Consider the following 56,568-nt stretch of genomic DNA (forward strand, 5'->3'; position numbering starts at 1 on the left):
TACAGGCTCTTGGGGCGCACGGGATAGCCGACCAGCTGCTGCTCGAGCTGGCCGGGCAGATCGAGCTCGACGCGGCGCGGACCGCGCTCGGCGCGCGGCAGCGCGACGTGCAGCTTGCGCGCGGCGGGCGCCAGCGTCCAGCCTTGCAGCAACAGCGAGATGATGACGACGACGAAGGCGACGTCGAAATAGAGATAGGCCTTGGACAGGCCGACCAGCATCGGGATCGAGGCCAGGAAGATCGCGACCGCGCCGCGCAGGCCGGTCCAGGCGATGAAGATCTTTTCGCGCCAGTTGAAGCGGAACGGCGCCAGGCACACGAACACCGCGAGCGGCCGCGCGACCAGCATCAGGACGAGCGCGACGGCGACCGCCGGCAGCACGCTGGCCCCTAACCGGCTCGGCGAGACCAAAAGGCCGAGCAGCACGAACATCACGATCTGCGCCAGCCAGGTCGCCGCATCCAGGAAGGTCACCACCGAATTATGCGCACGCGTCGGCCGGTTGCCGATGATGATGCCGGCGAGATAAACCGCGAGGAAGCCCGAGGCGTGCATGATCTGCGAACCGCCGAAGATCACCAGCGCTGCGGTCGTGACGAACGGCGCGTGCAGGCCCTGCGGCAACGCGACCTTGTTGAGCGCGATGACGACGAGGCGCCCGCCGAAGAAGCCGACGACGGCGCCCAGCACCGCCTCCTGCAAGAACTCCATCAGCACGTGACCCGCCGTGCCCGTTCCCAGCGAGATGTACTCGACCAGCATCAAGGTGAGGAAGATCGCGAAGGGATCGTTGGTGCCGGACTCCGCCTCCAGCGTCGCGCCGACGCGCGGACGCAGGCGCAGGCCCTGGGTGTGGACCAGCAGGAACACCGCGGCGGCGTCGGTCGAGGCCACGACGGCGCCGACCAGCAGCGCTTCCGTCCAGTTGAGATCGAGCGCGTATTTGGCGAACGGCGCCGTGACCAGCGCGGTCAGAAGCACACCGACGGTGGCGAGCACGAGGGACGGGGCGAGCACGGTGCGGATGCTGGCAAAGCGCGTCTTCAGGCCGCCGTCGAACAGGATCAGGGCCAGCGCCACCGAGCCGACCAGATAGGTCGTGCCGACGTCGTTGAACTGGATCTGCCCGGGACCGGAATCTCCCGCGAGCATGCCGATGGCCAAGAACACGAGCAGCAAGGGCGCGCCGAAGCGCAGCGCAAGCAGGCTCGACAGGATACCGGCCATGACGAGGACGGCGCCGAGCAATATGGTGAGGCTGAAGGAGTCGAGGGAGGCCATCCACCTTCCGGGTAAAAATCGCTGGATTTGCATCCTTATCGTCGGCAGACTCGCGCGCCAACCCATTTTCTTCCGCTCGCGGCAATCTGCCCGTATTTTGCGGCCTTAACGCGCTTCACTTCGCGGTGTATCGATGTCCGGGCAGCACCCTCTGTGGGATTCTGCGGCGCCCTCGAATCAATCTTCCCCCGCTTCCCGACGAGACCGATGGACATGGACCTCAAAGACTTCATGGAGTTCGTGCAGACGACCGCACGCAGCGTCGGGGCGGAGATCTCCTCACCCTGGTTCTACCTGCAATTTGGCCTGATTCTCGCGGCAGCCGGCATCGCCTATGCCGCGGAGGCCGGCATCCGCAATCGCGTCGACATGACATCGCTGGCCATGGGCTGGCCGCTGCCGCTCCGGCACTTCTCGCGGGTGATGATGTCGAGCGCCTCGACGGCGGTGTTCACCCTGCTCGTGATCATCTCGCGCGTCGTGATGTACCACGCGACCTGGCCGAGCCGCTCCTATCTCCTGATGGTCGCCGCCAAGATGGGGCTGGCCTGGCTGGTGATCCGGCTGGTGACCTCGGTGCTGCGCAACGCCTTCATCGTCAAGCTGGTGTCGATCACGGCCTGGTTCGTCGCGGCTCTGTCCATCATCGGCCAGCTCGACACGACCGTCGATCTGCTCGACTCCTTCGCGATCGTGCTCGGCGGCCTCAGGCTGACGCCGCTGCTGGTGATCAAGGCCGGCGCGCTGCTGCTGATCGCGCTATGGGCCACCAACATCGCGAGCAATTTCGCCGAGAGCCGGATCAACTCGACCACCGACCTGACGCCGTCGGTGCAGGTGCTGCTGGTCAAGATCATCCGCATCGGACTGCTTGCCGTCGCAATCGTCATTGCGCTCGGCGCGGTCGGCATCGACCTCTCCGCGCTCGCGGTGTTCTCCGGCGCGGTCGGCGTCGGCATCGGTATCGGCCTGCAGAAGATCGTGGCCAATTTCATCTCGGGGATCATCCTGCTCGCCGACAAATCGGTGAAGCCCGGCGACCTCGTCACCATCGGCGACAACACCGGGCGGATCAGCGCGATGAAGACGCGCTATATTTCCGTCGCCGCCGGCGACGGCCGCGAATTCCTGGTGCCGAACGAGGACCTGGTGACGCAGAAGGTCGTCAACTGGACCTATACCGACAAGAACACGCTGGTGAAGATCGCCTTCGGCACCAATTACGACGCCGACCCGCGCCTGGTCACCAAGCTCGCCGCCGAGACCGCCGCCGCCCATCCGCGCGCCACCAAGGGCAAGGCGCCGAACAGCATTTTGACCGAGTTCGCGGAAGCCGGCATGAAGTTCTCGCTGACCTTCTGGATCGCGGACCCCGACGGCATGGACAACGTCAAGAGCGACGTGATGCTGGCGCTGTGGGACGCCTTCAAGCGGGAGGGCATCCGGGTTCCCTACCCCGTCCGCGAAATCCGCGTCCGCGGCGGCGCCCTGCCGGTGGAAACCACCGTAGAAGTCCCGAATTAGGCCCGGTTTTGGGCGCAGGGAGGCAGGCTCAGCTTGCATGAAGGCCCGCGATCATTAGATTAGGGCCTGAAATCAAGCCTTTCCGCAGATATCGACCCCATTCCAGAAGATCGCGCCCGCATGAGCTACGTCGAAGCCACCGATACCTCCCTGCGCAAGACCGGACAGATCAAGCTGCATGGACCCGCCGCCTTTGCCGGCATGCGCAAGGCGGGTGCGCTGGTGGCCAAGTGCCTCGACGCGCTCACCGACATCGTCGGGCCCGGCGTGCCGACCTCGAAGATCGACGAATTCGTCCGCGACTTCGCCTTCAGCCACGGCGCCTATCCGGCGACGCTGATGTATCGCGGCTATCGCTACTCGACCTGCACCTCGCTCAACCACGTGGTCTGCCACGGCATGCCCGGCGACCGTCCGCTGAAGGAAGGCGACATCGTCAACATCGACGTCACCTTCATCGTCGACGGCTGGTATGGCGATTCCAGCCGGATGTATGCGGTCGGCCCGATCGCGCGCAAGGCCGAGCGGCTGATCGAAGTCACCTACGAAGCGATGATGCGCGGCATCGCCGCGGTGAAGCCCGGGGCCACCACCGGCGACATAGGCCACGCCATCCAGAGCTTCGTTGAGCCGCAGGGCATGAGCGTGGTGCGCGATTTCTGCGGCCATGGCCTGGGACGCATGTTCCACGACGAGCCGAACATCATCCATATCGGCCGGCCCGGCGAAGGCGTGCAGCTCAAGCCCGGCATGTTCTTCACCATCGAGCCGATGATCAATCTCGGCAAGCCGCATGTCAAAATCCTCTCCGACGGCTGGACCGCAGTGACCCGCGACCGCTCGCTGTCGGCGCAGTTCGAGCACTCCGTCGGTGTGACGGCCACGGGTGTGGAGATTTTCACGCTGTCGGAAAGACACGGCGAGAAACAGATCGGCTGATTGCCGCCATCATCGCAGCGCGATCTTGCCGTCCTCCCGGCCGATGACGTTCTCTCGTCAGAGGTGGACAGGAGTATCGAGTGAGCACGTCGACGCGCCGCAGCTTTCTCGGATTTGTGTCGGCCAGCGCCGCGGGTCTGCTGCCGGGCCGGGCAGAGGCTGCGCCTGCTGCGACCGACAGTGAGCCCGCCTGCATCCTGACGCCGCAGGCGGAGGAAGGGCCGTTCTATTCCGATCCCAAGCTCGTTCGATCCGACATCGCCGAGGGCAAGCCCGGTGTGCCGCTGACATTGCGGCTGCGCGTGATCGAGGCGGGTCCTTGCACCGCGATCAGGGGCGCGCGGGTCGACATCTGGCATTGCGACGCCAAGGGGCTCTATTCGGCCTTTCCCGGCCAGAGCGATGCGCACAACATCGATGCGACCGGCAAGACGTTCTTGCGCGGCACGCAAATCGCTGACGAGGCCGGCTGGGTCAGCTTCAACACCATCTATCCCGGCTGGTATGACGGCCGCACCACGCACATCCACTTCAAGGTGTTTCTCGACGACCGCACCGTGCTGACCGGGCAGACCTTCCTGCCCGACGCGCTGAACGAATTCATCTACACCAACGTGCCGGACTATGTCGGCCGCGCACGACAGCGCATGGTGATCAACGCCAACGACCACGTCATCGAACGCTCCGATCCCCAGCATCGTGCCTTCTGCGCGGTGAAGGAGGAGCGCGACCGCTATGTGGCGAGCCTGACGCTCGGCGTCGATCGCCGCGCGGAGGCGACGATCGGACGTGCCGGCCCGCCACCGGGCCTGGGCGGCGGACCGCCGCCGGGACCGCCGCCCGCAGGCACGGGCGGGGCGATGTTCGGACGCCCGATCAAGGACCGATTGGCTGCGCTGGTGCCGGGACTGAAGCGGGCGCGCTGACCCGCCGCCTCAATTGACGGTTGCAAAAGCGCTGCGCGGCGGCGATGCTGCCGTGCGATGCCAGCCAGGACCAGCAGCAAATCCAGCGATCCGCCCGGCAAGTCGGAGGACACGCCGCACTATCACGGCCATCGCGAGCGGCTGCGCGAGCGCTTCTATAGCGCGGGCGCGGATGCGCTCAGCGACTACGAGCTGCTGGAGATGGCGCTGTTTCCGGCGCTGCCGCGGCGCGACACAAAACCGCTGGCGAAGATGCTGATCAAGACCTTCGGCTCGTTCGCCGAGGTCGTGCATGCCCCGGTGGCGCGTTTGCGGGAGATCGACGGCGTCGGCGAATCCGCAATCAACCAGCTCAAGCTGATCGCCGCCGCCGCGCACCGCGTCGCCAAGGGCGAGGTCAACAGCCGCAACGCGCTGTCGTCCTGGAATGAGGTGATCGACTATTGCCGCACCAGCATGGCGTTTTCAGACAAGGAGCAATTTCGCCTGCTCTTCCTCGACAAGCGCAACCAGCTGATCGCCGACGAGGTGCAGCAGACCGGCACGGTCGACCACACCCCGGTCTATCCGCGCGAGGTGATCAAGCGCGCGCTGGAATTGTCCGCGACCGCGCTGATCCTGGTGCACAACCACCCCTCCGGCGATCCCTCGCCCTCGCAAGCCGACATCCAGATGACGAAAGCGATCATCGACATCGCCAAGCCGCTCGGGATTGCCGTGCACGATCACATCATCGTCGGCAGGAGCGGCCACGCCAGCCTGCGCGGGATGCGGTTGATCTAAGGCATTCAAGGCACTTAATTCTTGCTGGTCTTCAGGTGTTCTTCCGCCGCTCTGAAGCCGCTCTTGGCCTTGAGCGTCAAAGCAGTTGGCTGTGGCTTCCATTCGGAAACCAGTTTTTCTGCAGTCGCAAGCTCCGGCTTGGACAGCATTGAAGCCATCTCATCCACGTTTTTCTTGGGAGCGATTTTCGAGAGTTTGAAATACGCAAACGATAGAGAGACGTCTCTCGGCACGCCTTTTCCCGCCGAGTACACGCGGGACAGGCTGAAGAGGGCGCCGGGATATCCCTGATCGCCTGCCATCTTCCACCATTTCAGCGCTTCTTCTGAATTTCCTCGTTTGTCATAGAGGACGGCGACATCGTTTTGGGCAAGCGCATAACCCGCTTCGGCGGAAACAAGCTTGTATTTCAAGGCCTGATCTGCGTCGAAGGCGACAATGCCCGCGCCTTGCCCGTCATAATAACAACCAAGCTTATAGGCGCCCAGAGGATCGTTGGACGCAGCCGATTTTTGAAACCACTCGAATGCCTGCCTGCGATCCTGTTCTGTGCCAATGCCATTATTGTACATCATGCCGACATGATATTGCGCCTCGGCATCTCCTTTATTGGCCAACGCCACCATCGCATTAAGGGTGTCCGCGTCATTCGCCTTGGCGGGCATTGAGAAGAACAAGAGGCACGAAAGGGCCAGGGCCACAAACTTCATGTCAATTCCGATTGAGTTTTGAACCATCATATCTTGGTACTCAAAACGGAGAACAGGTTCGCCGCGGGAAGGAAAACGAGGCTGCGGCATCTTCACCTCCCTGGAGCGACGAGTTAAAAATGCAAACCAGATCATCGCGATAACCCGCATATTAGTCTGGTGCACAACCACCCCTCCGGCGATCCCTCGCCCTCGCAGGCCGACATCCAGATGACGAAGGCGATCATCGACATCGCCAAGCCGCTCGGGATTGCCGTGCACGATCACATCATCGTCGGCAGGAGCGGCCGCGCCAGCCTGCGCGGGATGCGGCTGATCTTGGCCCCCGAATCAAGTAGCAAGGACAGCATGAACGACTGGCTGCACAATCTTCCGGTGCCCTTGATGGCGCTGGTGATCTTCGGTTTCACTTATCTGCTGGCAGCGGTGGTGTTCGTTTCCATCGCGCTGGTCGCAACGGAGGAGCGTGCCAAATCGCTGAAGGCGATCTCGCCGGGCATGCTGCCGGTGCTCGGCATCATCTTCGGCCTGTTCGTCGCCTTCATCGCGGCGCAGGTCTGGGGCGACAGCGACCGCGGCAGCGCTGCGGTGAGCCGCGAGGCCAGCGCATTGCGCAGCGCCGTGCTGCTGGCCGCGGGCCTGCCGGCGGAGCAGGATGCGAAGCTGCGCGGCCTCGTCCGCGACTATGTCGGGCAGGCCGTCGCCGTGGAATGGCCGATGATGGCGCATCAGAAGGCTTCGCTAAAGGTGACGCCGCCGGCGCTCGCCGATGCGCTGCAGCTCGTCATCACGATGACGCCGCAAGGCACCGGTCAGGCCAATGTGCAGCGCGAGCTGATCGCCGCGCTGGAGCAGGCGCTGGATGCGCGGCGGCAGCGGATCATCGTCAGCCTCGCCGCGGTGAACCCTGTCAAGTGGTGGAGCCTGTATCTCCAGGCCGCCTGCGCGCTGCTGGTGATCGGCCTCGTCCATTGCGACAACCGCCTGGGATCGGCGGTCGCGATGGGCCTGTTCGCGACCGGGGTCGCGACCTCGGTCCTGCTCATCGCCGCGCACGACCGGCCGTTCGCCGGACAGATCTCGATCCAGCCGGATCCGCTGCTGCAAGTCATGCCGACGGACGCCGGCAAGTAGACCGCCCGCGGTCGCGCCCATCCGTGCACCGCTTCTCGACTAGACCGCGTCGTGACGCGCGGCGGGCGATGCCCGGCGTCAATCGAACGCGGCGAGCAACGATTTCAGCGCCGTGAGGTCCTCGGGAATGGTTTTCTTCAGCTCGCGTTCGCAGATGGAATCGAAGCGCTGCGATCCGACATCGAGGCTCATGTCGAGCTCGCCGTTGAAATAGAGCGGACAGTGCTTGGCACCTCCGGCCTTCCGCTTGTGCGTGCCGCGATCCGCCAGGATGCCGGTCAGCCCCTGCACGATCGCATTCGCGATCATGTGGTCTGCCCCGGGGCCATGGGTCGGCTTGTCCTCGTACAATGCCCCGAAGATGATGATGTTTTCCCCTCCCTGGTCGGGCCACCAGCAGATGTAATCGGTGTACGTCTTGCCGTCCTGCTGGAACATCAGCGGCTTGTCGACGATGCAGAACAGGAAATCGACGCCGAGCTCCTGGCGCTTGTTGTTCAGCCCGCGCGCGGCAATGTCGGCATTCAGTTGCAGTCCGTCCCCTTTCGGGCGCTGCCAGGCGCCGAGCGGGACCGAAATGTCGACGACCTCGAAGCCGTACCGGCCCTGGACGCCGTTCAGGCGCTGGACGGTGTGCTCGAGCTCGGGGAAGACGTGGTTGACGTCCCACACCGCCACGCGGAACTTGTGCCGGATCGTGGCGCTTCTGGCGCTGGAGGAAACCAGCGGCGTCAGCAGCACGTCCTTGGGCAGCTCGCGCAACTCGCAAATCCGCCCCTCCGGATCCCGCGCATAGACCACCGGAACGGCCCAGTCGATCGTGTCGTGACTGGTCGAGTAATTGACCGCGATCCGCGCTTCCCGGGCCGCGCTGCCGAACGTCGCTCCCTGCGCCAGCGACCAGTAGAAATGCTGCGAGAATTCGGTCGCGGCGTCGTCGCGGACACTGAACTGGTTCGCCACCACGGCCGGAACACCGTTCGCGACCAGCGCCGGCGCGATACCGCGGTTGAAGTCCGCCTTGCGCTTGGCCGTGCCTACCGCCTCGCCGCGCCCGGTCTCGCACGCGTTGAGGAACACGAGCTGGATGCCGCGCTGGCAGAGGATTTCGCAGGCATTGCGCGCGCCGACCTCGAGCACGGCGCCCTTGTCGTCCTCGAACAGCAGGAAGCCCTGCCCGGTTTCGGTGTCGAAGCTGCCGTGGCCGATGAAGTGCACGACGTCGTAGCTCGTCGCCGAGATCCATCGATGCAGCCGCGTCGGCGTCGTCGCGCGCAACACGTCGATCACGACCAGATTGGCATCGATCAGAGGCTGGAAGCTGCGCCTGATGACGGCCTCCTCCTGTTCCGAGGAGAGCTTCGCGGTGCCGATCGGCTGGGCCACCGCCACGAGAATCCGCAGCGGGCCCGACTTGGGCCTGGCGACCTCGACCGGCATCGCCGTCAGCGCATTGCGGATGAAATGCAGCTCCTGGGTGGCGAGGAATGTCTTGCGGTCCGGATCGAAGGCGAACTCCCAGGGCTTGTCGGCGATCCACGGAATCATCGAGGTGAAGATGACGTTGAGATGTCCGTTACGCTCCTCGCGCGAGCGCGCGACGTCGTAGAGCCGGCGCACTTCCCGCGGAAACAGCGTGTCGAAGAGCAGCGTTCCGTATTTGACGAGCTCCTCATCGGTCGGCGCATCGAAGCCGAGCTTGCCGTCGACATAGCTCTTCATCCGCTCGTGCATGGCGATGATGTCGTGCCAGCGCTGCCCGGCTTCACCGCCCCTGGCCGTGAATGGCTCGACGATGCGGGCACCGCCATAGGTCGCCAGCAACTGATACGGCTGCGGCGTGACGACACCAGCCTTTCCGCTCTTGCCCGATTTGACCTTGCCTGACTTGATCTGGCTCGACTTGACCCGACTTGACCTGGATCGGCTTGACTTGGCCTTGGCTGGCTCGGTGTTGCCGGCCTCGTCCGCGTCGTCTTTCTGCTCAAGCGGCCGCGGCGCTATCAAGGTGAGTTGCAGCGCGTCGCTGAACACCGAGACTTTGGAAGGTGCGGAGAGCGGCGGCGGCGCAGCCGCGGCCTGGGCAGGTGCCGGCGGCGGAGGCGGCGGCACCGGTGTCGCCTGCGGCGCCGGCAGCGGAACGGCCAGCCGTTCACCCATGCCCCGCCGGCCTCGGCTGTCGGGAAGCATCAGCGCGGGATTGATCGGCGGCAATCCATGCGGCGTTCCCGCGAGCGCCTCGGTCAGGAAGCTCGCAGTCTCGGAACGGCCGAAGAAGTTCAGGTGATGCACCGCCGGCAGATTGGCGGGAAAGTTTCCGCCCGGACCGAAGCAGCCGATCCGCTCGCCGGGGATCGAGGGCTGCCCGTCGGCGCGATCGATGAGCCATCCGCCCGCGCTCGGCACGACAAGATCGTTGGCGCCGCCGAAGAAGGCGTCGACGCCGACATCGGCCATGCGCGCGAGGATATTGCCGCTCGGGGTGAAGTTCGAAACCAGCGCGGAGTAGGCCGACGCCGGCGGCGGGGGCGGCTCTTGCAGGTCGGCCACCATCTCTCCGCCGGTGTCCATCGCCGCAATGCCGGGCAAGGCGCCGCCCGCACGCTGCGCGATCCACACCACCGCATCGGCGACGAGCCCCGCACCGAAGGTGAACGGATTGTCGGGAAAGAGCTCGAGCAGATTGGCCAGCCAGCCGATGGTGGCCTCCCACCGGGCGGGCGTCGCCAGCGGCGTGCCGTCATTCGGCGAGGCGACCAGCACGGCATGGCGCAGCTTGAAGCGGCTGGAGGCGTTCCCGAACGCGATTCTGCGCTCGACCAGATTTCGCAGCACGAGACCGCCGCGCGAATAGGTGATCACGTCGAACTCGGTCTCCCGGTCGGGCAGCCCGTCGAGCAGCTCCCTGGCATTGTCCTCCGGCGTCTTGCTGACGGTGAAATGATCGAAGGCATAGATGCGATCGCCATACGTCGCCTGCAGCCGCGCGAACAATTGCGGGCTCGCGAGCTCCTTGAAGGACGATGTGGTGTGCGAGAACGTGCCGTGAAGAAACAGCAGCGCGCGTCCGGCAGGACCGCCTGCCGCGGGCTTGCCCGGCTGCAACGTGCCTGTTCTCAGCGAATTCTCGTCGAGCCTGAACCAACCTTCGGAGAGGCCCGCCCTCCTCCACAGTGCCGCCTCGACCTTGGCGGCGAGCTTGGGCAGGAGCGCATCCGCGATCTTGCCGGTCACCTTCAGGACGGCGAACTTGATCGCCGAGCTCACCGCACCGCGCCGTTCTCCCGCTATCGCGGCACCTCGCAAGGGGACGCGGAAGCGCAGGCTGACCGGCGCCGCCGATCGCCGGCCGCGCCTGTCCATCTCGACCTCCGGCCCGTGGAAGGTGAGCGCGCCGGAGGCGTGCCTGATCGCCAGCGCGTAGGTGCTGCCCGCCTCCGGGACGACGGAGAGATCGATCAACGGCACCCCGGCGCGCCGGCGCGCGGCCTTCGGCGCAAGCTCCATGGTGCGATCGATCTGCACCTGCGACCCGATGAACATGTCCGGGATGACCGGTGACGGCTCTGCTGCCCGGCGACGCGTCGAGCGGCGGCCGCCTCCCGCGCTTTCGGCAACCACGGTCCATTCATCGGCATTGTTCAGCACCACCGAGCGCGCCATGCGAGCCTGCCCTTTCGAGAAGTGCGGATCAGGACGAACCGGCTCATCGACAAAGGTCGGGCCGCATTCGAGGAAAAAATCAGGTCAATATACTACTTGTAGTTTATGATGAGAAATGCATCACGTAAAGATTGGAAATCGCGACGAACGCGCGCAGCGCGCATGTCGCGCGCCTGTCTCGATCCGGCAGCCGAGATGCGCAGCGGGCGGTTGGCGGGAAAATCTTGAAGCGGCAGGCCGGCCGGCCGCTCGCGTCGTCTTCGGCGGCAAGACCCATTCAGTAGCAATAACGGGAATCGACCCGGACGTAGTAGCCATCGGGCCGCTGCATGTAGCAGCCGCGCTGATAGGCGTAGTAACCGGAGCGGCGACGCTCGCCCTCGGAGGCGATCGCGGCACCCGTGCCGGCACCGACGACGGCGCCGATGGCCGCACCGCGACCTCCACCGAGCGCGCCGCCGAGGATCGCTCCGCCGACACCGCCGATGATCGCGCCGCCGATGGCATCCTGGGCCGCCGCCTCATGCACCGGCATCGCCATCGCGACCGTCAGACAAGCCGCGATTCCGAAACTTCCAATGCGAAGACCTCGAAACATGCTGCCCTCCCTGTGGTGAGCCGAGTCTTAGCGCCCGGCGGGGCTTCGGGCCAGATCAAATCGCCTTCCGTCCATCCCGAGGCGCGAAGGAATGTCGCCCTGGTCCCATCCCCCCGCGGGATGCCGGTCGCGCCGGCCTCATTTGTCGACCGCGAAGGCCAGCACGATCCTTTCGGGTGTCTGCTTGAAATCCTTGGTGACGGCGTCGCGGACGAGCCCTGCGAGCTCGTTCAGCGGCTTGTTTTCATAGAGGCGCGGGAATTGAACCGTCACCGACACCAGCCTCCCATTGTGCCAGTTGAAGCCGACCGCCGGCTTGACGCCGGTCGATTGCTCGAGGTCGGTCTCCACGGCTTTCGACTGCTTGAAGCCCTCCGTCACCGTGCTGACGGCATCGCAGCCTGCAAGGATCGTTGCGCAGACGAGCAGCAGCACAAATCTGGACATGAGATTCCCACCGGTGATGACGAGGCACATGATTGTTCGACAATGCTGCCGACGTCAACGGATGGCTGTGCTGAAGGATTGTTGCTCGCCGGCTCGAACCGGCCGCGAGCCGGTCATCCCGGTTCGATCCAGCGCTGCACGGCTTCGGCGGTGTCGGCCGGCGTGGTGTTAAAGCAGATCGCGGCCGCCGGCGCGAGGCGATGGACGAGGTTGAGCACCTTCTCGAACAGCAGCAGACGCTCCTTCGGCTCGCGCAGACCGGCGCCGATCACGATGCAGTCGAAACGCTCCTCGCGCAGCGCGGCGGTCACGGCGGCTTCCGCGGCCGCGTCGAGGTCGATCAGGCAGCTCGTGACCTCGAAGCCGCGATCGCGCAGACGCAACAGCTGCGCCTCGATGTAGTCGCGCACGAGCTCCGGCGTGAGCTGCGGGAATGCGCTGTAATCCGCAACGCCGGGTTCGATGCCGATCGCGAGGACACGCTTGGCCATGCAGGCCTCCTTGCCGGACCGTGTTCGTTGCTAACGGGCGGACGACCCTGCGGGTTCCCCCGCGGGCGATCCGCTCCGTGCCGCCAATTTTCCCGCAAGAGCTGTAAGCCATTTCACATGCGCAGAGCCGGCGACCTGCCAGACTCGCGAAGATAACGCTGAAGTCGCGCGCCGATTACGGCGCCCGGTTCATTTTGAGTTGTGCGGAGATTCGATATTTCATCAATTTGCGGGAGCGGAAAATGGTGTCCTTCGAGAGTTTGAGGAGTGAATACGAACGGAATTGGGCCGGTCTCGAGATCCGGCCCGGGCGCCACGCCGACGCGACTGCGGTCGCACGCAAGGCCATCAACGGCAAGGCGACCTATCAGCAGATCGAGCGGCTGACCGGCGTTCCCTGGTATTTCACGGCGCTCTGCCACTACCGCGAATCCAATTTCGATTTCGACACCTATCTCGGCAATGGCGAGTCGCTCCATCGCACGACGACCCTCGTGCCGAAGGGGCGCGGCCCGTTCGCCACTTTCGTGGACGGCGCCGTGGACGCCTTCAGAATCGAGAATTTCGTCGGCGCGCAGGACTGGAGCATCGCGCGGATGCTGTTCCGGCTCGAAGCGTTCAACGGCTTCGGCTACCACGCCAAGGGCGTGAACTCGCCCTATCTCTACGGCGGCTCGAACCTGTACGGCCCGCCCGAGGCGAGGGCCGGCAAATTCGTCCGCGATCACGTGTTCGACCCGAACCACCTCGATTCCCAGCTCGGCACCGCCGTGATCCTGCATGCGATGCAGTCGCTGGATTCCTCGATCACGCTCGACGGCAGCCCGCAATTCGCAGCCCGCATCGAGCCGGAGGACGATGCGGCCTCGACCGTCGTCCTGATGCAGCAGGCGCTCAACAGGCTGGGCGCCAATCCGCCGCTTGCCGAGGACGGCATCAGCGGCCCGAAGACCCGGGCCGCGGTCTCGCAGTTTCAGCAGCAGAACGGCCTCAGGGATACCGGCCTCCTCGACGGCGCCACGGTCGCCGCCATCACGCGCGCGACACAGCCCGGAGGGGTCATGCAGAGCGGCGACCTGTCCCAGGTCCTGAAGCGGCTGGAAGACCTCGCGCAGGTGCTGCGACCGTCAGCCGGCGGCGGAACGATCCCGGGACCGACGACATCGGGCAATACGCTGCCCGCCACCAACGATCCGATCAACCTGTTCGAACGGCTGTTCTCCCTCGTCAACAAGACGACGCCCATGCCGGGACCGGTGGCCCCGACCAACCCCGCCCCCGTCGATCAATTGAAGCAGGTCGTCGACCTGCTCAGCACGCTGCTCAACAAGAACGGCAAGCCCGTGCTCGGCCAGGTCAACGGCGCGATGGGCGAGACCATCGGCAAGCTGCTCGACGGCAAGAAGACCGCGCTCGGCATCGGCGGCTCGCTCATCACCGCACTGCTCTCCTCGGTGACGGCGAGCCCCAATGCGGGAGGTCTTGCCGGGCTGCTCGGCACGATCGTCTCGGCGGTGCCGGGCCTCGGTCAGTTCGCGATGCCGATCTCGCTCGCGCTCACCGTCTGGGGCGTGCTCGGCAAGCTGGAGAAATGGGCGCAAGGCACCGCACCGCCGCCGAAGGTGACGACATAGCCGCGGCCATCCTTCGAGACGCCCGCCTGCGGCGGGTCCTCAGGATGAGGTCGCATTTCGCGGGCGACGCCTACTGACGCAGCATGATCAGGGGATCGGCGGTGTCGGGGACGCGCCGCCACTGCGCGTTGTCGTCGGCCTCGAACTGCCAGACATCGCCTGACTTCGACATCAGGATGATCTGGCCGCGCTCGAGCCGCCATTGCGTCGGGTTGAACTGCGCAATGGCCGGGTCGCATCTCGGCTTGAGGAAGACCTGGAAATTGTCCTGGCCCGCTTCCGTGTTGGTCAGCGTCAGCCCGCAGACCGGCTGGCCGTTGCCGCGCACCATCGACCAGTCGCCGATCATCTGGTCCATCGACTTGGCCATCGAGCGGGCGGCGGCGAGGTCCTGCAGGATGTAGACGCCCTCGCCCTGGCGCAGGCCCTCGAAGATGCCGGCCTCGACCTCGGTGAAGTCGATCACGGCTTCACCGGTCGTATCCTGCAAGCGGACGATGTCGAGGCCCTTCACGCTCCAGGCGACGATGTCCTTGGTGAAGGGCAGCGCCGTCTTGCAGGCCGGCTCGAGCTCCAGCTTGAAGCCATGGCCTGCGGCATCGGCCTTGAGCGTGACGACGCAGGTCTTGCTGCGCTCGGTGGTCGAGAGCTCCCACTGCCCGGGCATCGATTTCTTCAGGCTCGTCGCATCCTGCGCCTGCGCGGTGCCGATCGCGGCCAAGTAGGCCGCGACGGCGAATGCAACGCCCCGAAGAACTCTCATCAGCGCCCCTTGAACGGCGTTTCCGCAACCGGCGTCAGCGGCGCCTTGCCGGCAAACCAGGACTTGAGATTGTCGACGACAAGCTGGTCCATGGCGTTGCGCGTCACCACCGAGGCCGAGCCGATATGCGGCAGCAGCACGACATTCTGCATGGACTTGAGCTCGTCCGGCACGGTCGGCTCGGCCGCGAACACGTCGAGGCCGGCGGCGAGGATGGTGCCTGATTTCAGCGCCTGGATCAGCGCCGGCTCGTCGACCACGGAGCCGCGCGCGACGTTGACCAGCACGCCGCGTGGGCCGAGCGCCTTGAGCACCTCGGCATTGATCATCTTGTTGGTCGAGGCGCCGCCGGGCACGATCACCATCAAGGTGTCCACCGCCTTCGCCATCTCGATCAAATCAGGATAGTGCTTGTAGGAGACGTCCTTGGACGGATTGCGCGAATGATAGACCACCGGCACCAGCGAGGCGTCGAGCCGGCGCGCGATGGCCTGGCCGATCCGGCCCATGCCGACGATGCCGACCTTGCGGTCGCGCAGCGAGCCGACGCTGAGCGGATAGTTCTGCGTCTGCCAGAGCCCGGAGCGGACGTAGCGGTCGGCCTTGATGAACTCGCGCAAGGTGGAGATCAGCAGGCCCATCGCGACGTCGGCGACCTCCTCGGTCAGCACGTCGGGCGTGTTGGTGACGATGATGTTGTGCTCGGCCGCGTATTTGGCGTCGATGTGGTCGTAGCCGACACCGAAGCTCGCCACCATCTCGATCTTGGGCAGTTGCGACAGCGAATCCTTGTCGGCCCGCACGGTGTGATAGGTCACCGCGACGCCGCGGATCTTTTCGCGGATCGCCGGGGTCAGGCGCTCGAGGTCACCGCGCGTCTCGGCCTTGTGCACGACGAAATGATCGGAAAACCCGCTTTCGAGGATCGGCCGCACCGGTCCATAAATCAAAAGATCGATCTTTTCGGACGAAATCGAACCGGTAGACATCAGCTTTCCTTTCCAAGCGCGCTTTCGTGCCAGCGCCGTAAAACGAGGTGGGAAACTAGCGCCAGCACCCCATAGATGACAATCCCGGCCAGCGACAACAAAAGCAGCGCCGCGAACATGCGGGGTATGTTCAAGCGGTAGCCCGACTCGGCGATCCTGTAGGCGAGCCCGGAGCCCGCGCCGGCCGTTCCGGCCGCGATTTCGGCCACCACAGCGCCGATCAGCGACAGGCCGCCGGCGATACGCAATCCGCCGAGGATAAAGGGCAGCGCCGCCGGCAGCTTCAGGAAACGCAGGGTTTGTGGCTTTGATGCGCCATAGAGCTGGAACAGGCCGGCGAGGTTGCGGTCGACCGAGTTCAGCCCCAGCGTGGTGTTGGACAGCACCGGGAAAAAGGCGACGATGAAGGCGCAGACGACGACCGCGGTCTGCTGCTCCAGATAGATCAGGAGCAGCGGCGCAATCGCGATGACAGGCGTCACCTGGAGCACGATTGCATAGGGGAACAGCGAATATTCCACCCATTTCGACTGGTTGAACAGCAGCGCCAGCGCGATGCCGCCGATACTGGCGGCGACAAAACCTTCGAGCGTCGTCAGAAGCGTGGTCGCGAGCGATTGTGACAGCACCGCCCAATCCTTGATCAGTGTCAGGACGATGATCGACGGCGCCGGCAGCACGTAAGGCGGGATGTCCTTGATGCGGACCACGAGTTCCCAGGCGAGGAGGCCTGCCGCGAACACGACGACGGGCAGCACGAAGCGCATCGCGCGCTGCGCACCGGACGGCTTCGCGGTGGCGGGGGCTTGCGCGTTCATAACGTCGACTGCCCCGAATAAGACGGCGCCAGCGCGGCCGACACGCGCCGGCAATAATCGGAATAGGCGGCGGAGGTACGAAACTCCTCACCGCGCGGCTCGACCGTCTCGATGCGGATATCGGCCTGGATGCGGCCCGGCCGCGCCGTCATGACCACGACGCGCTGTGACAGATAGACGGATTCGAACACCGAATGCGTGACGAAGATGACGGTCTTGCCGAGCGCTCGCCACAGCGCGAGCAGATCGTTGTTGAGGCGGAAGCGCGTGATCTCGTCGAGCGCTGCGAACGGCTCATCCATCAGGAGGATATCAGGATCGGTGACGAGTGCGCGCGCCAGCGACACCCGCATCTTCATGCCGCCGGAGAGCTCGCGTGGGAATGCGTCGGCGAAATCGGCGAGCCCGACGCTGGCCAGCGCCTCATTGGCTCGCGCGCGTCCTTCCGCCTTCGGGACGCCGCCAAGCCTCAGCGGCAATCGCACGTTCTCGCGCACGCTGGTCCAGGGCATCAGGGTCGGCTCCTGGAACACGAAGCCGATGCCGTGACCCGGCTGCGCGGGGCCTTCGTGGCGCGCCACCCGCACTGTGCCCGATGACGGCGCGCTGAGACCGGCGATCAGCCGCAGCGCCGTCGACTTGCCGCAGCCGGACGGTCCGAGCAGCGAGATGAACTCGCCCTTGCGCACGGCAAGATCGAGCGGGCCGAGCGCCATGACGCCGTTGTCGTAAGCCTTGGTCACGCCGCGCAGGCTGACGGCGAGAGCCGTCAGGCTGGCCTCGACGGCTGACGAGGTTTGGGCAGCCGACATCGACCGCGCGTTATTGCTTGCTCGGGCGCAGCTCGACACCGACGCCCTTGTTGACGAAGCGCAGCGTGTAGGACTTGCGGAAATCGAGATCGGCCTTCACGACACCCGCCTTCACCATCTTGTTGAAGAACGAGGTGTAGCGCTCGTCGCTCATGGCGCCGATGCCGTTCTTCAAGCTGTCGCCGGAATCGACGATGCCGTGTTCCTTCATCTTGGCGACGGAATAGGCGAGCAGATCGTCGGTCATCTCCGGGTTGAGCTGCTTGATCAGGGCATTGCCGGCGGAATTGTCGCGGTAGATGTAATTGTACCAGCCGATCATGGAGGCATCGACGAAGCGCTGCACGAGGTCCGGCTTCTTCTCGACGATGTCGCGGCGGGTCTCGATCAAGGTCGAATAGGTGTTGAAGCCGTAATCGGCGAGCAGCAGCACGTTGGGCTTGAAGCCGGCGGCCTTCTCGACCGCGAAGGGCTCGGAGGTGACATAGCCCTGCATCGCGCTCTTGGGATTGGCGATGAAGGGCTGCGGATTGAAATTGTAGGGCCGGACGTTCTTCTCGTTGAAACCATATTCGGACTTCAGCCACTGGAAGTAGCTGGTCATGCCCTCCTTGGAGACGAACAGCGTCAGCGGCTTGAGGTCCTCGATCTTGGCGACCTTGGCATCGGGCTGCGTCAGCATCACCTGCGGATCCTTCTGGAACACCGCAGCGATGGTGACGACAGGGACGTTGTTCGCGACCGCATCGAACGACATCAGCGTGTTCGCGGCCATGAAGAAATCGATCTTGCCGGCGATCAGCAGCATCCGGTTGTTCTCGTTGGGACCGCCGGGGACGATGGTGACGTCCAGCCCGTACTTCTTGTAGGTGCCGTCGGCGACCGCCTGGAAGAAGCCGCCGTGCTCGGCCTCGGCGACCCAGTTGGTGCCGAAGGTGACCTTGTCGAGCGTCTCGGCGCGCGCCGGCAGGACCGAGACCAAAGCGGCCATCAGGCCTGCCGTTAACGCTCGTCGCAGATGAGAGGGGCTCATGAGTGCACTCCGTCGATCGCTTCTAGCCCAATCGCTTCTGGCTCATGCCAAGCCAACGCGATAGAACCGCATGACATTGGGGACGCGAGCCGGCCAGGCCCGCGTCCCCTCATACCCCAAATTACGTGACAAATTCGGGCAAAGAAACCTTGATGACGCCGCCCCGTGACTGGATCGACATCAACTGGGCTCATGCCGGCCCTGCAGATGTGTCGCGTTGGATCGCGGTGCTGCCGCTGGCAGCGACCGAGCAGCACGGCCCGCATTTGCCGCTCGAGACGGACGTGCTGATCGCGGACGCCTATCTCGCGCGCGTGCGCGAGCTCCTGTCCGCAAATGTTCCGGCCAGCTTTCTTCCCGTCGAACCGGTCGGCATTTCCACCGAGCATATCGACTATCCGGGCACGCAGACGCTGCCGACTGACGCGGCGCTGAAGAGGTGGACGGGAATCGGCGAGGACATCGCGCGTCGCGGCGTGAGGAAGCTCGTCATCATCACCAGCCATGGCGGCAACAGCGCGGCCATGATGCTGGTTGCGCAGGACCTTCGCGCGCATCACAAGCTCTTCGTGGTGACGACGTCGTGGTCGCGGCTTTCGGGGGCGGACAAACTGTTCCCGGCCGAAGAAGTGCGCCACGGCATTCATGGCGGCGCGGTCGAGACCTCGATCATGCTGGCGCGCTATCCCGATCAGGTGCGGAAAGATGCGATCGCGGATTTTCCGGCGAGCAGCATCGCGCTGGAGAAGCAGTATCGCTGGCTGTCGACGCAGCGCCCCGCGCCGTTCGCCTGGCAGGCGCAGGATCTCAACGCCAGCGGCGCGGTCGGCGATGCGACGTTGGCCGTCGCCGGGAAAGGCGAGCAGCTGATCGATCAGGGCGCGCGCGCCTTTTGCGAGCTGCTGGGTGAGGTCGATAACTTCGACGTGAACAGGCTCGCCAAAGGCCCCCTCGGCTAACCCGCATCCAACTGAAACTATTCGAGAAATGACCGCCTTCCGAGAGCGCCAGGTGGGCTTTCGAACCTGACACGGCATGCCTCCGTCCAACTGGGCACGCGGGCCACAACGGACCGCCTCAACACCGGATGGAGTTTCTCATGTCGATCAAGACCAAGATTGCCGCCGCAGCTCTCGCTGCCCTCGCCGTCACCGGCAGCATCGTGTCCACCACCTCCGCGGCCGAAGCCAAGCAGCCCGGCTGGGTCTGGGGTGTCGGCGCCGGCATCGCCACCGCCGCCGTCGTCGGCTCCGCGATCGCCGCCAGCAACGACCCCTATTACTACGGCTATCACCGCTGCGGCTGGGTCGCCCAATACAACGCTTTCGGCCAGTACGTCGGCCGCGTTCGTACCTGCTACTGATCTGAGTACCTGAGGCCGATCTCCCACGTGGATCCTGCGTCCGACACGGGCGCCTCATCCACCCCGTGTCGTGCCCCCGACCCGCCCGGCTGTCCCCCCGGGCGGGTCAACCTTTTTGGGCCCGCCAGAACAGCCCAACAACAATAACTCAGACTGTCCTTCCGATTGCACGTTCCGCGTGTCAGGATACGAATGAGTGGCTGGAGGGCGAGCGTGAATTGGCGGGTCTCAATTGGATCGATCCTGATTACGATCCTGACATCGACGCAGGCATTTTCCGGGCCGGAATCACAGCCACAACCAGCGATCCAGACTGACAGCCGCCCCGCCGTGGACATCGAACTCGTGATCGCGGTCGACGTTTCGTTCTCGGTGGACCCGGATGACGTCGCGGCGCAGCGCGAAGGCTATGCCAACGCCATTGTCTCGGAGGAATTTCTGCAAGCCTTGCGCGCCGGTCCTGCCGGCAAGATCGCGCTGACCTACTTCGAATGGTCATCGACGAAGGATCAGAACGTCGTCGTCCCCTGGCGGCAGATCGACGGACCGGAAGCGGCCGAGGCCGTCGCAGCGGAAATCATGAAGGCACCGATCCGCCGCGGTTCGCGCACGTCGATTTCGGGTGCGATCAAGTTCGCCATACCGCTGTTCGAGCAGAGCCCATACCGTGGCTCGCGCCGTGTCATCGACATTTCGGGCGATGGTCCCAACAACACCGGCGATCCTGTCGCCACTGCGCGCGACACAGCGTTGCAGCAGGGCATCGTCATCACCGGCCTGCCGGTCATGATCAATGCAACGCCTCCTGGTCAGGCCGACACCGGCCATATCGATCATATCGATTGGTACTATGAGGATTGCGTGATCGGCGGCCCAGGTTCCTTTGTTGTGCCGGTCACCGATCGCGAAAACTTCAAGGAGGCGATCCGGACCAAGCTGGCTCTTGAGGTCGCGGGCCGCACGCCGGAAGGATCGACTGCCCCCTCTGGGGACAAGAAGCCGCGGGTTCTCTGCACGATCGGTGAGAAGCTCTGGCAGGAGCGGTGGAATACGCCGGCGACGTATAGTCCGGCGATGAGCAAACCGGCGAACAGTCCGGCGGTGAACAGTCCGGCGAACAAGGATGACGCGCTGCTCGACAGGAAGATCAAGGGCATCTGCCGCGGCTGCTAGGTGCTTCCGCCGGCCGGCGACCGACCGGCCTTCGCCATCCCGCTGCCCCGCTCCCATTTGCTTGGCCTCCGACAGGTCTCCTGCAGAGGCCGGGCTCCGCTCGGGCGGTCCAGGTTGCTGGGCCGCGAGGCGATGTTGCAGCCCCGTCACACAGCGGTGCGAACCATCTTCTGCGGCAACGCGCGCCAGTTGCTATTGCGAATTAATCGCAATAAGGTTCGCAACAGGTCCAGGGGCTTGGGACGAAGTCGCGTCGAATCGAGATCATCTCGGCCGATTGCGTCGGCAACCGAGGCCTGATGACAGAGTGACCGCGAATCGGCAGGGATATCGCGGCGAGTGGGACACATTCGCGTTTGGGGGCGTTTCGTTTTGACGTTGAGAAGTCACCGTTACAGGTATTTGCGAACGGCCGCGGCAATTGCCTCGGGCGTGATGATTCTTCCCGCCGCCAGCCGCGCGGCCGATCTGCCGCTGAAGGCCCCGGCGCTGAAAGCCGTTTATGACTGGACCGGCCTCTATATCGGTGCGCATGCCGGCTACAGCCGCGGCTCGTCGCACTTCGCACTGAACGACGGCACGGCCCTCAACGACAGCGGCGTCTTCAGCGGCATGATCGGCGGCGTGCAGGCGGGCTACAATTACCGGCTCAACTCCGGCTGGCTGGTCGGCGTCGAAGGCGATTTCTCGTTTCCCAACTACATCACCTCGAATTCGATCGTCTCGTTCCTGGCAACGCCGGCCAACACCGTCACGCAGCAATGGGACTACACCGCGAGCCTGCGCGGGCGCGTCGGCTACACCAGCGGTCCGTGGCTCTTCTATGCCACCGGCGGCTTTGCGTGGATGGGCGAGCGTTATTTCAACACGCCAGCCTCGGGCGAAGAAGTCCCGAAGATCCTGAACACGCGGCCCGGCTGGATTGCGGGTGCCGGCATCGAATATGGCTTCGCGCCGCATTGGAGCGCGCGGCTCGAATATCTCTACAGCCGCTTCGATAGCGCCAACGTCGCATTTTCGACGGGCGCGCAATACACCTCGTCCGCGCTCGACTTCCAGACGATCAGGCTCGGCCTCAACCGCAAGGTCGATTGGCCGGGCATGCCGGGCTACAACCCGAACAGCTCGCTGATCGACACGGAATCGGATCGCTGGGAGATTCACGGTCAGAGCACCTATCTGCCGCAAGGCTATCCGTCGTTCCCCGCGCTCTACAGCGGACCGAACTCGCTCTCGCCGTCGCGGCAGGCCAAGGCGACCTGGAGCAACAGCCTGTTCCTGAACGCGCGGCTGTGGGACGGCGGCGAGGTCTATTACAATCCCGAGCTGCTGCAGGGTTTTGGACTGAACGACACGGTCGGTGCGGCCGGCTTCCCCAACGGCGAGGCGCAGAAGTCGAACTTCCCCTACCCGCACTACAACACCTCGCGCCTGTTCGTGCGCCAGACCTTCGGCTTCGGCGGCGAGCAGGAAGAGCTCGCGAGCGGGCAATTGCAGCTCGGCCAGAAGGTCGACGTGTCCCGTCTCACCGTGCAGGCCGGCAAGTTCGCGGTGGTCGACGTGTTCGACGGCAACGCCTATGCCAAGGACACCCGCAAGGACTTCATGAACTGGTCGATCTGGGCGCCGGGCGCCTTCGACTATTCCGCCGACAAGGTCGGCCTCACCTATGGCGTCACCGCCGAGCTCAACCAGAAGCAATGGGCCCTGCGCGGCGGCTATTTCCTGATGGTCGCGGAGCCCAATTCAAATCATTTCGACACCAGGGTCGGCGAACGCGGCCAGTACGTGCTCGAGCTCGAGACTCGCTATTCCCTGTTCGGCCAGGCGGGCAAGCTCAGGACCATGGGCTGGGTCGACAGCGCCAACATGGGCAGCTTCCGCGAGACGCTGGACAATCCCGCGCTCAATCTCGACATCGCGCAGACACGGCGCGGCCGCCTCAAGGTCGGCTATGTCGTCAACCTCGAGCAGGCGATCACCGAGGATCTCGGACTGTTCGGCCGCTGGAGCTGGAACGACGGCAAGAGCGAAACGCTGGCGTTCACCGACATCAACCGCAGCCTGTCCGGCGGACTGTCGATCAAGGGCACGAAATGGGGCCGGCCCGACGACGTCGTCGGCATCGGCGGCGCCGTCAATGCGATCTCGCAGGACTATCGCGACTTCCTCGCCGCCGGCGGCCTCGGCGTTCTCGTCGGCGACGGCGCGCTCAACTACCGCAAGGAGCGCATCCTCGAAACCTATTACGCCTATGCGCTGAACAAGAACGTCACGCTCACCGCCGACTACCAGCTCATCGTCAATCCCGCCTACAACGCGGATCGTGGCCCGGTGTCGGTGTTTTCAGGACGGCTGCACGGGGAGTTCTGAGCCACCACGGCTCAGAACAAGAGCGCGACACCCGAGACGAACAGCAGTGCGAGCACGACCTTGCGGAACGCGGCCTCGTCGATCCGGCCGAACAGTTTCAGCCCGAGCCAAGTGCCGGCAAACAGGAACGGCAGGCCGAGCGCGAACAGCTTGACCGTATCGAGCGTGAGCGATCCCTTGGCACCGAGTAGAAGCGCCGCCATGGCGAACACCACGACGGCGACCGGCTGGAACGTGGCACGCTGCGCGTCCTTGGGCAGGCCGCGCAGATTGCACCAGATGGTAACGACGATGCCGGCAAGGCCGGTCAGCCCGCCGAGCAGGCCGTTGACGAAACCGACCGTCACGTCGGCAGCCGGCGGTACGACGGTGGCGAGCTTGAGCTGCGGCCGGAAGAATGCATACAGGCTGTAGGCAATCAGGATCGCACCGACTGCGATGCGGACGCTCTTCGGATCGGCCCAGGTCAGAAGCGAAACCCCGGCCGGCACACCGATGACGGCACCGACGATGAAAGGCCACAGCCGGCGCCAGTCGAGCGCAGCGCGCAGCTTCCAGACCGAATAGCCCTGCACCAGAAGGCCGAAGCCGATGATCAGGCTGGCGCTCTGAAGCGGCGTCAGCACGTAAAGCCACAACGATGCCGCGACGAGCCCGAAGGCGAAGCCGGAGAGGCCGGCGACGAATGCGCCGGCGAAGGTGGCCAACAGAAAAAGCGGAAGCTCGATTGCGATCCCGTCCATTGCTCGCTCCATAGAACAGCGAGCAGCGCTTGCGTGGGATCACCACTTCACGGGGAGGCTGCGACATCCCCGGATTGCAAGTCTAGGTGAAGCCTCTTCCTGGCACAATGACCTTGTTACGCCGCCCGGATCGCGTTCAGGAATTTTCCGACCTCGGTCTTGAGGCGGGTGCTCTCGCCGGACAGCGATCTGGCGGCGGCGAGGACGTTGGCGGAGGCCGATCCGGTCTGGCTCGCGCCGTGCTGCACGTCGACGATGCTGGCGGAAACCTGCTGGGTGCCGCGCGACGCCTGCTGCACGTTGCGGGAAATCTCGCGCGTCGCCGCGCCCTGCTCCTCGACCGCCGAGGCGGTCGCGGATGCGATCTCGGACATGCGGGTGATGGTGTCGCCGATCGCCTTGATGGCGCCGACGGAATCCTCGGTGGCGGCCTGGATACCTGCGATCTGCTGGCTGATCTCGCCGGTCGCCTTGGCGGTCTGTTCGGCCAGCGCCTTGACCTCGGAGGCGACGACTGCGAAGCCGCGTCCGGCCTCGCCGGCGCGCGCCGCCTCGATGGTGGCGTTCAGCGCCAGGAGGTTGGTCTGGCCAGCAATCTGGCTGATGAGCTCGACGACGTCGCCGATCCGCCCGGCGGCCTTGGCGAGCTCGCCGACATGATCGTTGGTCCGCTCGGCCTGCTGCACGGCTTCGCCGGCGACGCGTGCGGAGTCCTGGACCTGCCGGCTGATCTCGTCGACCGACGAAGCCATTTCCTCTGCCGCCGCGGCAACGGTCTGCACGTTGGTGGAGGCCTGTTCGGACGCGGCTGCGACGGTCGCGGTGACCTGCTCGGACTGTTCGGCCGTGCTCGTCAGCGTTCCCGCCGACACTTCGAGCTCGGAGGACGCCGACGCCACGGTGTTGATGACGTCGCCGATCATGGCCTCGAAATCGCGCGCGATCTGGTCCATGCGCTGGCTGCGCTTGAGCTTCGCCTCGGCCTCGATTGCGGCCGCCTCGTCGGCGGCCTTCTGGGCGAGAAGCGAATCCTTGAAATGCTGGAGCGAGCCCGTGACCTGGCCGATCTCGTCATTGCGGCCCGTCGCCGGAATCTCGACGTCATGCCGGCCGGCGGCGAGCGTTCCGATCACGTCGGCGAGCCGGCTGAGCGGCGTCACCACGCGGCTGCGCAGCATCATGGTGACGCCGGCGAGCGTGCCGAGCAGCACCAGGACCGCAACGCCCGCGAGCGCGAGCATCGCCAGCGCGCCATCACGCGAGGCCGAGGCGCGCTCGCCCGCTTCCGCGAGCGCAGCGTCGCGCACGCCGTAGAACATCTGGATCGCCGGCACGATGGCATTGGCGAGCTCTTCGGCGTTGACGCCGTACTTGCCGTCGCCCCTCGCCGCAGGCATCTCCTTGTCCACGACGGCCGCTGCTTTTCCAAAATAGGATTCGCTCGCCGCCTTCTGCGCCGCGGCGATGCGGGGCGGGCTCCCAAGCTGATCGATGCCGGCCTCGATGCGTTCGCGATCGGCCTCGACACGCCCCTGCATGCGATCCATCAGCGTTATCTCGGCGGCCGTCAGCGGCCGGCGTGCGCTCAGTGCCGGCGACAGCGTGGCGGCGCGGCTGCCGGCAGAGACACGGAGATCCTGCGCCGTCCGCGCCAGGCTCAGTAACGCCGCAAGTGAGGAATCGGCGTTGACGACCTGCCCTTCGAGCTGATTCATGATCGGCTCGATGTTGCCGATGACCTCGGCAACGCCGGGCAGGAAGCCCTTGATCACACCACTGTCGCGCTGCGCCAGGGGGACGCTCATCGCGCGATCTGCGGCCGTGGTGACCTCCTTGAGCCGCCGCGCGGCACGGTCGAGCTTTTCGATCATCGGTCCGGCGTCACCCAGCGCCAGGAAAGTGGGTCTTGCCTTCTCGAATGCCGCATCGGCCGCCTTTGCAGCCTTGGCGGCAGCGTCGATCTGGGCCTGCGTGGCAGCACCTTCCTGGAAGATCGGTCCAATGTAGGGTGCGCGGAGGCCGGCGACCTGCTGGCTGACCATCAGGGTCGCACCAAAAGCGTCGACCGTCTTGATCGCGTCGGAACGGTTCGTGAAGATGCGCGTCTGGGGTATCAGCACCTCGGCGCCGAGGATGACTGCAAAAACCGTCACCGTCAGCATCGACAGCGCGAAAAGCTTCCCAATCCGCATCCCCGGTCCCCCAAATGCATTTACAAATGCGGAGAACCTAGTCGGCGGCCACTAAGACCCCGTTAAGCACGTGCCCGTAGTTCCGCGGGTTCATGCCGTCGCGGACCGTGCGGAACGCGCTCGGCCACGCGGTTCCCTCGCGGCGAGGGATGCGACAGAATTGCCAGCACTTCCGCACCGAATACCTATATCAATGCGTGTGCCGGCAGCCGCCTGCCATACTTGCTTACCTCGGAACGTCAATGCTCTCGGTCGAACTCGTCATCGTCGTCATCCTGATCGTCATCAACGGCCTCTTGTCCATGTCGGAGCTGGCCGTGGTCTCGTCGCGGCCGGCCCGCTTGTCGCTGCTCGCCGCCAAGGGCGTGCGCGGCGCCGAGCGCGCACTGACGCTGGCCGCCGATCCCGGAAAATTCCTCTCGACGGTGCAGATCGGCATCACGCTGGTCGGCGTGCTCTCGGGCGCCTTCTCCGGCGCGACGCTCGGGCAGCGGCTGACGCAATGGCTGATCGAGCTCGGCCTCTCCTCCGGCATTGCCGACATCGTCGGCGTCGGCCTCGTCGTCACGATCATCACCTACGCGACCCTGATCGTCGGCGAGCTGGTGCCGAAGCAGGTGGCGCTGCGCGACCCCGAGAGCATCGCGGTCAGGGTCGCGCCCGCGATGCACCTGCTCGCGAAGATATCGCTGCCGCTCGTATTCCTGCTCGACCTCTCCGGCAAGCTGATCCTCACGCTGCTCGGCCGCGGCGGCAAGGCCGAGGAGAAGGTCTCGGAAGACGAGATCCATCACCTCGTCAGCGAAGCCGAAAGCGCCGGCGTGCTCGAGCCCGGCGAGAAGGAGATGATCGCCGGCGTGATGCGGCTCGGCGACCGGCCGGTCGGCGCCGTCATGACGCCGCGCACGGAGGTCGACGAGATCGATTTGAACGATCCGCCGGAGGCCATTCAGGAGATCATCGCGAAGAGCCCGCATTCGCGCTTTCCGGCGTCCGACGGCGATCGCGACAAGCCGATCGGCGTGCTCCAGGCCAAGGACCTGCTGGTCGCGTACATGACCGAACGCGCGCCCGACCTGCGGGCGCTGGTCCGCGAGGCGCCGAGCATTCCGGCGTCAGCGGATGCCCGCGATGTGCTCACGATCCTGAAGGCGGCTCCGGTTCATGTCGGCTTCGTCTATGACGAGTACGGCGCCTTCGAAGGCGTGGTCACCGCGGCCGACATCCTGGAATCGATCGTCGGCGCGTTCCATTCCGAGGAGGGTCCGCCGGAGCCGGCTTACGTCAAGCGCGCGGATGAATCGCTGCTGGTCGCCGGCTGGATGCCTGTCGACGAATTCGGCGAGCTGCTCGGCATCGAGCTGCCGCCGCATCGCTTCAACACGGTGGCGGGCCTCGTGCTGCAGCAATTCAACGTGCTGCCCAATGTCGGCGACGCCTTCGACCTCGGCGGCTGGCATATCGAGGTGGTCGATCTCGACGGCAGGCGGATCGACAAGATCCTGGCGAGCCGAAGAGGTGAGCAGGCGGCGGCGTGAGTGCCCACCTGCACGTGAGAACGCAGGACGACGCATCAACCTCTACTCGTCGTCCCGGCGAAGGCCGGGACCCATACCGCGAGGTCTATCGATCGCGGAAGGACGCAGTACCGAATGACGAGTCTTCGCCAAACCACTCCCTGTGGTTATGGGTCCCGGCCTTCGCCGGGACGACGGCGGAATTTGTGGTTGGCACTAGCGCCAAACCCCAGCGCCATCACCCGAACCTCACCCCGATCCGCTTTTCCTTGCGCCAGACCACGGTGCAAGCCAGATGCGTTCCGTCGGCCTGGATGAACAGGGTGAAGTGTTCGGGAATGCCGACCGGGCTGGTGACGTCAAGCGCCGCGCCGGTGTCCGAGAAATTGCGGACGGTGCAGTCGATCGCGCCGCCGCCGAACTCGATCGTTCCGGCCTTCAGCACCCGATGCCTGGCTTTGTCGCGCCGCTCGTCCATAGGGTGAATTTACACCCAAAGTTGAACCAAATGCCGATTGCCAGCCTCGCTCGCGGTGAATTTACACGATCGGGCCCAACGTGGCCGCGGGCGGAGCGGACAGCGCCGGCTGGAACGTCTCCGCCCGTGCCATCTGCCAGGCGTCGCGAAACCGCGGGTCTTCCGTGCCTTCGAGCAGTTCGCCCGGGCGCAGCGCCGGATAGAGCTGCGCGAACGACTTCACCTGGGTCGTCGACGTCCGCTGGTTGAAATGGATCGGACGCAGTTCCTGCGGATGCTCGAGGCCGGCCGCGGCGATCAGCTCGGTCAGCGAGTGCAGCGTGGCATGGTGATAATTGTGCACGCGGTCGATCTTGAGCGGCACGTAGAGCGCGCGGGCCCGGGTCGGATCCTGCGTCGCCACGCCGGTCGGGCAGCGGTCGGTGTGGCAGCTCAGCGACTGGATGCAGCCGAGCGAGAACATGAAGCCGCGCGCCGAATTGCACCAGTCGGCGCCGATCGCCATCGCGCGCGCCATGTCGAAGGCGGTGGCGATCTTGCCGGAGGCGCCGACCTTGATGCGGTCGCGCGCATTGATGCCGACCAGCGCGTTGTGGACGAAATTGACGCCCTCGCGCATCGGCATGCCCAAATGGTCCATGAACTCCAGCGGCGCCGCGCCGGTGCCGCCTTCATTGCCGTCGACGACGATGAAATCGGGATAGATGCCGGTCTGAAGCATCGCCTTGCAGATCGCCAGGAACTCCCAGGGATGGCCGATGCACAGCTTGAAGCCGGCCGGCTTGCCGCCGGACAGGCGCCGCATCTCCGCGATGAACTGCATCATGCCAACAGGCGTCGAGAACGCCCGGTGCGAAGCCGGCGAGATGCAGTCCTCCCCCATGGCGACGCCGCGGATTTTTGAAATCTCCTCCGAGACCTTCGCCGCCGGCAGCACGCCGCCATGGCCGGGCTTGGCGCCCTGGCTGATCTTGAGCTCGACCATCTTGATCTGGTCCTGGCCGGCGACGCGCGCGAACGCTTCGGGGTCGAAGGAGCCGTCGAGATGGCGGCAGCCGAAATAGCCGGAGCCGATCTCCCAGATGATGTCGCCGCCCATCTCTGCGTGATAGGGGCTGAAGCCGCCCTCGCCGGTGTCGTGCGCGAAGCTACCCTTCCTGGCGCCGGCATTCAGCGCCCGCACCGCGTTCGGGCTCAGCGCGCCAAAGCTCATCGCGGAGATGTTGAACACCGAGGCCGAATAGGGCTTCTTGCAGTCGGGCCCACCGATGGTGATGCGGAATTTCTCCTCGGCATGCGTCTTCGGCGAGACCGAGTGATGCATCCACTCATAGCCCTCGCGATAGACGTCCTCCTGGGTGCCGAACGGCCGCTTGTCGAGCTCCATCTTCGCGCGCTGGTAGACCAGAGAACGGGTGTCGCGCGAGAACGGCATGCCGTCCTTCTCGCTCTCGAAGAAATACTGCCGCATCTCGGGGCGGATCTCTTCGAGCAGAAAGCGGATATGCGCCGAGATCGGATAGTTGCGCAGCACCGCATGGCTCTTCTGCAAGAGGTCGCGGACGCCGAGCAGCGTCAGGGCGCCAAAGATCAGGATCGGGATCAGCAGGATGTCCGAGATCTTGCGGTCGGAGATGCCGATGCCGATCAGGAGCGCCGTGACGACCGCGCTGATCGTCAGCACGATGAAGCGCGGCGAGAACGGCAGCAGCAGGGTCTCCATGAGCCCCTCCTCCGCCAGTGCCAGACGCTTCGGCGATTCCTGCTTTTTGCTGTCGTCGGCCACGATCCCATCCTCTCGCCGGCATGAGGCGGTACGATACGCCCGCCCCTGTCATACGGATATGACGCGGCCCTTGTTTCAGGCTAGCGAAATCGGCCGCGGCAGATCAATCCGCCGAGAGGTTGGGGCTTTCGCAGCGCAGCAGAGGGGGGATGGGAGGGTAGATAGCCCGGCAAGGTGCTTTACCCACCGCCGGCCGTCCTGGCGGAAGCCAGGACCCATTACCCCTGAATGGGGTTGTGCGAAGACTAGCAACGACCAGCCTTCGCCAAACTTGGCTCGGTGCGTATGGGTCCTGGCTCCCGTGCGCAATTGTGCACCAGGCCAGGACGACACCGAAACAACAAGCCGCAGCGCTTAGCGCTCGACGAAGGCCTTCTCGATCACGAAATGACCGGGCTTGTTGCCGGACCCTTCGATGAAGTCGCGGCCCTCGAACATCACCTTGAGCTCTTCGAGCATCGCCGGGCTGCCGCACATCATGATGCGGTCGGTCGCGATGTCGAGCGGGCCCTGGCCGATGTCGTTGAAGATCTGCTCGGAGTTGATGAGGTCGGTGATGCGGCCGCGGTTCCTGAAGGGCTCGCGGGTCACGGTCGGATAGTAGATGAGCTTGTCGGCGAGCAGCTCGCCGAACAGCTCGTCCTCGCGCAGGGTCGCGACCAGCTTCTCGCCATAGGCGAGCTCGGAGACCTGGCGGCAGCCATGCACCAGCACGATGCTCTCGAACTGCTCGTAGACCTCGGGGTCCTTGATCAGGCTGGCGAAGGGCGCAAGGCCGGTGCCGGTCGAGAGCAGCATCAGCCGCTTGCCGGGAATGAGATTGTCGGTGATCAGGGTGCCGGTCGCCTTGCGGCCGACCAGGATGGTGTCGCCTTCCTTGATCTTCTGGAGGCGCGAGGTGAGCGGACCGTCCTGCACCTTGATCGAGAAGAACTCGAGCTCTTCCTCGTGGTTGGCGCTCGCCATGCTGTAGGCGCGCAGCAGCGGTCGGCCGTCGACCTCGAGGCCGATCATGGCGAACTGGCCGTTCTGGAACCGGAAGCCGGTATCGCGCGTGGCGCGGAAGCTGAACAGCGTGTCGGTCCAGTGGTGGACGGAAAGAACCTTCTCTCGGTAAAACGCGCTCATGATTTTCGATATTCCGAATATTTGCGGTTTTAGGGCAAAAGCGTTACCCGGCCCTGAAATCGGGGCGGACACCATTGCCATGGCGGAGGATTTCGCGTGTGTGATCTACGCCATTGAGACCAATAATCAACCTCGTTTCGGATGCAATTGATGCCGATCAAACCGGCATTTGCAGCGGAAATGGCCGCATCATTAATGAATCTGCTGCCGGGCGCGGAAGAAGGGCAATTTCTTTTCCCGCCAAGGCTCGAATGCAGCACTTAATTTCCGTCGCGCTCGCGAGAATTTCATTAAGAATAGCTCTGATTTTCATCCCGGTATGGCGCCGATTCCCGCATTTTTGCGGCTTTTGGCGCCAGGAACGACTGACGAGTGACTAAAGCAGATGGCTGGCAGCGAGCGGATCTTCGTCCAGGCGATCAGGCGCTACTGCGCCCGGCATGGCATCGCGGTCGATGTCCGCGCCGGCGGCTGGCTGATCGCGATGCACCTCGACGAGACGCGCCGCTTCGCCTTCGGCTACGACATCGGCCTCAACAGCGCGATTGCGCATCGCCTCGCCAACGACAAATCGGCGACCGCCGAGGCGCTGACGCTGGCGGACGTGCCGTGCATTCCGCATCAGCTCTTCCTCAACCCGCGGCTGGGCGTGCACGTCGCCGGCCCGGGCTGGCATGAAGCGATGCTGGCGCTGCTCACGCGGAATCCGCAAGGCATCGTGGTGAAGCCGAACGAGGGGACATCGGGGCGCTCGGTATTCAAGGTGACGGCGGCGGCGGAGCTCGACCACGCGGCCCGCGAGGTCTTTTCGATGAGCGCGGGGCTCGTGATCTCGCCCTATGTCGCGATCGAGGAGGAGGTCCGCGTGGTGCTGCTCGATGACGTGCCCCTCGTCGTCTACAGCAAGCAGCGTGGCTCGGACTGGCGGCACAATCTCGATGCAGGCGCAAAGCCGGTGCTCATCGAGGACGGCGAGGTCCGCACGGCTTGCGTGAAGCTCGCGACCGATGCCGCACGCGCCATCGGCATCGTCTTCGCATCCGTCGACGTGGTCCGCGTCGATGGCACCTGGCGCGTGCTCGAGATCAACTCCGGCGTGATGATGGAAGCGCTGGCGAAGCTGCACCCGGAGTTGGTCCAGGCGGCGTATGACGCGGCACTGGATCGGGTGTTTGGGGAAAGATAGCAGCCGCGACGCAGGTGCCCACCCTCCCCTGGAGGGGGAGGGTCGGCTCGCAGCGCGTCAGCGATGCGAGACGGGGTGGGGTGAAAGTCTCTCCACCGAAGCGGTGCCCGTGCGGAGAGATCACCCCACCCCGCTCGCGCTACGCGCGATCGACACTCCCCCTCCAGGGGAGGGTAAGAAAGGCGCCCCTAATTATTCGCACTGGCCGAATCGTCCATCGACTTGAACGCTTCCTCCAGCTGCAGGGAGATCGGCACGTTCAGACGTTCGCCGGTCGGAAGCCGTGCGATGAACCATTTGTTGTAGAGTGGGATGAGGTCCTGATTGGAGCCGAGCTTGCGGAAGGTACGATCGACCACCGCCGTCAGCTGCGGCTCGCCTTTCTTGAACATGATGCCGTAGGGATCGTAGGACAGATAGTCGCCGGTGACGCGGAACTTGTTCTGCGACTTGTGGCGCGCGATCAGGCCGAACAGCAGGATGTCGTCGGTTGCGAACGCATCGGCCTTGCCGTCGACGAGGATCTGATACGACTGCTCGTGATCCGGCGAGGTGATGATGTTGAGGCCGAGCGAGAACTTCTTGTCCGCCGCCTGGATCGCCTGCTCGTTGGTGGTGCCTTTCGTCACCACGATGGACTTGCCCTTCAGATCGGTCAGCGACTGGACGTTCGACGCCTTCGGCACCATCAGCTTGGTGCCGGCGACGAACATCAGGGGCGAGAAGGCGACGTGCTTGCCGCGCTCGGCATTGGCGGTGGTCGAGCCGCATTCCAGGTCGATCTTGTTCTGGAGCACGGCGTCGATGCGGTCGTCCGAGGTGACCTTGACGTAGTCGATTTTGAGATTGGGATCGTCGACCTCGACGCCGATCTCCTCGACGATGGCCTCGCACAGTTCGAGGCTGTAGCCGATCGGACGACCCGACTGGTCGAGGAAGGAGAACGGCGGCGAGCTCTCGCGATAGCCCAGCCGCACGGTATGCGCTTTCTTGATGGCCGACAGCGTCGGGCTAAGCCCTTCGCTGCCGGTCTGCGCTGAGGCGCCGGCTGCCAGCAGACACGCTGCCAGAAACAGGCTGCCCGATATCGCCCATGAGCGGCGCATGATGCACCTCCGTCAATGGCCGGCCATCGCGGGCAATTCGCCAGGCACCATGTCCGGCGTCGCCACCTCGCCCGGTCCGAGCTCGTGCTCGGGCCCAAGCTCGCCTTCCCACTTCGCGACCACGGCGGTCGCCAGCGAGTTGCCGATCACGTTGGTCGCGCTGCGCCCCATGTCGAGGAAGGTGTCGATGCCCATGATCATCAGGAGGCCCGCCTCGGGGATGCCGAACTGCGACAGCGTCGAGGCGATCACGACAAGGGAGGCGCGCGGCACGCCGGCGACGCCCTTCGAGGTGATCATCAGGGTCGCGAGCATCGCCAGCTGCGTCGCGAGCGACATCTCGATGTGGTAGGTCTGCGCGATGAAGATGCTGGCGAAAGTGCAGTACATCATCGTGCCGTCGAGATTGAAGGAGTAGCCGAGCGGCAGCACGAAGCTCGAGATCCGCGACGAGGCGCCGAACTTGGTCAAGCCCTCCAGCGTCTTCGGATAGGCCGCTTCCGAGCTCGCGGTCGAGAACGCGATCATCAGCGGTTCGCGGATCAGCTTCAGAAGATGGCTGTAGCGCGGCCCGATCACGAGGAAGCCGACGACCATCAGGATGACCCAGAGGATGGCGAGCGCGAGATAGAAACCGCCCATGAAGACGACGAGCTTCCACAGCACGCCGAGGCCGTTCTTGGCGACGGTGGCGGTGATGGCGGCCCACACCGCGAGCGGCGCGAACAGCATCACATAGCTCGTCACCTTGAGCATGATGTGGGCGACGTCGTCGATCATCGCCAGGATCGGCTTCGACCGCTCGGGCATCGAGCCCATCGCCACCGAGAAGAACACGGCGAAGATCACGATCTGGAGGATCTCGTTCTGCGCCATCGCGTCCGCGATCGAGGTCGGGATCAGATGGGTCAGGAATTTCTCGATCGAAAAGGCCGAGACCGGCAGGCCGGTCGATTGTCCCGCCTGCGGCAGCGTGCCGGGGAAGTTCGCGCCGGGCTGAAGCAGGTTGACCATGACGAGACCGAGCAGCAGCGACACGAAGGAGGCGCTGACGAACCAGCCCATGGTCTTGGCGAAGATGCGCCCGAGCCGCGAACCGCTTCCCATATGCGCGATGCCGCCGACGAGGGTCGCGAACACCAACGGCGCGATGATCATCTTGATCAGGCGCAGGAACATCATGGCGATCAGGTTGATGGAGGAGGCCCATTCGGCGCGTGTGTCGGGCAGGAAGTTGAAGATCGCCGCCCCCATGACGATGCCCAGCACCATCGCGGCCAGAATGTATTGCGTAAACCTGTTCGACATTGAACGACCCCCACTAACACCGGCCGCTTCATGATGTCGCAGATATGACGATCACGCAACACGCTTGGCGAGCGATCGCGTTGGCCGGATGTTCCCGTTGTGAAACGACCCTCCGCGATCTAGCCTTCATGCAGCGCACAACGAATGCGGCTTGCACGTTTTCTTTGCGGCGGCTGCATCAATAATCGTCAAACAAATGAAGAGGGAAACGCCATGAGCGGCAACACCAATCGCCAGATTCTGCTGGTGGAGAAGCCCAGCGGCAAACTCGGTCCTGAACATTTCAAGATGATCGAGGGCGCGATGCCGGAGCCGAAGGACGGCGAGGCCTTGCTGCGCGTGCGATACATCTCGCTCGACGCCGCCAACCGGGCCTGGATGCACGGCGCGACCTATCGTTCGGCCGTCGAAGCCAACAGCGTGATGGCCGGCGGCGCCATCGCCGAGGTCGTGAGCTCAAAGGCAATGGGGCTTGCGGCAGGCGACATCGTGTTCGGCGACACCGGCTGGCAGGAATATGCCGCGGTGCCGGCGAAGCATCTGACCAAGATGCCGAAGCTCGAGCCGATGACGCATCTGCTCAGCGTGTTCGGCATCGCCGGCCTCACCGCCTATTTCGGCCTGCTGGAGGTCGGCAAGCCCAAGGAGAGCGAGACGGTTGTGGTCTCGGCAGCCGCGGGATCGGTCGGCTCGATCGTCGGACAGATCGCCAAGATCAAGGGATGTCGCGTCATCGGCATCGCCGGCGGTGCCGACAAGTGCCACTGGCTGACCTCCGAGCTCGGCTTCGATGCCGCCGTCGACTACAAGGACGGCGCGGTGTTCAAGGCGCTGCGCGCGGCTGCGCCGAAGGGAATCGATGTCTATTTCGACAATGTCGGCGGCGACATTCTGGAAGCATGCCTGCCTCAAATGAACAATTACGGCCGCATCGCCTGCTGCGGTGCGATCTCGCAATATGACGGCGCACCCTCCGCGCACGGTCCGCGCGGCGTGCCTGGGCTGATCGTGGTGAAGCGGCTGGTGATGCAGGGCTTCATCGTGATGGACTACATGAAGGACAGCCAGCGTGCACTCGCCGATCTCCAGGCCTGGGTGAAATCCGGCAAGCTGAAGGTGCAGGAGGACATCATCGATGGCCTCGAGAACACGCCGAAAGCGCTGATCGGATTGCTCGCGGGCGAGAACCGCGGCAAGCGCATGGTGAAGCTTACGACCTAATCACGTCGCAATTGCACTGACATTATCTACTTGCGGTAGAGGCCAAAGCGGCCAAAGATACCGCTCGCGAGGCATCACTCGCGACGATTGCGCTTGCATACCTTTTTGAAAATTGTCGGCATGACCGACAGGGCAGGAATTCACTCAGATGTTCAACACGTTGAAACATGCCTCAACGCGCACCGCGTTGCTTGCCGCAACTCTCTTCGCAACTGCAACAGGCGCATTCGCACAAGCGCCGACCGAGGCCCAGAAGAGCGCCATCCGCTCCGCATGCCGCTCGGACTTCATGGCGCATTGCTCGAGCGTGACGCCCGGCGGCGTTGAAGCCTTTCAATGCCTTGCCAAGAACATGTCCAGCCTGTCGTCGGGATGCCAGGCCGCGGTTCGCGCGGTCGAGCCGGCAGCCGCGCCGAAGACCGAAGCGGCGCCTGCCAAATCCGAACCTGCAAAGACGGAAGCCGAGCCCGCGGCCAAACCGGCAGCGGCAGCCGCCTCGAAAGCGGCAGCGCCAAAGCAGCCGAGCAGCGCGCAGGTGTCCGCGATCAAGAGCGCCTGCCGCGGCGACTACCCCAAGGTCTGCGCCGGCGTGCCGCCGGGCGGCGCGCCGGCGCTCGAATGTCTGGAGAAGAACAAGGCGAAGGTGTCGGCGGGCTGCGCCAAGGCCGTGAATGCGGCTTCGGGCGGCGGTACGGCGGCGGCCGCGCCCGCTGCCGGTGCAGCACCGGCTGCAGCGGCGACGCCTGCCGCGGCACCGGCCGTGATCGTGCTGCGCCCATTGCTGCCGCGCGAAGAACTGTTCATCGTCCGGTCGGCCTGCGGCGCCGACATCCGCACGCTCTGCGCCGGCGTCGCGCCCGGCGGCGGCCGCATCATCCAGTGCATTTCCAACAACGCCGCCTCACTGTCGCCGGCGTGCAAGGACGTGCTCGCCCCGTTCGCCGCACGTTGAGGCAGGGCATGATCACGTGCCAAGGCGCGTGATCATCACGGAGCGTCGCGCGAATGAATTTTCGCGCGGCTGCGGCGACAAACCATTTGCAAACATCCGATTTCAATCACGACAAGACCGGGAGAAAGACATGCGTTCGTTGCTGCTGATCGCTTCCGCGCTGCTCGCCTTCGCCGCGACCATGACGTTCGAGGCCACCGACGCCAATGCGGTGGTGTGCGCCCGCGGCGTCTATCGCGCCGGTTGCGCCGGGCCGAACGCGGCCGTCGTCGTCCGCAAGCCGGTTCCCGTGGTCCGGTGTACCAGGGTGCTGGTGAACGGCGTCTACGTAAAACGCTGCGTCTGACCCCCGGGTGGTCAATCCGGCGCGGTTTGGCTATGTTCGCGAATGAGGATTTTGGACACGCGCAAAGCGTGGGTCCGAAAGCGAGCTTCGGCGTGCCGGCCTTGCCGATAATTCCGCTGGCGCCGGACGTCGGAGCACATTAGTCTACCCCTAGATAGTAAGTATACTGTCAATTAGGGAGGCAGACGTTGCGGATCGCCGTGATTGGCGGGGGGCCCGGCGGGCTCTACTTCGCCTATCTCTGGAAGAAGCGTCACCCCGAGGATCAAGTCGACCTGTTCGAACAGAACCCGGCCGACGCGACCTGGGGCTTTGGCGTCGTGTTCTCCGACCAGGCCCTGGAGTTCCTGCGCGCCGACGACCCCGAAACGGTCGACGGGATCGCGCCGCATATGGAGCGCTGGGAGAACATCACGCTGAACCTCGGCGGCGACAGCATCGCCATCGACGGCGTCGGCTTCTCCTCGATCGGGCGGCTCGAGCTCTTGAGGTTCCTGCAGCAGCGCGCGCTCGATGCCGGCGTCACCCCGCGCTTCGACACGCCGGTTCACGGCGTCGACCAGCTCAACGGCCACGACCTGATCGTTGCCGCCGACGGGCTGAATTCGCTGGTGCGCCGCGCCTATGAGGGCGATTTCGGCACCTCGTTGTCCTACTCCTCCAACAAGTTCGTCTGGTATGGGACGTCAAAACGCTTCGACACGCTGTCGCAGACCTTCGTGAAGACCGATCGCGGCGCCTTCAACGCGCATCACTACCGCTATTCGCCGACCATGAGCACCTTCCTGGTCGAATGCGATTACGCGACCTGGCAGGCCTATGGCTTCGCCTACAAGGACGTCGAGCAGTCCAAGGGCGTGTGCGAGGAGGTGTTTGCCGACACGCTTGGCGGCCATTGCCTCGTCTCCAACAAATCGGTCTGGCGCAATTTCCCCTGGGTCTGGAACGAGCACTGGTCGTTCAAGAACATGGTGCTGATCGGCGACGCGCTGCACTCGGCCCATTTCTCGATCGGCTCGGGCACGCGGCTCGCGATCGAGGACGCGATCGCGCTGGTCAAGGCGCTGGAATCCGATGCGCATCTGACCACCGCGCTGCAGCGCTACCAGGCCGAGCGCAAGCCGGTGGTGCAGAAGCTCGTCAACGCGGCCCGCACCAGCGCCTTCTGGTACGAGCACTTCGCCCAGCACATGCAGCTTGACCTGATGGATTTCGCATACAGCTACATCACCCGCTCCGGGCGCATCGACGATGCACGCCTGCGCCACATGTCGCCGGCCTTCATGGCGCGTTACGAGGCCGCCAGGAATGGCGCAGGCGACGGCGGGGATGCGGCCAGCGAGGCGACCGCATGAGCAACGAGATCCGCGACCAGGTGCCCGCCGACAGCGCGGGCACGCGCGAGATCGGCTTTGCCGTTCCGCAAACCTACAATGCCAGCCGCGTGCTGTTCGACAATCTGGCCCAGGGCCGCGGCGACAAGCTCGCCCTCATTGGCCCCGCTGGCACGCGCACCTATGCCGAGCTCTGCGCGGAGGCCTGCCGCTGGGGCAACGGTTTTGCCTCGCTCGGCCTGACGCGCGGCGATCGCGTGCTGCTGTTCCTCGACGACACACCGGCTTATCCCGCCGCCTTCTTCGGCGCGGTGCGCGCCGGGTTCGTGCCGCTGCTAATCAACACGCTGACGCCGCCGGACCTGCTGCAATTCTATCTCGCCGATTCCGGCGCTGCCGTTGCGGTCGCCGATGCCGAGTTCTGCGCACGCTTCAATGCCGAGGCGTGCCAGGAGACGAAGCTGCAGACGCTGATCGTCGTCAATGGCGAGGTCGGCGAGCACGCCGCGCCTGCCGCCGTCGCGGCGGCGGGCTGGCTCGCGCAATTCCCGACCGAGCTCGCCGAAGCGGACACCGATCGCAACGAGATGGCGTTCTGGATGTACTCCTCCGGCTCGACGGGCCGGCCCAAGGGCATCGTGCATCTCCAGCACGACATGGCCTATAGCGATGTCGCCTTTGCGCGGAATGTGCTGAAGCTGACGCCAGATGACATCTGCTTCTCGGTGCCGAAGATCTTCTTCGCCTACGGTTTTGGCAATTCCGTCACCTTCCCATTCTCGGCGGGCGCGGCGACGCTGCTGCTGCCAGGCCAGCCGAAGCCGGCGGCGATCTTCGCGGCAATCGAGCAGTACAGACCGACGGTCTTCTTCGGCCTGCCGACTCTCTATACCTCGCTGACCAAGGCCGAGGGCGCAGAGAAGACGAATTTCTCGTCGCTGCGCATGGCGCTCTCCGCCGCCGAAGTGCTCTCGGCAGAGGTCTTCAACGGCTGGAAGACGCTCACGGGGCTCGAGATCGTCGAAGGCCTCGGCTCGACCGAGGTCCTGCACATCTATCTCTCCAACCGGCCCGAGCAGAAGAAGCTCGGCGCCGCGGGCTTGCGCGTGCCCGGCTACGAGGTCGCGCTGCGCGACAAGGACGGGCGTGAGGTCGGCGATAACGAGGAAGGCATTTTGTGGGTGCGCGGCGATTCCAACACGCCGCTGTACTGGAACCGGCCGGACAAATCCGCCGAGACCATCCGCGAGGGCGGCTGGATCTACACCGGCGACCGCTTCGTCCGCGATGCCGATGGTTTCCACTTCTTCCGCGGCCGCGCCGACGATCTCATCAAGATCTCCGGCCAGTGGGTCTACCCGCTCGAGGTCGAGCTGTGCCTCGCCGACCACCCCGACATCCGCGAATGCGCGGTGTTCGCCGCCGAGCTGCCGGACCGGCGCATGACGCTGAAGGCGGTGGTGGTGATGAACAACCGCGCGGCCGATCAGGGCGAGGCGACGCGGAAGCTGCAGGACTACGTGAAGAGCAAGCTGCTGCCCTACAAATATCCTCGCGAGGTGATCTTCATCGACGAGCTGCCGAAGACGGGGACGGGGAAGATCGACCGGCAGGCGCTGTTGCGGATGTGAGGCGAGGACGGAGTTCCGCGCACCGCAATCGTAGGGTGGGCAAAGCGACTTGTCCGTCGTAGCTCGAAGAGCGAAGGCGGAAGCGTGCCCACGACTTGTTGTCCGTTGGAGACAGGTGGTGGGCACGGCGCAAGAGCGCCTTTGCCCACCCTACGAGATCGCGCGCTGGGCTCGCCGGGGCGCCCCCTCACCCACCCTTCCCCAGATGCTCCAGCGCGTCCTCGGCCCGCAGCGGCACCCGGGAGGCTTCGTTGTTGAGATCGACCAGTTGCTCCAGAAGCCCCATCAGCGCCTTGCGATCGGCGGGCTTGAGCGGCTCCAGCATGCGCGCCTGGGCGCGCTCGACGGCGGGGATGATCTCGCGCAGGATCGCCGCGCCCGACTTGGTCAGATAGAGCAGCTTGATCCGCTTGTCCTCAGGCGCCGGCTTGCGTTCGATATAATCCTTGGCCTGGAGACGCTCGATCACGCTGCCGAGCGTGGAGCGGTCGAAGGCGATCACCGCTGACAGCCGGGTCGCGTCGATGCCGGGATGGGTGTGGATCGCGATCAGCGCGGCATACTGCACCGGCGTGAGGTCGAACGCCTTGCACTCCTCCATGAAGATCGAGACCGCGATCTGCTGCATGCGCCGGAACAGATAGCCCGGTGCGTCATAGACCGCGTCGATCGTGATCGGAGTGGAAGGCTTACTCGGCATCGGGCTGCTTCTCCGGCGCGGCATTGGCGAAGGCCGGCAGCGCCTTGGCCGCGGCCTCGGCATTCAGCAGGCGCGGATAGGCCGAGACGTCGACGCCGAAGCGGCGCGCGTTCGCGAGCTGCGGCACCAGACAGAGGTCGGCCAGCGTCGGCGCATCGCCGAAGCAGAACGGCCCCGCTTCGCCCTTGATCAGCGTTTCGCAGGCCGACAGGCCCTCGCGGTTGACCCAGGCGGCCCAGTCCTGGACCTTCTCCTCGGCGAGGCCGAGCTCGCGCAGTCGCGCCAGCACTTTCAGGTTCTGCACCGGATGGGTATCGCAGGCGATCGCCAGCGCGAACGCCCGCACCTTGGCGCGGCGCAGCGGATCCTTGGGCAGCAGCGGCGGTTTGGGATGGGTCTCGTCCAGCCATTCGATGATCGCGACCGATTGGGTCAGCACTGCGCCTGCATCGTCCTCCAGCGCGGGCACCAGGCCCTGCGGATTGATGGCAAGATAAGCGGGCGCGCATTGCTCGCCCTTGCGCAAATGATGCGGCAGGTGCTCGGCGCCGAGGCCCTTGAGGTTCAGCGCGATCCGCACGCGGTAGGCGGCACTGGAGCGGAAATAGCCGTGCAGCTTCATCGAGACCTCCCTGTGTCTTGTCGTTCCGGGGCTCGCGAAGCGAGAACCCGGAACCTCGAGATTCCGGAGTCGGCTCTTCGACTCGCCCCGGAATGACGGGACTTTGTATTCCGTTCGTCACATTGACGCTACCTAGATCGTCAGTATACTGTCAATCAACAAAACGAACGGGAGCGCCACCATGGAAGCCGTGACCAAGACGCCGGAACGCGAGGCGTTCTACAAGAAGATCGACGGCGAAAATCTCACCGCGCTGTGGACGGTGATGAGCGACCTGATCACGCCGGAGCCGAAGAGCGCCTGCCGGCCGCACTTGTGGAAGTTCGACGTCATCCGCGATTACATGACCGAGGCCGGCAAGCTGATTACGGCCAAGGAAGCCGAGCGGCGCGTGCTGGTGCTGGAGAACCCCGGCCTGCGCGGGCAGTCCAAGATCACGACCTCGCTCTATGCCGGCGTGCAGATGGTGGTGCCCGGCGACGTCGCGCCCGCGCACCGCCACAGCCAGTCGGCGCTGCGCTTCGTGCTCGAAGGCAAGGGCGCGCACACGGCGGTCGACGGCGAGCGCACCGCGATGGAGCGAGGGGACTTCATCATCACGCCGTCGATGACCTGGCACGATCATTCCAACGAGACCGATCAGCCGATGTTCTGGCTCGACGGCCTCGACATCCCCCTGGTCCAGTTCTTCGATTGCTCCTTCGCGGAAGGCTCCAAGGAGGACCAGCAGAAGATCACCAAGCCGGCCGGCGACAGTTTTGCGCGCTACGGCCATAACCTGCTGCCGGTCGACGTGAAGCGGAGCTCGAAGACCTCGCCGATCTTCAGCTATCCCTATGCCTATACCCGCGACGCGCTGGAGAAGGCCAGGACGAGCCAGGAATGGGACGCCTGCCACGGGCTGAAGCTGAAGTTCAGCAACCCCGAGACCGGCGATTTCGCCATGCCAACCATCGGCACCTTCATCCAGCTGCTGCCGAAGGGTTTTAAGACCGCGCGCTATCGTTCGACCGATGCCACCGTGTTCTGCCCGATCGAAGGCAAGGGTCGCAGCCGCATCGGCGATGCCGTGTTCGAATGGGGCCCGCGCGATCTGTTCGTGGTGCCGAGCTGGCACTGGGTCACCCACGAGGCGGAGGAGGACGCCGTGCTGTTCAGCTTCTCGGATCGGCCGGTGCAGCAGAAGCTGGATTTGTTCCGCGAGGATCGTGGGAACGCGTGAGGGACTCGTAGCTCTCGTAGGGTGGGCAAAGGCGCAACGCGCCGTGCCCACGTCTTCGCGACTCATGAAGAAATGGTGGGCACGCTTGCGCTTTGCCCACCCTACGGCAGCGGTGAACTTGGCTACCGCCAGTGCAAGAGCCGCGTCTCCAGCCAGCCGATCACCTTGCCTACCGCCAGCCCAAACACCGACAGGATCACCACGCCCGCGAGCAGTTGATCCGTCTGCATCAGATTGCCGGCCTGCAGCACAAAGGCGCCAATGCCGTATTGCGCGCCGATCATCTCGGCACTGACGACGAGCAGCAGTGCGACCGACGCAGTGATGCGGAAGCCGGCGAGGATCGCGGGCAGCGCGCCGGGCCAGATCACCTTGCGCACGATGGTGGCGAAGGGAACGTTGAAGCTCTGCGCCATGCGGATGAGGTTGCGCGGCACCGCATCGACGCCGCTATAGACCGAGATCGCGGTCGAGAAGAACACACCGAGTGCAATGGTCGCGATCTTCGGCTCTTCGCCGATCCCGAGCCAGAGGATCAAGAGCGGCAGCAGCGCGATCTTCGGGATCGGGAACAGCGCCGAGATGAAGGTGATGCCGACGCTGCGCGCCAGCCGCGACAGGCCGATGGCGAAGCCGACGGCAACGCCGGCCACTGTCCCGAGTACCCAGCCGACACCGATACGCAAGAGCGAAGCGGACAGGTGCTGCCAGAGCGCGCCCGAGATCGCGAGCTGGTAGATCGCCCGGGCGATCGCAGATGGCGTCGGCAGGAACAGCGCATTGACGAGGCCGGCGCTCCCGGCGGCCTGCCAGATCGCGATGACCAGGGCGAGCGCGATCCAGCCGCCGAAGCGGCTCGAGGCGGGCACGAAGCCGGCGCCGCGAAAGCGGACGCGCCGGGTCGTCTCGTCTTGCGCCGGTGCGCGATCAAGCATGCTGGACCTCGCGCTCGGCATCGATCGCCTCGTTGCGGATCAGCGACCAGATCTGGTTCTGCAGCGCCAGCAGCTTTTCACGCGCCGCCGCCTCGCCGCGCGCGGCGCGCGTCATCGGCACGGTCACGACCTCGCGAATGCGCCCCGGCCGCCGCGACAGCACCACGATGCGATCGGCGAGCCGAGCGGCCTCCTCGAGATTGTGGGTGACATAGACCGCGCCCATGCCGCCATCGGCAAGCAGGCGGACGAAATCCTCCATCAGCAGCTCGCGCGTCTGCGAATCCAGCGCCGACAGCGGCTCGTCCATCAGCAGGATCGCAGGCTTGACCGCAAGCGCGCGCGAAATGCCGACGCGCTGGCGCATGCCGCCGGAGAGCTGCTTTGGATAGGTCTGGCGAAAGTCGGTCAGGCCCGTGCGGCGCAAGGCGTCGTCGACCAGCGCGCGGCGCTGCGCAGCCGAAAGCTGGGTATGCAGCAGCGGGAATTCGACATTCTCCTCCACCGTCGCCCAGGGCAGCAGCGCAAAATCCTGGAACACGAAGGTCAGCGGATTGAGACTGTCCGCGGGCGGCGCGCCACGCAGCTCGGGCGCGCCCGAGGTCGGCTGCAGCAGGCCACCCAGTATGGACAGCAGCGTGCTCTTGCCGCAACCGGAGGGTCCCACGATCGCCACCACCTCGCCCGCGCTGACGGTGAAGGAGACGTCGTCGAGCACGGCGAGATCGCCGAAGCGATGGGTGATGTGGCTGGCGATCAGGTCCATTCTGTCTCGTCTATCCTGTTCTCCGTCGTTCCGGGATGATCCGAAGGATCAGACCCGGAACCTCGAGATTCTCAGGTGCGCAAGTGCGCACCATAGTTCGATGCTTCGCATCGCCCCGGAATGACGGACACATCAGTCCGCCTTCACATAATCCTTGGCGATGATCGCATTCACGTCAAAGCCCTTGTCGGCAAAACCCTGCTCCTGCAGCCATTTGATCTGGTTGTCGACGTTCTTCACGTCGAGCTTGCCGTCGGGATCGATATAGGCGCAGTTGCCGACCACCTGCTCGACCGGCAGGTTGGTGTATTTGGCGATGATCTCCAGCAGCGGTTTTGTCTGCTCGTTGATCGGGGCGACGCCGTCCTTCATCGCGGCGAGGATGACGTCGTGATATTCGCGGTCGGCTTTTGCGAGCACGCTGAGGAATTTCGTCACCAGCGCCTTGTTGGTCAGCGTCTTCGGCGAGGCGAACACTGCGCCGAGCTGCCACGGCGTCTCGTCGCCGACCCAACCCAGAAACTTCGCGCCGCCCTCGTCCATCAACTTTCGCGCGGTGGAGATGGGGAGAAGCGCGGCATCGACGGTCTCGCCCTTCAGCGCAGCTGCTGCATTCGACAGCGATTGCAGCGGCACGATCTTCACGTCCGCGAGCTTGAAGCCATATTTGTCGGCGAGCAGGCCGAGCGAATAGTGAAAGCTTGATCCGACCTGCGTCATCGCCACGCGCTTGCCCGCGAGGTCCTTCGGCGTTTTCAGACCGGCAGCATAGGCATTGTTGCTGGCGAAATAGCCGATCAGGGGATAGCCTGCTTTCTCGCGGCTCATGCCGCCGATCACCTTCAGCGTGCCCTTGCCGGCGAGATTGTAGAGACCGGCGGTGAAGGCGGTGACGCCGAAATCGACGTCGCCCGAGGTGGTGGCGACCGCGATCGGCTGCGCCGCATCGAAGAATTTCAGCTCGACGTCAAGACCGGCCTCGCGGAAATAGCCCTTGTCCTGCGCGATGAAGACGGGCGCGGAGGACGACAGACGGAGCACGCCGACCTTGGCCTTCAGCGCGTCCTCGGCCCGCGCCGTGCCCATCGCCATGATCGCCACCAGGCCCGCAAGCGCGAGCCGTACCATCCCGATCATCCCGTTTCCTCCGCCGTCGTTCTCTTGCAGTCCGTTACAGCCCTTCGGGCACCACCTGGTCCCGCCCGATGAAGGCGCCCTGTTGTTTCAACGTTTCCTGCAATTTTTCAATGGGGATTTCGCGTGGAATCCGGTTTCCGGAGAGCGCCAAGGCGGCGGCGGAACCGGCCGCCTCGCCCATCACGAAACAGGCACCGGAGACCCGCGCCGCCGACTGGCCCTCATGGGTCATCGAGGCGCAGCGGCCGGCGACCAGCAGATTGTCGACGCCCTCGGGCACCAGCATCCGGTAGGGCAGCTCGTTGTAGCCGCGGGATTCCGGGATCGGCGGGAAGGTGAAGACGACATCGCCGGGAACATGGGCCTCGATCGGCCAGCCGTTGACCCCGATGGAATCCTCAAACGAGGCGCAGCCGAGCACATCCTCGCCGCTGAGCTGGTAGCCGCCTTTGATGCGGCGGGTCTCGCGGATGCCGAGCTGCGGCGGCAGGTCGACGATGTAGGATTTTTCAAAGCCCGGCACGGTGCTCCGCAGGAATTCGTACGCCGCGAGCGCCTGCTTGCGGCCCTCGATCTCGCCGCGGGTGAGATCGTCGGGCTCGATGCCGTTGATGGCGTGGCCGTCCTCGCGCGCGACCTGCGTAAAGTTCACCCGCCACTCGATGCCGGATTTTTGCGGCCGCACGATCGCGCTCTTGCGCGGGAATGTGTGGGTGCCGGCGGCAAGCGCCTTTTCCATCAATTGCGGAATGGTGCGCCAGGCCTCGCCCGCCTTGTCTGGATCGATGCCGTTGAGACGCAGCATCATCGAGGGATAGAGCGGATGGCCGTGCTCGTCGCCGATCTCGAACGGCGCACCAGCCCAGACCGCGAGATCGCCGTCGCCGGAGCAGTCGATGAAGATTTCCGCACGCACGGCCTGCCGGCCGGCCTTGGTCTCGACCAGCAACGCGTCGATGCGGCTGTTATCGCTCATCACCACGCCGGCGCCGAGCGCATGGAAGAGGATGTGCACCCCGTGGCTTGCGAGCAGTTGATCGGCCGCGATCTTGTAGGCCGCGGTGTCATAGGCCTGGGCAAACACCTTGCCGAGGATCAGATGCGGCGTGTTGAGGCCGTTGAGCAGGTCGATGCGCGCCAGCAGCTCGGACGCCATGCCCTGCACCAGCCGGTGGGCCTTGCCGTAGACATTGCCGTGCAGGCCGCAGAAATTGGTGACGCCGGCGGCGGTGCCCATGCCGCCGAGGAAGCCGTAACGTTCGATCAGCAGCGTCTTCCGCCCCGCGCGCGCCGCTGACGCCGCCGCCACGATGCCGGCCGGACCGCCGCCGAGGACGACGACCTCATATTCGCCGTAGAGCGGCACTTTGCGCGCTGGTTCTTCGATCGTCGTGGCCCGCATGGCGCGTCCCTTCCCAAAATTCCTTGCTTGGAGACGACTATGAATTAACGCGTAGCGGGCTACAATCCACCAAAATACGCAATCAACTTTCGCGAATCGAGAAAGGTCAAAATGGACATCCTCGTGAACCTCCAGGCCTTCCTCGCCACTGCCGATGCGGCCGGATTCTCCGCCGCCGCACGAAAACTCAACGTCTCGACCTCGGTGGTGGCAAAACGCGTCACACAGCTGGAGGCGCGGATCGGCACGCCGCTGTTTCACCGCTCGACCCGGCAGTTGCGTCTCACCGAAGCCGGCCAGCGCTACGTGCATCGCGCGCGCGGCGTCGTCACCGATGCCACCGACCTGCTCTCGCGCATGGGCGAGAAGGGCCACGATCTCGTCGATCACCTCCGCATCAAGGCGCCCACCTCGCTGACGGTGGCGCGCCTCGCCGACGCCTTCAGCGCGTTCCAGACCCAGAACCCGCGATTAAAACTCGAGATCGTGCTGATCGATCGCCCGGTCGATCCCGTAACGGAAGGATTTGACATCGCCATCGGCGCCTTCCCGCATTCGTTCGGCGGCGTGGTCGACGAGCCCTTATGTCTGCTGAAGCGCCTGCTCTGCGCCTCGCCGGCGTACCTGAAGAAGCACGGCACGCCAAAACATCCGCGCGACCTGGTCGAGCACCGCTGCCTCAGCTTCCTGCCGACCGGACCGGAGTGGATTTTCGACGGACCGCGCGGTCGCATCAGCATCCAGGTCAGCCCATTGCTGTCCTCCAACGAGGGACACGTGCTGGCGCGGAGCGCGATTGCCGGCAACGGCATCGCGCTGATGTCGCATTATCTCGTCGCGGATGCCTTGCATGACGGCAGGCTGAAGCCGGTGCTGCGCGACTTTCCGATTCCGGATTTGTGGGTGAAGGCCGCGATTCCCGAGCGGCGGCGCAACGCGGCCGCGGTGCAGGCGCTGCTGACCCTGCTGAAAACGTCACTGGCGCCGTCGCTGTGAGCCGCCTCTGGCGTCACAACATGGCGGTTGCTCTTGCATTGCGGACCTGACAGAAGGGCCAGCATGGATTCGACGCTTTTGAAATTCGCCCTGCCCGCCCTGATTGTTCTCGCGATCTCGACCACCGCCGCCTCGGCCGTGGAGCAGAACTGCCGCTTCATCCAGGCCAAGCCCGATCGCGAGGCCTGTTACAAGCGGCAGGAGGACGAGCTCGCGGCCAAGCGCAAGCCGGCCGCGCCGGCCGCCGAGAGCACGACGCTCGAAACACTGCGCCAGACGCGGCAGGACGACGACGCCGTCTATCGCAGCATCAACAACATCTGCCGCGGCTGCTGACGCTCAGCCTTTCCCGCCGCCCCAATTCCCCGCCCGCTTCTCCGCGAATGACGCCAACCCTTCCGCGGCCTCCGCGCTCTGGCGCTTGAGCGAATGCAGCTGCACGAGCCGCTTGTAGGCGGCATCGTCCACCGCCATGCCGCCGAACGAGCTCTCCAGCGCGAGCCGCTTGGTCTCGGCCATCGCCTCCGGCCCGTTGGCGAGCAATTGCTCCACCACCTTGGCTCCAGCAGATTCGAGATCGGCGAGCGGCACCACCTCATGGACGAGGCCGATGCGGCGGGCGTCCTCGGCGCCGAAGCGCTCGCCGGTCAGCGCGTAGCGGCGGACTTGCCGGACACCGATGGCGTCGCAAAGCTGCGGGATGATGATCGCGGCGGTCAGGCCCCAGCGGACCTCGGTGATGGAGAACAGGGCGTTGTCCGCGGCGATCACGACGTCGCAGGCCGCGATCACGCCGGTGCCGCCGCCGAAGCAGCCGCCCTGCACCAAGGCGACCGTCGGGATCGGCAAGGTGTTGAGCCGTTGCACGGCTTCGAAGGTCGCACGCGAGGCCGCCTCGTTGGTCTCAGGCGATTGCGGCCGCACGCCGTTGATCCATTTGAGGTCGGCGCCGGCCTGGAAATGCTTGCCGTTGCCCCTGAGAACGACGACCCGCAGGTTCGGCTTCTTGGCCAGATCGTCCATGGCCGCCAGCACACCCGAGATCAACGCGCCATCATAGGCGTTGTTGACCTCCGGCCGGTTCAACGTGACGGTCGCAACCCCACGCTCATCAAGGGTCCATAGGACGGGGCTGGCAGTCATCGGCGATCCTCCGGTTGTTTGCCACGCACTATGGCCGAGGCAACGCATCCCGATCCATATCTTTCCGGCGTAGGGCAGCCGCGTCCATCGCATGGCGGCTTGTGTCATGCTGCCGTCCGGCGGCACTCAAGGGATCAGGGACGGGATCAACATGCGCATCTGCATTTTCGGCGCGGGCGCCGTCGGCAGCCACATTGCGGTACGGCTTGCACGCGCCGGCCATGAGGTTTCATGCGTGATGCGCGGCGCGCATCTGGAGGCAGTGCGCGCGAACGGCCTCAAGCTGCGGGTCGGCGATTCCGAGGTTTCCGCCAAGGTGAACGCGTCAGGCGATCCGGCCCAGCTCGGCCCGCAGGACGTCGTGATCTCCACGCTGAAGGCGACCGCGCTGACGGGACTGGTCTCCAGCATCAAGCCCCTGCTGCAGGACGACACCGCGATCGTCTTCGCGCAGAACGGCATTCCCTGGTGGTACGGCATCGGCCTGCCGCCGCGGCACCCGACGCCACCCGACATTTCGTTCCTCGATCCCGGCGGACGCCTGCGCGCCTGCATCCCGAAGGAGCGGATCATCGGCGGCGTCATCTTCTCCTCCAACGAGGTCGCTGCGCCCGGCGTCGTGCATAACCTCACCCCGGACCGCAACCGCCTCCTGATCGGCGAATGCGACGATCGCAATTGCGAGCGCATCACGAAGCTCCGCAACGTCCTCAACGACGCGCGGCTGGAATCGCCGCCGGTTGCCGAGATCCGCGAGGCGATCTGGTCAAAGCTGCTGACCAACATGTCGCTGTCGGTGCTGTGCCTGCTCACCGGCCAGACCGCCCGCGGGGTGCGCGACGACCCCGCCTTCGCCGAGGTCATCCCGCGCATGCTGAACGAGGCCAACGACATCGCCCAGCACTTCATCCCCGAGGTCAAGCGCGTCACGCGCAGCGGCCCCGCCCCCAACCACAAGCCGTCGCTGCTGCAGGATTACGAGCTCGGCCGCGCCATGGAGATCGACGTCCTGGTGAGGGCGCCTGCCGCCTTCGCGCGCACTGCCGGCCTGTCGACGCCGACGCTCGACCTGATCGCCGCGCTGGCAATCCAGAAGGCGCGCGACAAGGGGCTTTATTCGGCGTGAACGTCAGCCGATTTCGTCGATCCAGGCCGCGAGCGCGTCCAGCACTTCCGTGAGCGCCTCTTCATTCGTCCGGCCGGACTTCTTCAGCACCGCAAACGAGTGATCCCCGCCCTCGACCTGATGCAGCGTCGCCTTCGCCCCGAGCTTCTCTACGACGGGCCTGAGGTAGCTCAGGTCGGCAAGCCCATCGCGCGTTCCTTGCAGGAACAGCATGGGGACAGTGATACCGGCGAGGTGATCGGCGCGCTCTGACGACGGCTTCTTGTCGGCGTGCAGGGGGAAGCCGAGGAAGGCGAGGCCTTTGACGCCAGGCAGTGGAGCCTTGGACTGCGCCTGCGAGGTCATGCGCCCGCCGAACGATTTACCGCCGGCAACGAGCTTCACCCCGGGGCAGAGCCGCGCGGCCTCCGCGACCGCCGCGCGGATGGCCGCGTGCGCCACCGCCGGCTGGTCCGGGCGCCCGTGTTTCTTTTCCATGTAGAGAAAATTGAAGCGGAACGTCGCAATGCCGCGCTCACCAAGGCCCGCCGCGACCTTCTCCATGAAGGAATGCCGCATGTCCGCACCCGCGCCATGCGCGAGGACGTAACAGGCGCGCGCTTGGGCCGGCTGCGTCAGGATCGCCGAGACCGTGCCGGTGCGTTCGATGTCGAGCTTGAGCTCTTGAGTTTTGGTCGCCACAATCAGACATCCCGACAGACGCTGTTACGGCCGCCTTGGTAGCGTCACCGGCGCAGCCTGAAAACACAATAATTGCCGCGGCCGGCTGGCCTACCAAGCCGGAACTGCACATCAACCGAGGTAACCATGTCCTACCGCTCCTCCTGGATGACCGAAGAGCTCGACGTCTTCCGCGACCAGTTCCGGAAATATCTCGCCAAGGACCTGGCCCCGCATGCCGAGAAATGGCGCGAGCAGAAGATGGTCGACCGCTTCGCCTGGCGCGGCCTCGGCGAGATGGGCGCACTGCTGGCGAGCGTGCCGGAGGAATACGGCGGCCTGGGTGCGACCTTCGCCTATGACGCCGCGGTGCTCGACGATCTCGAGAGCACCGTGCCGGAGCTCACGACCGGCGTTTCGGTGCACAGCGCCATCGTCGCGCACTACATCCTCAATTACGGCTCGGAGGAGCAGAAGAAGCGCTGGCTGCCGAAGATGGCGAGCGGAGAGATGGTCGGCGCCATCGCCATGACCGAGCCCGGCACCGGCTCGGACCTGCAAGCCGTCAAGACCACGGCGAAGAAGCAGGGCAATTCCTATGTCATCAACGGCCAGAAGACCTTCATCACCAATGGCCAGGCCGCCGATCTCGTCATCGTGGTCGCGCGCACGGGCGAGGCCGGCGCCAAGGGCATCTCGCTGATCGTGGTCGAGACCGCGGGCGCGGATGGCTACAAGCGCGGGCGCAACCTCGACAAGATCGGCCTGCACGCCTCCGACACGTCGGAGCTGTTCTTCGACAACGTCACCGTGCCGCCGGAAAACCTGCTCGGCAAGGAAGAGGGCCAGGGCTTTGTCCAGCTGATGCAGCAATTGCCGCAGGAGCGACTCGCGCTCGCGGTCGGCGCCGTCGCCGCGATGGAGCGCGCCGTCAAGCTCACCACCGAATACACCAAGGAGCGCAAGGCGTTCGGCAAGCCGCTGATGGACTTCCAGAACACCGCCTTCACGCTTGCCGAGCGCAAGACCGAGGCGATGATCGCCCGCGTCTTCGTCGACTGGTGCATAGAGCGGCTGGTCGCGAAAGATCTCGACACCGTGACGGCGTCGATGGCGAAATACTGGTGCTCGGACAAGCAGGTCCAGACCGCCGACGAATGCCTCCAGCTGTTCGGCGGCTATGGCTACATGCAGGAATATCCGATCTCGCGCATCTTCATCGATTCCCGCATCCAGAAGATCTATGGCGGCACCAACGAGATCATGAAGCTGTTGATCGCGAGGTCGTTGTAGCTCTGCGCTGCCGAGGCGACTTGCTCGGTGCGCTCCCTCGCCCCGTTCTTACGGGGAGAGGGTCGGGGTGAGGAGCTGCTTCCGCGAATATGGTGAGAGACGGACTCGCGGAGAATCCCCCTCACCCGGATCGCATCTTACGATGCGATCCGACCTCTCCCCGCAAGCGGGGCGAGGTGCAGCAGCGCCTCCCTCATCGCATACGCCAGTCCCGTGGGCGGCAACCAAAACGCTGCTTGAAGCGCCGCGTGAAGTGAGAGAGGTCCGAGAAGCCCCAGTCGAACGCGATGGCGCCGATCGCCCGATCCGCCATCGCGGGATCCCTGAGATTCCTGGCCGCGCCGTCGAGCCGATGCTCGATCACATAATCGGTGAAGCTGGAGCCTGATCGCGCCAGCAGCTTATGCACGTAGCGCTCGCTGATGCCCGCGGCGGCGGCGACATCGGCAACCGCAAGGCCGGGCTCGCGGAGCCGCCGGTGAATGGCGCGCTTCAGCGCCAGCGTGGTCGCATCCGTGAGGCTCTCCGATTCCGCAGCACCCGCCCGGCTGTGCCGCGACAGGCTGACGGCGACAAGCTCGATCAGCGCCCGGAACAGCCGCACGCCCTCGTCTTCGGTCATGCGCAGCGCCCCGTTGCTCAGCGTGCGCGCCGTCTCCACGATGAGGTGGCCGACGTAGGGATCGTCCGAGACGCGGCAAGCGGTGACGTCGAACGACGCCGGCAATCGTTCGCGCAACGCGACTGCTGGCACCCAGAACGAAGCGACCTGCAATTGCGGACCACGATCGTGCAGGAGGGCGAACTGGCGGTCGCTGTCGAAGATTCCGACCTGCCCGGGCGAAAGGCTGATCTCATGGCCGTCCTGCTGAATGCGGCAGCGGCCGGCCAGCTTCAGATTGAGGTAGAAGCAGCTACGGTCGGACGCGGCGATGTCGGCTGCGGAGCGGCGCACCACATGCTCAGGAAAGCTGACGCGGTTGATCGCGGCATCGCCGAGACGGACGTGCTCGACGCTGGCGGGAAAGCCGGCCGCGGCCGCCGGCTCCGGCGTCAGATTCATGAAGGCCTGACAGATCGCCTCGCGGTAATAGGCGAATTGCTCGTTCGGCCGCAGGCCCGCGGTATTCCAGGCCGATTGGCGTGACGGAACGGCGCGCTCGATCTGCTGCATCGGTTCACTCCGAGACCAATCCGGTTCACTTCCAGCCAAGCAACAAATCCGTCGCCGGTCCACATTTGCCGCGCGGCGACGCCGCGCCGATCTAATCACACCCGCGGGAGGAGCCACAACATGTCGACCTACGTTCTCGTTCACGGCGCCTGGCACACCGGTGCGGAGTTCGAGCCTGTGGCGGCTCCGATCCGTGCCCACGGCCACCAGGTCCACACGCCGACGATCAAGGGCAACCGCCCGGGGGATGCCAAGACGACGGGGCTAAAGGAAGCGATCCAGTCGATCGCCGACTACCTCGCCGAGAACGATCTCACGGACGTCGTCCTGCTCGGCCATTCCTATGGCGGCATGGTCATCACCGGTGTCGCCGACCTCGCGCCCGAGCGCATCCGCCGCCTCGTCTATTGGAACGCCTTCGTGCCCAACAATGGCGAGTGCCTCAACGACATGGTGCCGCCGCATTATATCGGGCTGTTCGACGCGATCGCCGCCGAGCGAGGCGACGGCTCGGTGGTGCTGCCATTCCCGGTCTGGCGCGAAGCCTTCATCAACGATGCCGATCTCGAGACGGCGCAGCGCGCCTATGACGTGCTCAATCCGCATCCGCTCGCGACCTTCACCGACAAGATCGCGCTCAAGACCAACCCGGCCGAAATGCCGCTCGCCAAATCCTACATCAACTGCACCGAGGACACCGCGCTGCCGCACAGCTATGGCTGGCATCCGCGTCTGTCGGAGAAGCTCGGCCTGTTCCGCCTGGTGCAGGTGCCGGGAAGCCACGAGCTGTGCTTCTCCGATCCCGCACGCCTCGCCAAGGCGATCATGGAGGCGGGACGCGACTGACAACCGCCACGCCGCTGATCTCGCGGTGCCGTAAGGCGCTACCTCATCCGCTTGTCGGCGGCGACGAAGTCGATGAAGGTCCTCACCTTCGCGGACAGATATTTGCGGCTGGGATACACCGCGAACAGCTTGCCGACGAAGACGATGTGCTCCGGCATGACGTGTTCGAGACGCCCCGCAGCGATATCGGCGGCGACCAGCCATTTCGGCAGGAAGGCGAGGCCCATGCCTTCGAGCGCCGCCATGTGCAGCAGCGTCTCGTTGGCGCTGCGCAGCACCGGATCGAGCTTGATGGTCTCGGGGCCGTTCTCGCCCTGGAAAGAGAAGCTTTCGCCGGGATAAAGCGCGTAGTGCAATAGCGCGTGGCCGGCGATGTCGGCGATCCTGGCCGGGCGCCCTGCGCGTTTGAGGTAGGCAGGCGCGGCGACCATGTAGAAGGGAACGTTGGTGATCGGACGAGCGATAAGCGCCTCGTCGGGTGCGGCGGTCGCGCGCAAAGCGAGATCGAATCCCTCCTCCACGAGGTTGACCAGCCGCCCACTGAGATCGACGTCGAGGCGCACATCCGGATATCGCGCCTGATAATCCGCCAGCACGCCCGCGAAGATCGCGTTTGCCATCCACACCGGCGTGGTCAGCCGCAGCGTGCCTCGCGGAACGACGGTCGCCTTGCTGACGGCGGCCTCGACCTCGTCGAGCGAATCCAGCATCTGCCGGGCCTGCTCGAAATAGAGCGTGCCGCTCTCGCTGAGGCTGACGCGCCGGCTGGTCCGGTTGAGCAGCCGCGTGCCCAGCCGCTTCTCGAGCTGCATCACATGCTTGCTCGCCATGGCGGGGGAGATGCGCAGGCGCTGCGCCGCGGTGGCAAAGCTCTTCAGCTCCGCGACCAGGCAAAACACCCTCATGCTGACCAGCGTATCCATCAGATCATCAACATCCAGGAAATGAACCTATCCCGGAACATATAATGATCAAAAATGGAGAAACCATCAAATGGTGGCGGCCCTCACTGTTTGGAGAACCACCGTGTCCACCACCACCTTCGAGACCGCCGCCCCGGGTCGGGCTCTTCGCATCGGCCTCTGGGCCGCCCAAATCGTCCTCGCCTTCGTCTTCATCGCGGCGGGGTTCGTGAAGCTGACCACGCCGATTCCCCAGCTGGCCGCGATGATGCCGTGGGCGGGCCAGTATTCCGAGACGTTCGTCCGATCCATCGCGCTGGTCGATCTCGCCGGCGGCATCGGCATCCTGCTGCCGGCCCTGACGCGGATCCTGCCGCGGCTGACGGTGCTCGCCGCGCTCGGCTGCGCGGTGCTGCAGGTGATCGCACTTCTCTTCCATCTCTCGCGCGGCGAGGCCGCGGTGACGCCGCTCAATGTCGTCCTGCTCGCGCTCGCCCTGTTCGTGCTGTGGGGACGCAACAGCAAGGCACCGATCGCGCCGCGCCAGTTCTGACCGGCAGGAACGCCGTCGCCATGATCTTCGCCAACGGATGGTCCCGCAGGGGCCTGCTCGCCGGCACCGCGATCCTCACGGCCGGCGGCGCTGCCGCCAAGGAGGATCGCCTCACTGAGGGCGTCGTGATCCTGATCGACAGCAACGAGCCCTATGTCATGGGTCATGCGATCAGCTACTCGGCCAACCTGTCCAAGCATTTTGCCGACAGGGGCGCGAGGCTGCTGATCGAGGTCGTCGCCAACGGCAAGGGCATCGACGTCTTCCGCGCCGACAAGACGCCGCTGGTCGAACCGCTCGCGACACTGCGGCAGTCGCTGCCCAACCTCACCTACAGCATGTGCGCCTCGTCAAAGGCGATCGCGGAGGCCAAGGAGCAGATCTCCATCCCGCTGATAGCAGGCGCGAGCCTCGTCCCGTTCGGCATCGGCCGCGTCGTCGATCTGCAACTGAAGGGCTGGGCCTATATCCATGCGTGACGAGGCGAGCGAAGGCGTTACGCTGTCGCGACGATCGATCCTGATCGCCGCGGCAACCTCTCTCGCTGTCCCGCATGCGAGCGGCGCGCAGGACAGCTGGCCGCCGGTGTTCGAGGCCGGCCGCAGCCAGTTCACACTGGTGCGGCCGCGCGTAGCGATGCCACAGCTCAGGCTTCAGGACCTGCACGGCAGGGATGCGGTTGTGACGGCAAAGCCGGGCCGCGTCAC

Annotated in this window: 53 protein-coding genes and 1 pseudogene (2 of these 54 running past the window's edge); 26 read left to right on the top strand and 28 right to left on the bottom strand. The window is 65.1% G+C overall.

The window, feature by feature from the left end; all coding sequences use genetic code 11:
* A protein-coding gene (locus tag JQ603_RS31280; protein ID WP_212345578.1) for a potassium/proton antiporter crosses the window boundary here: on the bottom strand, positions 1-1,283 show its 5' portion. The gene continues 511 nt to the left of window position 1, outside the view; the window shows 1,283 of its 1,794 coding nt (coding positions 1-1,283); its start codon is at positions 1,281-1,283; its stop codon lies beyond the left edge, outside the window.
* Between the two features lie 207 nt (positions 1,284-1,490).
* Between JQ603_RS31280 and JQ603_RS31285 the strand changes: the two genes are divergently transcribed.
* From JQ603_RS31285 to radC, 4 genes are all read left to right on the top strand, one after another.
* Positions 1,491-2,807, top strand: coding sequence for a mechanosensitive ion channel family protein (locus JQ603_RS31285; protein ID WP_212345582.1), 1,317 nt, complete (start codon positions 1,491-1,493; stop codon positions 2,805-2,807).
* 120 nt (positions 2,808-2,927) lie between these two features.
* Positions 2,928-3,746, top strand: a complete 819-nt coding sequence (map, locus tag JQ603_RS31290; protein WP_211404281.1) for a type I methionyl aminopeptidase — start codon at positions 2,928-2,930, stop codon at positions 3,744-3,746.
* Positions 3,747-3,826: 80 nt separating this feature from the next.
* Positions 3,827-4,672: an intradiol ring-cleavage dioxygenase gene (locus JQ603_RS31295; RefSeq protein WP_212345585.1), complete on the top strand. Its 846-nt coding sequence runs from the start codon at positions 3,827-3,829 to the stop codon at positions 4,670-4,672.
* A 57-nt stretch (positions 4,673-4,729) separates the two neighbouring features.
* Positions 4,730-5,455, top strand: a complete 726-nt coding sequence (gene radC / locus JQ603_RS31300) for a RadC family protein (protein WP_212345587.1) — start codon at positions 4,730-4,732, stop codon at positions 5,453-5,455.
* A gap of 14 nt (positions 5,456-5,469) precedes the next feature.
* Here radC and JQ603_RS31305 read toward each other — a convergent pair whose 3' ends face one another.
* On the bottom strand, positions 5,470-6,300 hold the full coding sequence (locus JQ603_RS31305; RefSeq protein WP_212345589.1) for a tetratricopeptide repeat protein: 831 nt from the start codon (positions 6,298-6,300) through the stop codon (positions 5,470-5,472).
* A 21-nt stretch (positions 6,301-6,321) separates the two neighbouring features.
* Between JQ603_RS31305 and JQ603_RS31310 the strand changes: the two are divergent.
* Positions 6,322-6,483 (top strand): annotated as a pseudogene (locus JQ603_RS31310) (JAB domain-containing protein); the annotation flags it as partial.
* 894 nt (positions 6,484-7,377) lie between these two features.
* Here JQ603_RS31310 and JQ603_RS31320 read toward each other — a convergent pair.
* From JQ603_RS31320 to JQ603_RS31335, 4 genes are all read right to left on the bottom strand, one after another.
* Entirely contained in the window at positions 7,378-10,962 is a 3,585-nt protein-coding gene (locus tag JQ603_RS31320; RefSeq protein ID WP_212345591.1) for a CHAT domain-containing protein, read from the bottom strand.
* A 277-nt stretch (positions 10,963-11,239) separates the two neighbouring features.
* Entirely contained in the window at positions 11,240-11,560 is a 321-nt protein-coding gene (locus JQ603_RS31325) for a hypothetical protein (protein ID WP_212345593.1), read from the bottom strand.
* A 138-nt stretch (positions 11,561-11,698) separates the two neighbouring features.
* Positions 11,699-12,007 carry a hypothetical protein gene (locus JQ603_RS31330; RefSeq protein WP_212345595.1) on the bottom strand — a complete coding sequence of 103 codons (309 nt, stop codon included), beginning with the start codon at positions 12,005-12,007 and terminating at the stop codon, positions 11,699-11,701.
* 113 nt (positions 12,008-12,120) lie between these two features.
* Entirely contained in the window at positions 12,121-12,498 is a 378-nt protein-coding gene (locus tag JQ603_RS31335; protein ID WP_212345597.1) for a hypothetical protein, read from the bottom strand.
* Between the two features lie 242 nt (positions 12,499-12,740).
* Between JQ603_RS31335 and JQ603_RS31340 the strand changes: the two genes are divergently transcribed.
* A complete protein-coding gene (locus JQ603_RS31340; RefSeq protein ID WP_212345600.1) occupies positions 12,741-14,132 on the top strand; it encodes a peptidoglycan-binding protein in 1,392 nt (463 codons plus the stop codon).
* Positions 14,133-14,202: 70 nt separating this feature from the next.
* Here JQ603_RS31340 and JQ603_RS31345 read toward each other — a convergent pair whose 3' ends face one another.
* Genes JQ603_RS31345 through JQ603_RS31365 form a run of 5 tightly spaced genes read right to left on the bottom strand, consistent with a single transcriptional unit; the run spans position 14,203 to position 18,547 of the window.
* A complete protein-coding gene (locus tag JQ603_RS31345) occupies positions 14,203-14,895 on the bottom strand; it encodes an AprI/Inh family metalloprotease inhibitor (RefSeq protein ID WP_212345604.1) in 693 nt (230 codons plus the stop codon).
* Positions 14,895-15,884, bottom strand: a complete 990-nt coding sequence (locus JQ603_RS31350; protein WP_212345607.1) for a 2-hydroxyacid dehydrogenase — start codon at positions 15,882-15,884, stop codon at positions 14,895-14,897. The genes JQ603_RS31345 and JQ603_RS31350 overlap by 1 nt, the downstream gene beginning before the upstream one ends.
* Positions 15,884-16,702, bottom strand: a complete 819-nt coding sequence (locus JQ603_RS31355) for an ABC transporter permease (RefSeq protein ID WP_212345609.1) — start codon at positions 16,700-16,702, stop codon at positions 15,884-15,886. The genes JQ603_RS31350 and JQ603_RS31355 overlap by 1 nt, the downstream gene beginning before the upstream one ends.
* Complete coding sequence (locus JQ603_RS31360) at positions 16,699-17,514, bottom strand: ABC transporter ATP-binding protein (protein ID WP_212345612.1); 816 nt, start codon at positions 17,512-17,514, stop codon at positions 16,699-16,701. The genes JQ603_RS31355 and JQ603_RS31360 overlap by 4 nt, the downstream gene beginning before the upstream one ends.
* 10 nt (positions 17,515-17,524) lie before the next feature.
* Positions 17,525-18,547 carry an ABC transporter substrate-binding protein gene (locus JQ603_RS31365; RefSeq protein ID WP_212345615.1) on the bottom strand — a complete coding sequence of 341 codons (1,023 nt, stop codon included), beginning with the start codon at positions 18,545-18,547 and terminating at the stop codon, positions 17,525-17,527.
* A 152-nt stretch (positions 18,548-18,699) separates the two neighbouring features.
* On the opposite strand from JQ603_RS31365, the gene JQ603_RS31370 reads away from it, so the two are divergent.
* From JQ603_RS31370 to JQ603_RS31385, 4 genes are all read left to right on the top strand, one after another.
* Entirely contained in the window at positions 18,700-19,506 is an 807-nt protein-coding gene (locus JQ603_RS31370) for a creatininase family protein (RefSeq protein ID WP_212345618.1), read from the top strand.
* Between the two features lie 140 nt (positions 19,507-19,646).
* The gene (locus JQ603_RS31375) at positions 19,647-19,910 is read left to right on the top strand and encodes a hypothetical protein (protein WP_211404294.1); all 264 of its coding nucleotides are present in this window, start codon (positions 19,647-19,649) and stop codon (positions 19,908-19,910) included.
* Positions 19,911-20,123: 213 nt separating this feature from the next.
* Positions 20,124-21,083: a DUF1194 domain-containing protein gene (locus JQ603_RS31380; RefSeq protein WP_349630768.1), complete on the top strand. Its 960-nt coding sequence runs from the start codon at positions 20,124-20,126 to the stop codon at positions 21,081-21,083.
* Between the two features lie 435 nt (positions 21,084-21,518).
* Positions 21,519-23,456 carry a carbohydrate porin gene (locus JQ603_RS31385; RefSeq protein WP_245003999.1) on the top strand — a complete coding sequence of 646 codons (1,938 nt, stop codon included), beginning with the start codon at positions 21,519-21,521 and terminating at the stop codon, positions 23,454-23,456.
* Between the two features lie 11 nt (positions 23,457-23,467).
* On the opposite strand, the gene JQ603_RS31390 is transcribed toward JQ603_RS31385, so the two are convergent.
* Positions 23,468-24,199, bottom strand: coding sequence for a sulfite exporter TauE/SafE family protein (locus tag JQ603_RS31390; protein ID WP_212345621.1), 732 nt, complete (start codon positions 24,197-24,199; stop codon positions 23,468-23,470).
* 116 nt (positions 24,200-24,315) lie between these two features.
* Positions 24,316-26,391, bottom strand: coding sequence for a methyl-accepting chemotaxis protein (locus JQ603_RS31395; protein ID WP_212345625.1), 2,076 nt, complete (start codon positions 26,389-26,391; stop codon positions 24,316-24,318).
* 242 nt (positions 26,392-26,633) lie between these two features.
* Between JQ603_RS31395 and JQ603_RS31400 the strand changes: the two genes are divergently transcribed.
* On the top strand, positions 26,634-27,929 hold the full coding sequence (locus JQ603_RS31400) for a hemolysin family protein (protein ID WP_212345627.1): 1,296 nt from the start codon (positions 26,634-26,636) through the stop codon (positions 27,927-27,929).
* A gap of 217 nt (positions 27,930-28,146) precedes the next feature.
* Here the strand turns inward: JQ603_RS31400 and JQ603_RS31405 are convergent, their stop codons facing one another.
* The 3 genes from JQ603_RS31405 to JQ603_RS31415 all read right to left on the bottom strand — a co-directional run bounded on the left by JQ603_RS31405 (position 28,147) and on the right by JQ603_RS31415 (position 31,300).
* The gene (locus tag JQ603_RS31405; RefSeq protein WP_212345630.1) at positions 28,147-28,386 is read right to left on the bottom strand and encodes a PilZ domain-containing protein; all 240 of its coding nucleotides are present in this window, start codon (positions 28,384-28,386) and stop codon (positions 28,147-28,149) included.
* 61 nt (positions 28,387-28,447) lie between these two features.
* Positions 28,448-30,172, bottom strand: a complete 1,725-nt coding sequence (locus JQ603_RS31410; RefSeq protein WP_433996664.1) for an FMN-binding glutamate synthase family protein — start codon at positions 30,170-30,172, stop codon at positions 28,448-28,450.
* 354 nt (positions 30,173-30,526) lie between these two features.
* A complete protein-coding gene (locus JQ603_RS31415) occupies positions 30,527-31,300 on the bottom strand; it encodes a ferredoxin--NADP reductase (RefSeq protein WP_212345633.1) in 774 nt (257 codons plus the stop codon).
* A 385-nt stretch (positions 31,301-31,685) separates the two neighbouring features.
* On the opposite strand from JQ603_RS31415, the gene JQ603_RS31420 reads away from it, so the two are divergent.
* Positions 31,686-32,486, top strand: coding sequence for an ATP-grasp domain-containing protein (locus tag JQ603_RS31420; protein ID WP_212345636.1), 801 nt, complete (start codon positions 31,686-31,688; stop codon positions 32,484-32,486).
* A 188-nt stretch (positions 32,487-32,674) separates the two neighbouring features.
* Here JQ603_RS31420 and JQ603_RS31425 read toward each other — a convergent pair whose 3' ends face one another.
* Positions 32,675-33,592, bottom strand: coding sequence for an amino acid ABC transporter substrate-binding protein (locus JQ603_RS31425; protein WP_212345639.1), 918 nt, complete (start codon positions 33,590-33,592; stop codon positions 32,675-32,677).
* A gap of 12 nt (positions 33,593-33,604) precedes the next feature.
* Positions 33,605-34,900, bottom strand: a complete 1,296-nt coding sequence (locus JQ603_RS31430; protein ID WP_212345641.1) for a dicarboxylate/amino acid:cation symporter — start codon at positions 34,898-34,900, stop codon at positions 33,605-33,607.
* Positions 34,901-35,113: 213 nt separating this feature from the next.
* On the opposite strand from JQ603_RS31430, the gene JQ603_RS31435 reads away from it, so the two are divergent.
* The 5 genes from JQ603_RS31435 (at position 35,114) to JQ603_RS31455 (ending at position 40,384) form a co-directional block, all read left to right on the top strand.
* Positions 35,114-36,121, top strand: a complete 1,008-nt coding sequence (locus JQ603_RS31435; protein ID WP_212345643.1) for an NADP-dependent oxidoreductase — start codon at positions 35,114-35,116, stop codon at positions 36,119-36,121.
* A 148-nt stretch (positions 36,122-36,269) separates the two neighbouring features.
* Positions 36,270-37,073, top strand: coding sequence for a hypothetical protein (locus JQ603_RS31440; RefSeq protein ID WP_212345645.1), 804 nt, complete (start codon positions 36,270-36,272; stop codon positions 37,071-37,073).
* Between the two features lie 130 nt (positions 37,074-37,203).
* Entirely contained in the window at positions 37,204-37,419 is a 216-nt protein-coding gene (locus JQ603_RS31445; RefSeq protein ID WP_145667400.1) for a hypothetical protein, read from the top strand.
* Positions 37,420-37,607: 188 nt separating this feature from the next.
* The gene (locus JQ603_RS31450) at positions 37,608-38,774 is read left to right on the top strand and encodes an FAD-dependent monooxygenase (RefSeq protein ID WP_212345647.1); all 1,167 of its coding nucleotides are present in this window, start codon (positions 37,608-37,610) and stop codon (positions 38,772-38,774) included.
* A complete protein-coding gene (locus tag JQ603_RS31455; RefSeq protein WP_212345649.1) occupies positions 38,771-40,384 on the top strand; it encodes a benzoate-CoA ligase family protein in 1,614 nt (537 codons plus the stop codon). The genes JQ603_RS31450 and JQ603_RS31455 overlap by 4 nt, the downstream gene beginning before the upstream one ends.
* Positions 40,385-40,571: 187 nt before the next feature.
* Here JQ603_RS31455 and JQ603_RS31460 read toward each other — a convergent pair whose 3' ends face one another.
* Positions 40,572-41,084, bottom strand: a complete 513-nt coding sequence (locus tag JQ603_RS31460; RefSeq protein WP_212345651.1) for a MarR family winged helix-turn-helix transcriptional regulator — start codon at positions 41,082-41,084, stop codon at positions 40,572-40,574.
* Entirely contained in the window at positions 41,074-41,706 is a 633-nt protein-coding gene (maiA, locus tag JQ603_RS31465) for a maleylacetoacetate isomerase (RefSeq protein ID WP_212345653.1), read from the bottom strand. The genes JQ603_RS31460 and maiA overlap by 11 nt, the downstream gene beginning before the upstream one ends.
* A 181-nt stretch (positions 41,707-41,887) precedes the next feature.
* Here maiA and gtdA point away from each other — a divergent pair, with 181 nt between their 5' ends.
* A complete protein-coding gene (gtdA, locus tag JQ603_RS31470) occupies positions 41,888-42,928 on the top strand; it encodes a gentisate 1,2-dioxygenase (RefSeq protein ID WP_212345655.1) in 1,041 nt (346 codons plus the stop codon).
* A 122-nt stretch (positions 42,929-43,050) separates the two neighbouring features.
* Here gtdA and JQ603_RS31475 read toward each other — a convergent pair whose 3' ends face one another.
* The 4 genes from JQ603_RS31475 to JQ603_RS31490 form a co-directional block, all read right to left on the bottom strand.
* Positions 43,051-43,863, bottom strand: coding sequence for an ABC transporter permease (locus JQ603_RS31475; RefSeq protein ID WP_212345656.1), 813 nt, complete (start codon positions 43,861-43,863; stop codon positions 43,051-43,053).
* Positions 43,856-44,629: an ABC transporter ATP-binding protein gene (locus tag JQ603_RS31480; RefSeq protein WP_212345658.1), complete on the bottom strand. Its 774-nt coding sequence runs from the start codon at positions 44,627-44,629 to the stop codon at positions 43,856-43,858. Before JQ603_RS31480 ends, JQ603_RS31475 begins: the two co-directional genes overlap by 8 nt.
* Positions 44,630-44,761: 132 nt before the next feature.
* Entirely contained in the window at positions 44,762-45,766 is a 1,005-nt protein-coding gene (locus JQ603_RS31485; protein ID WP_212345660.1) for an ABC transporter substrate-binding protein, read from the bottom strand.
* 34 nt (positions 45,767-45,800) lie between these two features.
* Positions 45,801-47,168: an FAD-dependent oxidoreductase gene (locus JQ603_RS31490; protein ID WP_212345662.1), complete on the bottom strand. Its 1,368-nt coding sequence runs from the start codon at positions 47,166-47,168 to the stop codon at positions 45,801-45,803.
* Between the two features lie 111 nt (positions 47,169-47,279).
* Between JQ603_RS31490 and JQ603_RS31495 the strand changes: the two genes are divergently transcribed.
* Together JQ603_RS31495 and JQ603_RS31500 are read left to right on the top strand one after the other, a co-directional pair.
* On the top strand, positions 47,280-48,164 hold the full coding sequence (locus tag JQ603_RS31495; protein WP_212345664.1) for a LysR family transcriptional regulator: 885 nt from the start codon (positions 47,280-47,282) through the stop codon (positions 48,162-48,164).
* 63 nt (positions 48,165-48,227) lie between these two features.
* Positions 48,228-48,500: a hypothetical protein gene (locus JQ603_RS31500; protein WP_212345666.1), complete on the top strand. Its 273-nt coding sequence runs from the start codon at positions 48,228-48,230 to the stop codon at positions 48,498-48,500.
* A 3-nt stretch (positions 48,501-48,503) separates the two neighbouring features.
* Here JQ603_RS31500 and JQ603_RS31505 read toward each other — a convergent pair whose 3' ends face one another.
* Positions 48,504-49,307 carry an enoyl-CoA hydratase-related protein gene (locus tag JQ603_RS31505; protein WP_212345668.1) on the bottom strand — a complete coding sequence of 268 codons (804 nt, stop codon included), beginning with the start codon at positions 49,305-49,307 and terminating at the stop codon, positions 48,504-48,506.
* 151 nt (positions 49,308-49,458) lie between these two features.
* On the opposite strand from JQ603_RS31505, the gene JQ603_RS31510 reads away from it, so the two are divergent.
* Entirely contained in the window at positions 49,459-50,433 is a 975-nt protein-coding gene (locus JQ603_RS31510) for a ketopantoate reductase family protein (protein WP_212345671.1), read from the top strand.
* Between the two features lie 3 nt (positions 50,434-50,436).
* Here the strand turns inward: JQ603_RS31510 and JQ603_RS31515 are convergent, their stop codons facing one another.
* Entirely contained in the window at positions 50,437-51,114 is a 678-nt protein-coding gene (locus JQ603_RS31515) for an alpha/beta hydrolase family protein (RefSeq protein WP_212345673.1), read from the bottom strand.
* Positions 51,115-51,240: 126 nt separating this feature from the next.
* Between JQ603_RS31515 and JQ603_RS31520 the strand changes: the two genes are divergently transcribed.
* Positions 51,241-52,386 (top strand): acyl-CoA dehydrogenase family protein, encoded by a 1,146-nt coding sequence (locus JQ603_RS31520; protein WP_212345676.1) that lies wholly within the window; start codon positions 51,241-51,243, stop codon positions 52,384-52,386.
* A gap of 193 nt (positions 52,387-52,579) precedes the next feature.
* Here the strand turns inward: JQ603_RS31520 and JQ603_RS31525 are convergent, their stop codons facing one another.
* On the bottom strand, positions 52,580-53,560 hold the full coding sequence (locus JQ603_RS31525) for a helix-turn-helix domain-containing protein (protein ID WP_212345678.1): 981 nt from the start codon (positions 53,558-53,560) through the stop codon (positions 52,580-52,582).
* Positions 53,561-53,680: 120 nt separating this feature from the next.
* Here JQ603_RS31525 and JQ603_RS31530 point away from each other — a divergent pair, with 120 nt between their 5' ends.
* A complete protein-coding gene (locus JQ603_RS31530; RefSeq protein WP_212345681.1) occupies positions 53,681-54,406 on the top strand; it encodes an alpha/beta fold hydrolase in 726 nt (241 codons plus the stop codon).
* Between the two features lie 38 nt (positions 54,407-54,444).
* On the opposite strand, the gene JQ603_RS31535 is transcribed toward JQ603_RS31530, so the two are convergent.
* Positions 54,445-55,329, bottom strand: a complete 885-nt coding sequence (locus tag JQ603_RS31535; protein ID WP_212345684.1) for a LysR family transcriptional regulator — start codon at positions 55,327-55,329, stop codon at positions 54,445-54,447.
* 103 nt (positions 55,330-55,432) lie between these two features.
* Here JQ603_RS31535 and JQ603_RS31540 point away from each other — a divergent pair, with 103 nt between their 5' ends.
* The 3 genes in view from JQ603_RS31540 to JQ603_RS31550 are tightly spaced (at most 20 nt apart) and all read left to right on the top strand, a layout consistent with a single transcriptional unit that may run on beyond the window.
* On the top strand, positions 55,433-55,861 hold the full coding sequence (locus JQ603_RS31540) for a DoxX family protein (RefSeq protein WP_271581838.1): 429 nt from the start codon (positions 55,433-55,435) through the stop codon (positions 55,859-55,861).
* A gap of 20 nt (positions 55,862-55,881) precedes the next feature.
* Complete coding sequence (locus JQ603_RS31545) at positions 55,882-56,340, top strand: DsrE family protein (RefSeq protein WP_212345689.1); 459 nt, start codon at positions 55,882-55,884, stop codon at positions 56,338-56,340.
* Positions 56,333-56,568 carry the 5' portion of a TlpA family protein disulfide reductase gene (locus JQ603_RS31550; protein WP_212345691.1) on the top strand. The gene runs 358 nt beyond the window's last position, so only the first 236 of its 594 coding nucleotides appear in the window; the start codon lies at positions 56,333-56,335; its stop codon lies beyond the right edge, outside the window. Before JQ603_RS31545 ends, JQ603_RS31550 begins: the two co-directional genes overlap by 8 nt.

Source organism: Bradyrhizobium liaoningense (genome assembly GCF_018130825.1).
Classification (GTDB): Bacteria; Pseudomonadota; Alphaproteobacteria; order Rhizobiales; family Xanthobacteraceae; genus Bradyrhizobium; species Bradyrhizobium liaoningense_B.

Coding starts and splice junctions, on each gene's coding strand:
- radC (WP_212345587.1), top strand. CDS start 4,730: ATGCCAGCCAGGACCAGCAGCAAATCCAGCGATCCGCCCGGCAAGTCG.
- JQ603_RS31320 (WP_212345591.1), bottom strand. CDS start 10,962: ATGGCGCGCTCGGTGGTGCTGAACAATGCCGATGAATGGACCGTGGTT.
- JQ603_RS31365 (WP_212345615.1), bottom strand. CDS start 18,547: ATGAGCCCCTCTCATCTGCGACGAGCGTTAACGGCAGGCCTGATGGCC.
- JQ603_RS31545 (WP_212345689.1), top strand. CDS start 55,882: ATGATCTTCGCCAACGGATGGTCCCGCAGGGGCCTGCTCGCCGGCACC.
- JQ603_RS31530 (WP_212345681.1), top strand. CDS start 53,681: ATGTCGACCTACGTTCTCGTTCACGGCGCCTGGCACACCGGTGCGGAG.
- JQ603_RS31400 (WP_212345627.1), top strand. CDS start 26,634: ATGCTCTCGGTCGAACTCGTCATCGTCGTCATCCTGATCGTCATCAAC.
- JQ603_RS31340 (WP_212345600.1), top strand. CDS start 12,741: ATGGTGTCCTTCGAGAGTTTGAGGAGTGAATACGAACGGAATTGGGCC.
- JQ603_RS31485 (WP_212345660.1), bottom strand. CDS start 45,766: ATGATCGGGATGGTACGGCTCGCGCTTGCGGGCCTGGTGGCGATCATG.
- JQ603_RS31440 (WP_212345645.1), top strand. CDS start 36,270: ATGTTCAACACGTTGAAACATGCCTCAACGCGCACCGCGTTGCTTGCC.
- JQ603_RS31325 (WP_212345593.1), bottom strand. CDS start 11,560: ATGTTTCGAGGTCTTCGCATTGGAAGTTTCGGAATCGCGGCTTGTCTG.
- JQ603_RS31505 (WP_212345668.1), bottom strand. CDS start 49,307: ATGACTGCCAGCCCCGTCCTATGGACCCTTGATGAGCGTGGGGTTGCG.
- JQ603_RS31510 (WP_212345671.1), top strand. CDS start 49,459: ATGCGCATCTGCATTTTCGGCGCGGGCGCCGTCGGCAGCCACATTGCG.
- JQ603_RS31375 (WP_211404294.1), top strand. CDS start 19,647: ATGTCGATCAAGACCAAGATTGCCGCCGCAGCTCTCGCTGCCCTCGCC.
- JQ603_RS31460 (WP_212345651.1), bottom strand. CDS start 41,084: ATGCCGAGTAAGCCTTCCACTCCGATCACGATCGACGCGGTCTATGAC.
- JQ603_RS31435 (WP_212345643.1), top strand. CDS start 35,114: ATGAGCGGCAACACCAATCGCCAGATTCTGCTGGTGGAGAAGCCCAGC.
- JQ603_RS31415 (WP_212345633.1), bottom strand. CDS start 31,300: ATGAGCGCGTTTTACCGAGAGAAGGTTCTTTCCGTCCACCACTGGACC.
- JQ603_RS31420 (WP_212345636.1), top strand. CDS start 31,686: ATGGCTGGCAGCGAGCGGATCTTCGTCCAGGCGATCAGGCGCTACTGC.
- JQ603_RS31335 (WP_212345597.1), bottom strand. CDS start 12,498: ATGGCCAAGCGTGTCCTCGCGATCGGCATCGAACCCGGCGTTGCGGAT.
- JQ603_RS31305 (WP_212345589.1), bottom strand. CDS start 6,300: ATGATCTGGTTTGCATTTTTAACTCGTCGCTCCAGGGAGGTGAAGATG.
- JQ603_RS31285 (WP_212345582.1), top strand. CDS start 1,491: ATGGACATGGACCTCAAAGACTTCATGGAGTTCGTGCAGACGACCGCA.
- JQ603_RS31445 (WP_145667400.1), top strand. CDS start 37,204: ATGCGTTCGTTGCTGCTGATCGCTTCCGCGCTGCTCGCCTTCGCCGCG.
- JQ603_RS31330 (WP_212345595.1), bottom strand. CDS start 12,007: ATGTCCAGATTTGTGCTGCTGCTCGTCTGCGCAACGATCCTTGCAGGC.
- JQ603_RS31535 (WP_212345684.1), bottom strand. CDS start 55,329: ATGGATACGCTGGTCAGCATGAGGGTGTTTTGCCTGGTCGCGGAGCTG.
- JQ603_RS31500 (WP_212345666.1), top strand. CDS start 48,228: ATGGATTCGACGCTTTTGAAATTCGCCCTGCCCGCCCTGATTGTTCTC.
- JQ603_RS31405 (WP_212345630.1), bottom strand. CDS start 28,386: ATGGACGAGCGGCGCGACAAAGCCAGGCATCGGGTGCTGAAGGCCGGA.
- JQ603_RS31355 (WP_212345609.1), bottom strand. CDS start 16,702: ATGAACGCGCAAGCCCCCGCCACCGCGAAGCCGTCCGGTGCGCAGCGC.
- map (WP_211404281.1), top strand. CDS start 2,928: ATGAGCTACGTCGAAGCCACCGATACCTCCCTGCGCAAGACCGGACAG.
- JQ603_RS31425 (WP_212345639.1), bottom strand. CDS start 33,592: ATGCGCCGCTCATGGGCGATATCGGGCAGCCTGTTTCTGGCAGCGTGT.
- JQ603_RS31360 (WP_212345612.1), bottom strand. CDS start 17,514: ATGTCGGCTGCCCAAACCTCGTCAGCCGTCGAGGCCAGCCTGACGGCT.
- maiA (WP_212345653.1), bottom strand. CDS start 41,706: ATGAAGCTGCACGGCTATTTCCGCTCCAGTGCCGCCTACCGCGTGCGG.
- JQ603_RS31495 (WP_212345664.1), top strand. CDS start 47,280: ATGGACATCCTCGTGAACCTCCAGGCCTTCCTCGCCACTGCCGATGCG.
- JQ603_RS31385 (WP_245003999.1), top strand. CDS start 21,519: ATGATTCTTCCCGCCGCCAGCCGCGCGGCCGATCTGCCGCTGAAGGCC.
- JQ603_RS31520 (WP_212345676.1), top strand. CDS start 51,241: ATGTCCTACCGCTCCTCCTGGATGACCGAAGAGCTCGACGTCTTCCGC.
- JQ603_RS31455 (WP_212345649.1), top strand. CDS start 38,771: ATGAGCAACGAGATCCGCGACCAGGTGCCCGCCGACAGCGCGGGCACG.
- JQ603_RS31480 (WP_212345658.1), bottom strand. CDS start 44,629: ATGGACCTGATCGCCAGCCACATCACCCATCGCTTCGGCGATCTCGCC.
- JQ603_RS31390 (WP_212345621.1), bottom strand. CDS start 24,199: ATGGACGGGATCGCAATCGAGCTTCCGCTTTTTCTGTTGGCCACCTTC.
- JQ603_RS31350 (WP_212345607.1), bottom strand. CDS start 15,884: ATGTCTACCGGTTCGATTTCGTCCGAAAAGATCGATCTTTTGATTTAT.
- JQ603_RS31430 (WP_212345641.1), bottom strand. CDS start 34,900: ATGTCGAACAGGTTTACGCAATACATTCTGGCCGCGATGGTGCTGGGC.
- gtdA (WP_212345655.1), top strand. CDS start 41,888: ATGGAAGCCGTGACCAAGACGCCGGAACGCGAGGCGTTCTACAAGAAG.
- JQ603_RS31475 (WP_212345656.1), bottom strand. CDS start 43,863: ATGCTTGATCGCGCACCGGCGCAAGACGAGACGACCCGGCGCGTCCGC.
- JQ603_RS31370 (WP_212345618.1), top strand. CDS start 18,700: ATGACGCCGCCCCGTGACTGGATCGACATCAACTGGGCTCATGCCGGC.
- JQ603_RS31525 (WP_212345678.1), bottom strand. CDS start 53,560: ATGCAGCAGATCGAGCGCGCCGTTCCGTCACGCCAATCGGCCTGGAAT.
- JQ603_RS31490 (WP_212345662.1), bottom strand. CDS start 47,168: ATGCGGGCCACGACGATCGAAGAACCAGCGCGCAAAGTGCCGCTCTAC.
- JQ603_RS31345 (WP_212345604.1), bottom strand. CDS start 14,895: ATGAGAGTTCTTCGGGGCGTTGCATTCGCCGTCGCGGCCTACTTGGCC.
- JQ603_RS31395 (WP_212345625.1), bottom strand. CDS start 26,391: ATGCGGATTGGGAAGCTTTTCGCGCTGTCGATGCTGACGGTGACGGTT.